40 protein-coding genes, 2 tRNA genes and 1 pseudogene are annotated in these 48,426 nt (G+C 66.8%); 19 read left to right on the forward strand and 24 right to left on the reverse strand.

Translation table 11 applies throughout. From position 1 onward, the window contains the following. Window positions 1-281: 281 nt before the first annotated feature. Window positions 282-2,042, reverse strand: coding sequence for an AAA family ATPase (locus B0293_RS41915; RefSeq protein WP_245192142.1), 1,761 nt, complete (start codon window positions 2,040-2,042; stop codon window positions 282-284). A gap of 889 nt (window positions 2,043-2,931) precedes the next feature. Here B0293_RS41915 and B0293_RS41920 point away from each other — a divergent pair. Both B0293_RS41920 and B0293_RS44060 read left to right on the forward strand, forming a co-directional pair. Beyond that, the gene (locus B0293_RS41920) at window positions 2,932-3,912 is read left to right on the forward strand and encodes a tyrosine-type recombinase/integrase (protein ID WP_157376442.1); all 981 of its coding nucleotides are present in this window, start codon (window positions 2,932-2,934) and stop codon (window positions 3,910-3,912) included. Between the two features lie 365 nt (window positions 3,913-4,277). Next, a complete protein-coding gene (locus B0293_RS44060; RefSeq protein WP_209437360.1) occupies window positions 4,278-4,499 on the forward strand; it encodes a hypothetical protein in 222 nt (73 codons plus the stop codon). A gap of 93 nt (window positions 4,500-4,592) precedes the next feature. Here the strand turns inward: B0293_RS44060 and B0293_RS43855 are convergent, their stop codons facing one another. From B0293_RS43855 to B0293_RS41945, 4 genes are all read right to left on the reverse strand, one after another. Next, window positions 4,593-5,408 (reverse strand): hypothetical protein, encoded by an 816-nt coding sequence (locus B0293_RS43855; protein WP_005166724.1) that lies wholly within the window; start codon window positions 5,406-5,408, stop codon window positions 4,593-4,595. Continuing rightward, on the reverse strand, window positions 5,405-7,522 hold the full coding sequence (locus B0293_RS41935) for a hypothetical protein (RefSeq protein ID WP_005166723.1): 2,118 nt from the start codon (window positions 7,520-7,522) through the stop codon (window positions 5,405-5,407). The genes B0293_RS43855 and B0293_RS41935 overlap by 4 nt, the downstream gene beginning before the upstream one ends. A 206-nt stretch (window positions 7,523-7,728) precedes the next feature. After that, window positions 7,729-8,217: a hypothetical protein gene (locus tag B0293_RS41940; protein WP_143254774.1), complete on the reverse strand. Its 489-nt coding sequence runs from the start codon at window positions 8,215-8,217 to the stop codon at window positions 7,729-7,731. A gap of 796 nt (window positions 8,218-9,013) precedes the next feature. Next, window positions 9,014-9,385, reverse strand: coding sequence for a hypothetical protein (locus B0293_RS41945; RefSeq protein WP_039919683.1), 372 nt, complete (start codon window positions 9,383-9,385; stop codon window positions 9,014-9,016). A gap of 163 nt (window positions 9,386-9,548) precedes the next feature. Between B0293_RS41945 and B0293_RS41950 the strand changes: the two genes are divergently transcribed. From B0293_RS41950 to B0293_RS41960, 3 genes and pseudogenes are all read left to right on the forward strand, one after another. Then, a complete protein-coding gene (locus tag B0293_RS41950; RefSeq protein ID WP_005166721.1) occupies window positions 9,549-11,759 on the forward strand; it encodes an NACHT domain-containing protein in 2,211 nt (736 codons plus the stop codon). Window positions 11,760-11,971: 212 nt separating this feature from the next. Continuing rightward, window positions 11,972-12,205: pseudogene (locus tag B0293_RS44975) on the forward strand (NUDIX hydrolase); the annotation flags it as partial. A 91-nt stretch (window positions 12,206-12,296) separates the two neighbouring features. Continuing rightward, window positions 12,297-17,513 carry an NACHT domain-containing protein gene (locus B0293_RS41960; RefSeq protein WP_143254775.1) on the forward strand — a complete coding sequence of 1,739 codons (5,217 nt, stop codon included), beginning with the start codon at window positions 12,297-12,299 and terminating at the stop codon, window positions 17,511-17,513. A gap of 478 nt (window positions 17,514-17,991) precedes the next feature. On the opposite strand, the gene B0293_RS41965 is transcribed toward B0293_RS41960, so the two are convergent. From B0293_RS41965 to B0293_RS41975, 3 genes are all read right to left on the reverse strand, one after another. Beyond that, entirely contained in the window at window positions 17,992-18,339 is a 348-nt protein-coding gene (locus B0293_RS41965; protein WP_039919679.1) for a hypothetical protein, read from the reverse strand. 371 nt (window positions 18,340-18,710) lie between these two features. Beyond that, entirely contained in the window at window positions 18,711-20,630 is a 1,920-nt protein-coding gene (locus tag B0293_RS41970; RefSeq protein ID WP_005166716.1) for a hypothetical protein, read from the reverse strand. 403 nt (window positions 20,631-21,033) lie between these two features. After that, window positions 21,034-21,981: a hypothetical protein gene (locus tag B0293_RS41975; RefSeq protein ID WP_005166715.1), complete on the reverse strand. Its 948-nt coding sequence runs from the start codon at window positions 21,979-21,981 to the stop codon at window positions 21,034-21,036. Between the two features lie 324 nt (window positions 21,982-22,305). On the opposite strand from B0293_RS41975, the gene B0293_RS41980 reads away from it, so the two are divergent. Further along, complete coding sequence (locus B0293_RS41980; RefSeq protein ID WP_052014615.1) at window positions 22,306-23,391, forward strand: tyrosine-type recombinase/integrase; 1,086 nt, start codon at window positions 22,306-22,308, stop codon at window positions 23,389-23,391. 115 nt (window positions 23,392-23,506) lie between these two features. On the opposite strand, the gene B0293_RS41985 is transcribed toward B0293_RS41980, so the two are convergent. Together B0293_RS41985 and B0293_RS44605 are read right to left on the reverse strand one after the other, a co-directional pair. Further along, window positions 23,507-23,579 (reverse strand) — tRNA-Lys (locus B0293_RS41985). Between the two features lie 85 nt (window positions 23,580-23,664). Next, window positions 23,665-23,949 carry a hypothetical protein gene (locus tag B0293_RS44605; RefSeq protein ID WP_143254776.1) on the reverse strand — a complete coding sequence of 95 codons (285 nt, stop codon included), beginning with the start codon at window positions 23,947-23,949 and terminating at the stop codon, window positions 23,665-23,667. On the opposite strand from B0293_RS44605, the gene B0293_RS41990 reads away from it, so the two are divergent. Next, window positions 23,948-24,994 carry a L,D-transpeptidase gene (locus B0293_RS41990; protein WP_039919676.1) on the forward strand — a complete coding sequence of 349 codons (1,047 nt, stop codon included), beginning with the start codon at window positions 23,948-23,950 and terminating at the stop codon, window positions 24,992-24,994. The two genes, B0293_RS44605 and B0293_RS41990, sit on opposite strands and share 2 nt — an antisense overlap. A 445-nt stretch (window positions 24,995-25,439) precedes the next feature. On the opposite strand, the gene B0293_RS41995 is transcribed toward B0293_RS41990, so the two are convergent. Together B0293_RS41995 and orn are read right to left on the reverse strand one after the other, a co-directional pair. Then, window positions 25,440-25,515 (reverse strand) — tRNA-His (locus tag B0293_RS41995). 77 nt (window positions 25,516-25,592) lie between these two features. Beyond that, window positions 25,593-26,201 carry an oligoribonuclease gene (orn, locus tag B0293_RS42000; protein ID WP_005166710.1) on the reverse strand — a complete coding sequence of 203 codons (609 nt, stop codon included), beginning with the start codon at window positions 26,199-26,201 and terminating at the stop codon, window positions 25,593-25,595. Between the two features lie 112 nt (window positions 26,202-26,313). On the opposite strand from orn, the gene B0293_RS42005 reads away from it, so the two are divergent. Together B0293_RS42005 and B0293_RS42010 are read left to right on the forward strand one after the other, a co-directional pair. Then, a complete protein-coding gene (locus B0293_RS42005) occupies window positions 26,314-27,840 on the forward strand; it encodes a helicase HerA-like domain-containing protein (protein WP_005166709.1) in 1,527 nt (508 codons plus the stop codon). Window positions 27,841-27,887: 47 nt separating this feature from the next. Beyond that, window positions 27,888-28,265 (forward strand): DUF3224 domain-containing protein, encoded by a 378-nt coding sequence (locus B0293_RS42010; RefSeq protein ID WP_005166708.1) that lies wholly within the window; start codon window positions 27,888-27,890, stop codon window positions 28,263-28,265. Between the two features lie 99 nt (window positions 28,266-28,364). Here B0293_RS42010 and B0293_RS42015 read toward each other — a convergent pair whose 3' ends face one another. The 3 genes from B0293_RS42015 to B0293_RS42025 all read right to left on the reverse strand — a co-directional run bounded on the left by B0293_RS42015 (window position 28,365) and on the right by B0293_RS42025 (window position 31,523). Beyond that, window positions 28,365-29,336: a trypsin-like peptidase domain-containing protein gene (locus tag B0293_RS42015; protein WP_005166707.1), complete on the reverse strand. Its 972-nt coding sequence runs from the start codon at window positions 29,334-29,336 to the stop codon at window positions 28,365-28,367. A gap of 91 nt (window positions 29,337-29,427) precedes the next feature. Then, window positions 29,428-30,756 carry a M20 family metallopeptidase gene (locus B0293_RS42020; protein ID WP_005166705.1) on the reverse strand — a complete coding sequence of 443 codons (1,329 nt, stop codon included), beginning with the start codon at window positions 30,754-30,756 and terminating at the stop codon, window positions 29,428-29,430. Next, on the reverse strand, window positions 30,753-31,523 hold the full coding sequence (locus tag B0293_RS42025; RefSeq protein WP_005166704.1) for a class I SAM-dependent methyltransferase: 771 nt from the start codon (window positions 31,521-31,523) through the stop codon (window positions 30,753-30,755). Before B0293_RS42025 ends, B0293_RS42020 begins: the two co-directional genes overlap by 4 nt. Before the next feature lie 140 nt (window positions 31,524-31,663). Here B0293_RS42025 and B0293_RS42030 point away from each other — a divergent pair, with 140 nt between their 5' ends. From B0293_RS42030 to B0293_RS42040, 3 genes are read left to right on the forward strand one after another with little or no spacing between them, the layout of a single operon-like run. Continuing rightward, entirely contained in the window at window positions 31,664-32,596 is a 933-nt protein-coding gene (locus B0293_RS42030) for a DNA-3-methyladenine glycosylase family protein (protein WP_005166703.1), read from the forward strand. Between the two features lie 43 nt (window positions 32,597-32,639). Then, complete coding sequence (locus B0293_RS42035) at window positions 32,640-33,353, forward strand: M50 family metallopeptidase (protein WP_005166702.1); 714 nt, start codon at window positions 32,640-32,642, stop codon at window positions 33,351-33,353. Window positions 33,354-33,404: 51 nt separating this feature from the next. Next, on the forward strand, window positions 33,405-34,637 hold the full coding sequence (locus B0293_RS42040) for an aldehyde dehydrogenase family protein (RefSeq protein WP_005166701.1): 1,233 nt from the start codon (window positions 33,405-33,407) through the stop codon (window positions 34,635-34,637). A 349-nt stretch (window positions 34,638-34,986) separates the two neighbouring features. On the opposite strand, the gene B0293_RS42045 is transcribed toward B0293_RS42040, so the two are convergent. The 4 genes from B0293_RS42045 to ccrA all read right to left on the reverse strand — a co-directional run bounded on the left by B0293_RS42045 (window position 34,987) and on the right by ccrA (window position 39,238). After that, window positions 34,987-36,129, reverse strand: coding sequence for an adenylate/guanylate cyclase domain-containing protein (locus B0293_RS42045; RefSeq protein ID WP_005166699.1), 1,143 nt, complete (start codon window positions 36,127-36,129; stop codon window positions 34,987-34,989). Further along, window positions 36,129-36,578, reverse strand: a complete 450-nt coding sequence (locus B0293_RS42050) for a universal stress protein (protein ID WP_005166698.1) — start codon at window positions 36,576-36,578, stop codon at window positions 36,129-36,131. The genes B0293_RS42045 and B0293_RS42050 overlap by 1 nt, the downstream gene beginning before the upstream one ends. A 105-nt stretch (window positions 36,579-36,683) precedes the next feature. Further along, entirely contained in the window at window positions 36,684-37,793 is a 1,110-nt protein-coding gene (locus tag B0293_RS42055) for a coiled-coil domain-containing protein (RefSeq protein WP_005166697.1), read from the reverse strand. Between the two features lie 104 nt (window positions 37,794-37,897). Next, the gene (gene ccrA, locus B0293_RS42060; protein ID WP_005166696.1) at window positions 37,898-39,238 is read right to left on the reverse strand and encodes a crotonyl-CoA carboxylase/reductase; all 1,341 of its coding nucleotides are present in this window, start codon (window positions 39,236-39,238) and stop codon (window positions 37,898-37,900) included. Window positions 39,239-39,441: 203 nt separating this feature from the next. On the opposite strand from ccrA, the gene B0293_RS42065 reads away from it, so the two are divergent. After that, the gene (locus B0293_RS42065) at window positions 39,442-39,810 is read left to right on the forward strand and encodes an SPW repeat protein (protein ID WP_039919674.1); all 369 of its coding nucleotides are present in this window, start codon (window positions 39,442-39,444) and stop codon (window positions 39,808-39,810) included. A 16-nt stretch (window positions 39,811-39,826) separates the two neighbouring features. Further along, the gene (locus B0293_RS42070; protein WP_005166693.1) at window positions 39,827-40,390 is read left to right on the forward strand and encodes a TetR/AcrR family transcriptional regulator; all 564 of its coding nucleotides are present in this window, start codon (window positions 39,827-39,829) and stop codon (window positions 40,388-40,390) included. Here B0293_RS42070 and mce read toward each other — a convergent pair. Further along, entirely contained in the window at window positions 40,384-40,833 is a 450-nt protein-coding gene (mce, locus tag B0293_RS42075) for a methylmalonyl-CoA epimerase (RefSeq protein ID WP_005166692.1), read from the reverse strand. The genes B0293_RS42070 and mce overlap by 7 nt on opposite strands. 131 nt (window positions 40,834-40,964) lie before the next feature. Between mce and B0293_RS42080 the strand changes: the two genes are divergently transcribed. Together B0293_RS42080 and meaB are read left to right on the forward strand one after the other, a co-directional pair. Further along, complete coding sequence (locus B0293_RS42080) at window positions 40,965-42,146, forward strand: acetyl-CoA C-acetyltransferase (RefSeq protein WP_005166691.1); 1,182 nt, start codon at window positions 40,965-40,967, stop codon at window positions 42,144-42,146. 5 nt (window positions 42,147-42,151) lie between these two features. Further along, window positions 42,152-43,120 (forward strand): methylmalonyl Co-A mutase-associated GTPase MeaB, encoded by a 969-nt coding sequence (gene meaB / locus B0293_RS42085; RefSeq protein ID WP_005166690.1) that lies wholly within the window; start codon window positions 42,152-42,154, stop codon window positions 43,118-43,120. Window positions 43,121-43,396: 276 nt separating this feature from the next. On the opposite strand, the gene B0293_RS42090 is transcribed toward meaB, so the two are convergent. The 3 genes from B0293_RS42090 to B0293_RS42100 form a co-directional block, all read right to left on the reverse strand. Beyond that, a complete protein-coding gene (locus tag B0293_RS42090) occupies window positions 43,397-43,750 on the reverse strand; it encodes a beta/gamma crystallin domain-containing protein (RefSeq protein WP_005166689.1) in 354 nt (117 codons plus the stop codon). A gap of 16 nt (window positions 43,751-43,766) precedes the next feature. After that, window positions 43,767-44,120 (reverse strand): beta/gamma crystallin domain-containing protein, encoded by a 354-nt coding sequence (locus B0293_RS42095; protein ID WP_005166688.1) that lies wholly within the window; start codon window positions 44,118-44,120, stop codon window positions 43,767-43,769. A 138-nt stretch (window positions 44,121-44,258) separates the two neighbouring features. Next, window positions 44,259-44,846, reverse strand: coding sequence for a hypothetical protein (locus B0293_RS42100; protein ID WP_005166687.1), 588 nt, complete (start codon window positions 44,844-44,846; stop codon window positions 44,259-44,261). A 146-nt stretch (window positions 44,847-44,992) separates the two neighbouring features. Between B0293_RS42100 and B0293_RS42105 the strand changes: the two genes are divergently transcribed. Further along, window positions 44,993-45,673, forward strand: coding sequence for a peptidylprolyl isomerase (locus B0293_RS42105; RefSeq protein WP_052014617.1), 681 nt, complete (start codon window positions 44,993-44,995; stop codon window positions 45,671-45,673). On the opposite strand, the gene pdxR is transcribed toward B0293_RS42105, so the two are convergent. After that, complete coding sequence (gene pdxR, locus B0293_RS42110; protein WP_039919673.1) at window positions 45,670-47,049, reverse strand: MocR-like pyridoxine biosynthesis transcription factor PdxR; 1,380 nt, start codon at window positions 47,047-47,049, stop codon at window positions 45,670-45,672. The two genes, B0293_RS42105 and pdxR, sit on opposite strands and share 4 nt — an antisense overlap. A gap of 46 nt (window positions 47,050-47,095) precedes the next feature. Here pdxR and B0293_RS42115 point away from each other — a divergent pair, with 46 nt between their 5' ends. Together B0293_RS42115 and B0293_RS42120 are read left to right on the forward strand one after the other, a co-directional pair. Continuing rightward, window positions 47,096-47,560 carry a carboxymuconolactone decarboxylase family protein gene (locus B0293_RS42115; protein WP_005166683.1) on the forward strand — a complete coding sequence of 155 codons (465 nt, stop codon included), beginning with the start codon at window positions 47,096-47,098 and terminating at the stop codon, window positions 47,558-47,560. Beyond that, complete coding sequence (locus tag B0293_RS42120) at window positions 47,557-48,300, forward strand: isocitrate lyase/PEP mutase family protein (RefSeq protein ID WP_005166682.1); 744 nt, start codon at window positions 47,557-47,559, stop codon at window positions 48,298-48,300. The genes B0293_RS42115 and B0293_RS42120 overlap by 4 nt, the downstream gene beginning before the upstream one ends. Window positions 48,301-48,426: the final 126 nt, after the last annotated feature.

Raw genomic sequence — 48,426 nt, forward strand, 5'->3', positions numbered from 1 at the left:
CGGCGAACGGGGGGAAGCTCAGGGGCGAAATTGTCGGTGGTGGGGGGTAGAACTGTGGTGACCGCTCGGGAGGGCAGATGACCAGGCAAGATGGTGCGGGTAGCCCGGTAGGGACTACTCCGAACGGGTGTAGATGGTGTGGTGCTCTTGAGCGGGGGCACTATCGCCGGTGGAAGCCCTCGGTCGGTTGGCATCAGTGGACACCGCCGACCGATGAGCAGCGCAAGGCGCGCATGCTCGCCCGGCGGAGTCCGACAGATCCCGGCCGCGGTGGTCTGTCGTCAGCGGCTCGCCGCGCCGCGTAGTTCGCCGAAGAGCTCGCGTAGCCGAATTGGGACGTCGTCGGGAGTCTCGAGGGACAGGGCCAAATCCACCATCATGTCGGCCTTGCCAGCAGGCCCGGTAAAGCTGCCTGCCTTCACCATTTCCTTTACCCCTTCACTGAACTTCGTCCCCCGGTGCGTTTCGAACTCGGCGGCGGTCCAGGGCGAACCTTCCCTGTACCACTTGCGGTTCGCCGTCTTGGCCCACTGATCGTCGGAGAAGAGCTCTTCGAACTCGTTCACCCCTTCGTGTTCGCCCAGGTAGCTGACGTAGTCGGTGACGACGGGACCGAAGAACTGCTGAAGGTTGCTTTCCTTGAAAATCGACAGTCGCTGGCTGTCGGCGTCGATAACGAGCCTCACCTGCCGGTCGTGTCGCACCAGATATTCCGCCAGGCGGAGTGCGCCGATGTGGCTGCCGCATCCCCATAACGCGATACCGGCGGCCTGGAGAGTGATGCCCTCGGAGAGCTTGAACAGCAGGGGGAACGCGGCCATCTCCGTGTCGCCTTCGACAGCGACGAAGCAGCGCTCGTGGAGAAGAACGGAGTTGCGGAGACCGACACTGGCGGAAATTTTGCCGAGAAATCTGTCTACCTCTGCGTGGGTGTCTGCGCCGAGCCGCTCGACCACAGTGGCGTCGTCGACCAGTTTGAGGTGGACGACATCGGCGATGTCCACCCCGTCGATGAGGTTCATTGAGTGGGTCGCGACGATCACGTGGACGTTGTCGATCGCGCACTGATCGCGGATGAGGTCCATGACTCGCCGCTGGTTCGCGTAGTCCAGATGGGTGTCGGGCTCGTCGTAGACGATGATCGTCTGCACCGGGGACGGCGCACTTTCACCATGCTCCTCAGGCAGGGCCTCGGTGGCGTTCTGCTCCTCGAGCTGCAGGGTCGTCCACTCCCATACCGCCAATGACACGCGCCGTCCACTGCCGAGGCCGGAGCGATTCAGATCGACCTGGCCACCACTCCCGCGTGAGAAGCGCAGTTCGGTGCGCCGCAGGCCGTGGTGAAGTTGAATCTCGGGTTCCACTTTGATGTCGGTGAGGTCGGGGCACCGCTGTGCGATGTGGTCACAGAGGGTTTTCGCGTCTGTGCGCAGACGGTCGGAGATTTCGTCCACCACCTCGGTCAGCTTTCCCCGCAGCCCAGGATCCTCCGAGTGTGTTTGAAACCGGGCGTTGAGCACCGACTTCACAGTTTCGTTTGGGGAGTCGACGTTCCCGTCGAACAGGACGAGCCGGGGCAGACGCCCGGCCAATTGCTTGCTGGCTGGGAGCCAATCCTCACCCACGGTGTTCCGCAGCGCGTGTTCACGAAGAACCGCCAGGCTGTCGGCCTTGCGAGTCGACGTGGCCTTGAGTCCGAGCTCTTTGACGAGCGCCTGAAGGTCGGTCGCGCGCACCGAATCCAGGTCTCGCAGGCGCTCATCGGCGGGCAGCGGGAGGAGGCACTCGAGCCGGCTTCCCTCACTGTTGGCGACCCGGCGGATCCGAGCTTCGGCGGGAAGGTGAAGCGTCTCTTGCTCCCATTCATCGAGCGAGAACGTTCCCTCGATGATGGTCTCTTGACACCGTGTGGAGCGATCTTCCGGGAGGTAGGACCGATCCTGATCTTCGACCGTGCCTTCTCCTAGCAAGAAAGCGAGTGAGTCGAGAAGTGCGGTCTTCCCGCCGTCGTTGTGTCCGGCGATGATCGTCGGGGTGCTCACGGGGATGTCCTGGACGGCAGTCAGTGAACGGAAACCGCTCACCGAGAAGTGGATGAGGTGCACTAAGCCGTTGCTCCGATCGCCTCTTACGCGCCCGCTGCCCCGCTTCTCAAGGGGGCATGTGGCGGAAACGCTGCTGCGAAAGACGGTACGCCTGATAGCTGACAGCGATATGTCACGACACGCGTGGTGTTAACGGTGACATCGATGTTGCAGGAAGTAGTCGAGGCTCTTGTCGAATATTAACCAACAGCGATAGATTTCCTAAATGTATTGCCGGACAGGCATTATCCATAATGCTTATCGGAGCGATCCGAACACGCTCTGGGCCTCGATGTCGCATGATCGTGACTCTGTTCCGTCAGCGATGGCCCTGACGGTCATGACGTTGTTCGTTGCGTCTAGGCATTTGCCGGATCAACCGGAGGCCATGGAAGTGACCTGTAGTGAGGCGAGTGCATCGCCGCATAGGTCTGCCAGTCTTTGATCATGGATTCCTCGTCTTGGAGGGCACATCGTTAGTGAGTCAATGTTCTCTATGGACGGAGGAGCCATGTCGCGGCGATCCGGTGGACGGGTGTTTAAGCGGTGCGGGTGTGTTAACCAAGCTGATGGACGGCGGTGGGGATTGCGTTGTCCGAGGCTGAGCGAGCGTGGTCATGGACGGTGGTATTTCACAGTCGAGTTGGCGGCAGGTCGAGACGGTCTGCGGCGCCGGTTGCAGCGCAGCGGCTTTGCGTCGCGAGCCGCGGCGGAACGTGCGCGGGGGTTCTGGCTGGGTGATGACGTGGACCCTGGTAGAGCGTTGGTGACAGTGGGTCAGTGGCTGGACGTGTGGCTCGCAACCAGAAGCGCTTTACGGCCGTCGACACGGCGGCTTTATGGACAGTTGATCCGGGACTATCTGCAGCCGCGGCTGGGTGGGCTTGCATTGTCGGAATTGAGCGTTGGAAAGGTGCAAGGTGCGTTCACCGCGTTGTTGCGGGCCAATGCGTTGCGGTCGCGACCGTTGTCACCGACCACGTTGCAACGGGTTCGTGAGGTGTTGCGAGCTGCGCTCAACGGCGCGATCCGGCGTGGATTGATCACGAGCAACCCGGCGCGATGGGTGGAGTTGCCCTCGGCCCGTCGCCCACGGGCGGTGGTATGGACCGAGGCCCGGGTCGAGCTGTGGCACCGGACCGGGGAACGTCCTGCTGTCGCGGTATGGACGGCCGAGCAGACCGCGATGTTCCTCGATCAGGTCCGCGATCATCAGCTGTACCCGCTCTATCACGTGGCAGCCTTACTAGGATTGCGCCGCGGGGAGGCGGTCGGTCTGCGGTGGTGTGACGTCGATCTGGCGAACCGGACGCTGTCGGTAGTGCGGCAGCTCGTCGAACGTGATGGCCGCGGTGTCTGCCTGCCGAAGACCGATGCCAGCTGCCGGACCGTCGCGTTGGATCGGGGAACGACCGCCTTGCTGCGCCGGCTCGCCCGGCAGGACCCGAGTGGGGATTGGGTCTTCTCTCATGGCGGGGGCCGGTCGTGGAGCCCGAGCTACGTCTCACGCACCTTCCGGGTCCTGGCTAGTGAGGCCGACCTGCCGCCGATCAGGTTCCACGACCTGCGGCACGGCGCGGCGACCCTGTCGCTCGCGGCCGGCAACGAACTGCGGGTGGTGCAGGCACTGCTAGGGCATTCCAGCATCGTGCTTACCGCCGACACCTACACCAGCGTCTTGCCCTGCCTGGCGCAGCAGGCGGCGGATGCGACGGCGGCCCTCGTCCGGCGCGCGGGGTATCAGCGTGGCGCCAAGATCAACAAGGTGGTGGTGCCGCGGCAGCGCAGCGGGTCATCGCGGGCACAGCTGGTGGCGGTCGGTAACTGAATCGGGGTGACACGTCGGCTGCACCCGGGCTGCACATACGATCAAAGCCCACCGACGACACCCCTGAAATTGCAGGAAAGTCGTTGGTGGGCTTTGATTTCTTACTGTGCGCCATCAGGGACTCGAACCCCGAACCCGCTGGTTAAGAGTCGGCACCTTGGCGTGTCGGATGGTGTCGAGTGATGTCGAACAAGACCTTTTCGGCTGGTCACCGGCCATAACTTGTGTCGGACAATGCCGCCTTCTGTCGTCGTGTGCGAGACCTCTCGGGCACTTCTCGGGCACGTGAGTGCCGGATTCTGCCGGGCTGTTCGTGCAGGTCGGTCGTGGTTCGTGGTGTGGGCGGCCGGGGCAGGGTGGTTGCTGTGTTGAGTCCGAGCGGGGGCCGTGATCCGGTGCTGTCGGCGGTGACGCTGATTGTGGGGATCAGCGTGGGGCTGACCTTTCTGTTCGGTTTCGGGAATGTGCTCACGTTGGCGCTTCGGTTGGGGCTGCCGGTCTGGGTGGTGCCGTCGGCGGTGGATCTATCGGTGGTTTGGGGTGTTGCTCGCGATTCGGCTCCTGCCGGTGCGGGGCGTTCCTGTTGAGGTGATCCAGCCGGCTCGGCTGCTGTTGGCCTCGAGTGAGGTGACGTTGGCATTCAATGTCGTAGAGCCGTTGATCGCCGGCGAGGGGGAAAGTCATTGTTCGATGCTGTCGGTCTGCTGTTGCTGATTGGCTGGTCGGACGTGGGACCGGTCCTGACGCGGATCCGTTCTCTGACGCAGATCCCCGTTCTCGGACCGGGTGTTGGCGCTCTGCAGCTGGTCGGCGAGTTTAGTCGCGCCGAAACCGCGCACCATCGCGATAAAGCGGTCGACGATCTCATAGCTCTGACCTGGTGTTAGCCGGCCAAAGAAGTCGATAATCGCCTGAGTGATGAGTACAGGCCTGGCCTGCTCATGCCACTGCGCCACCTCAGCCACAAGATCGCCTCGGTCGAGCACGCCGGCTAGCTCACCCAGCCGCGAGGACTTCTCTAGGAGTGTGTAGATGCGCGCGGTTGCGGGGTCGGCGAGGCATTCGTCGCGGATGAACTGGGCTCGAGCGCGCGCTTGCTGTCTGGCGAGTTCGTCGAGTTCGAGGTCGTGGCGCATCCTCTGCGCGTCGCGGGCTTGCTCGGCGGCATCGTCGTCGAGGGTGACCCGGGCGTAGACGTCGCTGATTCGGACACGTTTGGTCGACAGGGAGGTCAGCTCGGCCAGTTCGCTGGCGATCGTGTGCTGCAGGTAGTTACAGCGCAGCGCGCTGACGCCCGCAGCCGCTGGCCGGATGATCCGGTCGGCGGCCGGGACGACGAGGTCGAGCGGGTCAGGGGGCAGCTGGCCGCGCCGTGTTGAGACACGCGCCCGGACGGTCAACGCCACCTTGAATCCGATGCCCTTGTCGGCGCTCGGGTAGTAGTCGCGCCCCACGTAGTCCCGCAGGCTGTCCCAGCGCGCCGCGCTCCAGTTCATGCCACGTGATCCGTTCCGCCGGCACTGTCGTCGCCGGTGAGCCGGCGGGAGAAGTCGCCGTCGAAGAGCTTGCTTAGACGGAGGTAGATGTTGTTGCGTTCGGTGATATCGGTGCCGTCGGAGGCTTCGAGCCACGTGAACAGGTAGTGGCGCAGGCGTTCGCGCGGTGAGATGACGCCGGGTTCTTCAGGATGGTTTACCGCGTTGCGAAGGAGACCGAGCACGTCATCTTGCAGTTGGTGTTGCCGAAGTGCGACGTCGAGCCATTGGTGCACGGTCGCGAGGACGAGTTGTTCGGCTTCTTTGCTGCCTTGCGGTGATAGCAGCACTGTCCAGCCTGTTGCCAGGTCCGCGGCGGAGGGAATGAAGCCGGCTTGGTCGCCTCGGGCGAGGAGCGTGGGTGTGATCTGGTCGTGGTCGGTCTTCGCGGCGAGCGCGCTGAACGCTCGGTAGGCGACCGAGGTGGTGGCTGGGTTTTCACACCAGCCGATGACTGTGTCGAAGAGTGTCTCGCGCACGGATGTGTCGTCCCACAAGGTGATCACGCTGCGTTGGACAGCCTGTTCGATCTCCGGGTCGGCGATAGCGGCGACATGCTTGAGCCTGCGCAGCGCCTTGCCGGTGTGGCGGCGGCCGAATTCAAGGCCGCAGACTTCCGCGACTGCTCGCCACAACGCGAGGTCTTTTCTCCTGGTCACCCAGTTCAGGAGCATAGAGTGGATGTAGCGGTGGGTGCTCGACTGCGTTGCTGCTTCGTCGAGCGCGGCGACGAAGACCTGCCATAGGAGTGTCGAGTCATACCAGGTGCTGGCGAGTTTAGCGAGCGGTTCTGGGCGTTGCTGCCGTGCTGCCCAGTGGACGGCGAACCGGGCGATGCGAGCGGCCAGCTCTTGCTGCTGCCCGCCAGTGAGGGATTCGAACGTGCTGCGGTGTGTGTCGGTGGGCGCTTCGGCGAGCCAGGTGAGGAAGGTCTGGCGGGAGAATGGCCGGTCGGTCCAGAAGTAGTGCAGTGCGGCGTCATCCCAACCGTCGTGCCGGAACACGACGGTGTCGTCGTCGGCGAGGTCAGCTTCGATGGCGTCTACGAGTTCTATGATGCCGGGCGCGCTGAGGGCGGCGAGGTCGGATTGCTGCTTGCCGCTGAGCTTGCCTTCCAGTTTGTTGGCCAAAGCGTAGACGTATGCTCCAGGCGCGGAGGGCAGCGCGGCTGCGGCAAGCAGGAAGCTGCGTTGGAGGCTTGTCCGTTCTCGATGCCGGTGCCAGGACAGCAATTGCTTGCGCCAGTTCCTCCTAGCCTCAACTACGGTCTGTACCCGGCGAGCGAACCACCGGTCGCCGCCGTCGGCGAGTTCGGCGTGATCTGCTTCTTCCTCAGTCTCCTGAAGAGCGACCAACTGGCCTGGGGCCGCGTGTGCTGCTGAGCGGATCAACTCGACGATGTCGAGCACTTCAGCTGGGGGCTGATCAGCGAGCAGGGCCTTGATTTCATTCGCAGCCAGCCAACGTTCGACGTCCAGCGCGGGATCTTGAACGGCGAGAGCTTTGCGTACGATCTTCGCCGGCACCGCGTTGCCGATCTCGGCTGTCAGGCTGGAAATGGTCTCGTCGACGCAAGCAGTCCACTGCTCGGGACTCATCAAAAAGATCAGCCAACACTCGCGGCGTTTGAGCTCGGCCTCGAGCTGGGTGAGCGTCATGCGGAACAATCGCGAGCGAAGCGTGAAGCCTTCTTCGTCGGGTGGAACCTCGACGACGTAGGCCCAGTTGCGGTGAGCTGGGGGCAGACGGTCTATCGGGAAGGTTTCGCCGCCGCCGAAGTGCAGTGCGCCGACGTTGACCTGCCGTTGGCTTTCTTCGCGGATTGTGGCGAGCAGCGCATGGGCGATCATGGTGCGCCCGGTACCCGGCTGGCGCGCGAGCACAAGCAACCGACGCCCGTCGCGCCAGCGGGCGTAGGTGTTGTCGAACTCGTCAGGCGGGGCGAACAGCCGGAGGGTGAGGTTGAGGTAGGCGTCGTCGGCGTTGAGGTGCTCGAGTGCCGCTTGCACCTTGTTGACGACTTTGACGCCGTTCATTTCGCCGAAGTTGAGGTTGCCGGTGAAGGTGGGGTGCACCCCGGGGGCACCTGGGGTCCCCGGCACGGGTGTCTCGTCTATGTCGGGTGCGGCGGGTGCGGAAGCCGCTGGTTGCCATGCCGAGAAGCCCTCGTGCGCTGGATGCTGCGGCGTCGGTTGGGTCGTCTCGAACTCCGGGCCAGGGTGCGGCGCTGGTGGTGGCAGCTCGTCACCAGTTGCGTCGTCGCCGTAGTGGTAGGGGTGGCTCATCCGATCGGCCCGTCAATCTCGATGGCGGTGTATTCACCGCCTGCGCGGACCACGTTGTCGTTGAACCTGATGCTGACGTTGGCCTTGTCGGTGATCGCGGTGGCTTTGATGGCGGTGACAGTTCCGTCGATGTCGTCGTTGGTGAACTCAAGGTGAACCCCGCGCTGTTTGAGCGCTGCGGCCACGTCAAGCGGCTGCCCGGTCAGTGATTCGATGCGCCGCCAGGCGGAGCCCAATGCGTTGAGCAACTCTTGGTCGGTGGTGTGTGGCTGAGCTCCGTCAACGGTGTATTTGCGCAAGACGCGCGCGGACTGCTCGAGCTCGGCGAGCGCGCTCGACTGCTGGTCGCCGGTCGTCGGGGCAGTTTCGGCTTTGGCCGGGGATCGATGCTTGTCCATGACTTTCCCAGCTTGCTCGAACACGAACTTCACCAGCTGGGGAAGTACGGTGGCGCTGACGGTGGCTAGCGTGAAGGGGTCAGACACGGGCGCTCCCAGGACACAGACGCTGATATGCGGGACGCGACAAGGTGGGTCGCGGGTTGGCCGACGATCACCGTCGGCTCGCACACGCTTGCACAGCAACACCCGCCAGGGCGAGCAGCCGCCTGTGTTTCCACCCAGACGGACCGATCTGCCCTAAATCTGGATCAATTGCGTATCTGCAGGACGGCGAAGCGCACCCGCAGTAGACCACCGCCCATCGCCGGCCTTGGCTGCAGAGCTCGCCGCCGTGTGCGGTGTTCGTACCGTGATAAGCCGCTGGCCTGGATGTCAATAGATTGGCCTTTATGTGTCAAGGGATTGTCACGTCGAGTGTTAGGGTGGGCGGCCGGCTGGGCTGTTCGTGGCTGTGGTGTTCAGCGGCCATGCCTGTGGGGTTTCCAGATGTCAGTTCTTGGCCTCATTCTGATCTCGTACGCACGCTTAGGGACCGGACAGCAATGCCAGCGTCCCGAACTTATGCAAATCCAAGCGGTACAGGCCGCGTACCGCGATGAACTGGCTCGGGTCCGGACAGCCGACCTAGCGTGGCGTAACGGGCTCGGCGGCCTGCTGGCTGGGCTCGTCGGGTCCAGCTCATCAATGGGCGGTCCGACGTGAGCCAGCTCGCCGCCCCCTGGGACGTAGTAGTCGATGGCATCCTGATCCTCGCGCTCATGGTCGGCGCCTGTGCTGCGTTGACGTTGCTGTCAACCGCGCACGGCTGGCCCTGGTTGGTAGACCAGACAACACTGCGATCCGCGGGAGTCGCACGGGTAACCTGTCGCCACGACGGCGGTTAAGTTGACCGAGAATCGTACCCAGCGGCGATCGGCCTCCCGGTGACAGCCGTGGCTGAGCCGTCGCCATTCAGACCGAACCGGTAGAGATGGCGTGCGTATTCGATCTCTGTATGGCTGCCTTGGAGTAGGGCGGTGACCCAGGCTTCTGGGGCGCCTGCGGTGCCAGCGTTGACCTCTCGGCACAGGTTGTCAGTCCGTTGATTCCGGGTCACAACTTCGATGAGGGCGAGCGCTGCGGGCCCGTCGCCGTCGAGGAACTCGTTGTCGTAGGTAAAGCGCCGGAGGAGAGCGGCAGCGTCGTCCACCCGGCCCGGCCGGATGAGGACGTCACCGAGCTGGCTTGCGGCCAGGGTGTCGCCGTTGTCCACGCGTGGACCTAGAAACCCGATGGCGTCGGCGCCTACGCCGAGAGTCGTCGTGAGCTAGCACGGCGATGTTGGTCGGAGCGAGGGCATCGTTGTTGCGTCCTTCTCCTCCGGCACCATGCTTGTGGTACTTATGAGGCTGCAGCGGTGCGGAGGAGAGCGTGGCGTGGCGAAGGACAGCGTGCATAACCACGTCAGTGGGGCGGTTGCGGGCAATGTGGTGCAGGCCCACCACATCGGTGTGGTCAACGTGGGCGGCCGAGATGTCGCCACCTTCAACGTCGACGACTATCTTCACGCGGTTCGGCGTGCGGCGGAGGACCATCCTGTGGTATCCCGTGCAGGACTGTCGGCGGAGACCGTCCCGCTCAGCGCGGTGTATGTCGACCAGGATTTGATCAATCGGCTTAGCGGAAGGCCTGTCACTTGGCAGGGCGCACTCGCTGCGAATGATCACATGATCATCGTCGGCAGCCCGGGCGGCGGAAAGTCGAGTTTGCTCCGACGGGTCGCCGCGACATTGGCGAAGCGCCAATACGGCGAGGCTTCGCCTGACTGTGTGCCGGTTCCCATTCACGCGCGGATGTTCCGTTCTGGGATCCCGCTCGCGGAGGCGATCAGAGACGGTGTGGTTGCTGCATTAGGTTCGTTTTTGTTGACGAACCCCCCGTCCGATACCTTTGCCAAGGCCGCGCCGGGCGGCAGGCCTTGGCTAATTCTGGTGGATGGGTTAGACGAGGTCGCTGGAGTCGACGAGTCACGTGCGGCCCTTGAGGCGATCACTGAGGGAGCGCGGCACCCGTTTCTCAGGTTCGTCGTGGCGACCAGGCCGATGCAGGAGGCTGATCTCCGTGCAGTGAGGAACACGTTTCCGATCTATGAGCTCAGGCCTTTTGATATTCCTACGCTCGGACGGTTCGCTCGCGGCTGGCTCGAACGTCGCGGCATAGCGAACGCGCTCGAGGTGAGCGCCCACGTGGCCGCGCATGTTCGCCGCAACAACTTCCTGGATTGGCTGGTTCAGCCCTTGGCTGCGACCATGCTCTGCGACTTGTTGATCCGTGATCCAGACCAACGGCTGCCTGAGCGGTTGTCCGACTTCTACGAGCAATATGTGCGTAAGCTCTTCGCCGGTCGCGCGTACACGAATGCCGAAAGAAAGACTAATCGTGACATCATTCAGCTACTCGAAAGGGTTGCGAGTGAGCGGCAATTCCGAAACCCGGAGCAGTCGGTACTTCAAGTGGCGATAGGCTTCGTCCGAAATACGAGGCTTGAGTCTACGGCGGTTGATCCCGATGTGCGTGCTCGCGAATTGCATGATGTCTTGTGTCGGACCGGTCTGGTCGTCTCGGCTGATGGAGACGTGAAGTTTGCGCACGCCACCTTCGAAGAGTATCTCGCGGCTCGGTACGTCGCTGGCCGGCTGACAGGTCAGTCTGCCAAGGATCAGTGGCATACGGTGGACCGCGTCTTCGATTCGCTTGCTGTCAGCTACGGAATCAACTATTATGAGAGTGGCATCTCGCAGGTCTTCCGCTATTCGCAGATTCCCGTTTTCTTGGTCGATATTTGGTCGACGAGAGGCAAGGACGCTGACGCCCTTCTTGAGCATATGGTGAGGTATTCGCCTGAGTGTAGTTGCTGGCTGGTGGACCGCCTGCGGGCAGCGGGGGTGTCTGTCGGGACAAAGGCTACGGCCGCACTGGCCGCGGTCGCCGAACACGCGGAGATGGACCAGGATAATCGGTGGGGTGCTGCGATCACGCTGCGGAATCTCGGGCACTCAGAGGGGATCGCTCGTCTGCTGGCGATGAGCTTTGACGTCGATCTGCCGGACTCAATGCGTATCAGGGCGATCGTGAGTTGCAGAGGCTCAGGTTCCGCCGCGTCCGCGGCGATCTCTTTTCTCATCAGTCGCAGCGACTTTCCTGAGTGGGAGTACCCCTGCAGTGCGATTGATGCTGCGGAAGCGCTATCTGTTGTTGAAGACGAGGAGATGCCTGCTGGCCTGGCGCTCGTGCTTGGCAACAGACACCTACCGGACGAGGTGCGGCTGCACGCGGGATGCGTTGCGGTCGTGCTTGAGGGAGTTGGCGCCTACCGCAGGCTCGTACAGCAGCGGTTTCGAGATGGGCTGTGCGCCTTGCTGGGAGATGAAGCCGCCCGTGGCGTTTCGGAGGCGTGGTCCGTGCTGTGGCGGATGGTTGATGACCCGGACTTGGCTGGCGGACGTCGCTGGGATGCTGCCGATGAGCTGGCGGTACTCGATGACGACGACGGAGCCGCAGCCTTCCGCGCCCTGGCTAGTGATCCAGAGCTCGACGATGACTATCGAAATCGAGCTGCGCAAATGGTGGCTGATTTGCTGAGGTGAATCGGCCTCCAGGAGGACCACCAGGAGTCATTGTGTCCGACCCACTGCCGGGGTGCTTTCCATGGCGAGGCTATTTCGTAGGGGCGACGTCCGGTTGCTGGGCGGAACACCTACGCTGCCGCAGTGATCGAGCGAGGGGCAGGACGCTAATGGGCAGTCTTCGGGTATGAGTCTTCCGGCAGAGAGTAACAGTTACTGCTGACCTGGTCATTTTGACCGTTCGGGACAGTGAGCTGTGTGTTCTGCTCGTGGAGCGGAGGAATGAGCCGTTCCAAGGCCGCATGGCGTTACTGTGTGGTGACGAGTCGCTGGAGCGGACTGCAGCACATGATTTGGTCGAGGAGACGGGTCTCGATGCCGAGGCGTTGAAGCCGCAGCAGGTAGGTGTGTACTCCGCGCCGGATCTGGAGCAGCGGCGTCCACGGGTGGTTACTTGCGTTTATCGTGCGATCGCCCCGAACCTGCCGATGCCGGTCGCAGGGTCAGACGCACGAGCCGCCTCCGTGAGAGGATTCAGGCACGGCGGGAGGAGGGCTCGTGTCGGAGGAAGTACGCCCAGTGGCAGCGGCCAACCTGATTTCCGGGGACATCGCGGGAACCGCGGTCCAAGCCGGCAGCATTACGGGCGGCTTGCACTTCCACATCACCGCTGCACCCGAGTCGGCCACGGATCGTACCGTCGACCCGCCCACCGAGTGGGCGGACCTGCCCGAGCTTCCGCCGAAGATCCAATCCCTGCTGCGGGCGCAGATCCAGGCCGCTGAGGAGATGCCGTATCGGCTCCCCGGCGCGCGCCGCCCCTCGCTCTCGACCGTTTATGTCCGCCAAGACGTGACCAGCGGGACCGAGGCCCAGCCAGCCGAGCAAGGGCGCCTGCTGCCCGTACTCGACAGCCGCGGCCAGCTGATTGACCTGCCTCATCCACCGGTCACCCGGCTCGTGGTGCGCCCGCCGTCTCGCAGCATGCGCGAGGCCCTCGACGGGGACGACCATCTGCTGGTCACCGGTGGTCCCGGTCAGGGCAAGTCCACCCTCTCGCTGCGGCTGACCGCCGACGTGGCCCGCTGCTGGCAGGCCATCGGCGACAGCCCGCCGCCGCTTCAGGAGATCGTGGTTCCGTTGCGGCTGACTGCCCGGGAACTCGCCGCCCGGCTGGACCTGCCCTTCTTCGAGGCGCTCGCCGAAACCGTCCGAGGCGAGTACGGCGCGTTGCTCGCTGCCACGATCCAGCCGGACGACCTGGGCGAGCGGGTCGGGGGGTGCCGGTGGCTGCTGCTCGTCGACGGTCTCGACGAGGTCGCCGACACGGTCCAGCGGGATCGCCTGGTCTCCGTGCTCTCCACTTGGGCGTCGGATTCGCCGGACTACCGCGTGGTCCTCACGACCCGGCCGATCGAAGGGGCGACGCTCGCGCCGTTCCAGCGTATTGGGTCCGCGCGCTATGAGCTGCTGCCCTTCGACGAGCACGCGCTGCGCCGATTCGCCGAACACTGGTTCTCCGATAGTCCGGGCGCGGCAGCGAAATTCCTCCGCCAGCTCAGGAAGGCGCATCTCGACGAGTTGGTCCGGGTCCCGCTGTTGGCCACGATCGCGGCGATCATCTTCGAGCAGTTCGACGACCGGCCGTTGCCCGACAACCAATACGAGCTCTACGAGACCTACCTCGGTTACCTGCGCTCCGCCCACCCGGTCCCGGAAGGCCTGCCCGATGAGCACTGCGGCCGCCTCCTGGAGCACCTTGGCCACGTCCGGCTCGAAGAAGACACGTCCCTGACCGCCGCCGCCTGCCACTGGACGGCCGAGCGTCTCCCCGAGCTGTGCCGGACGACCGGCTGGCGGGAAAAGCTGGTCACCTACCTTGCGGCCGTCGGCCCGTTCATCTGGCGCGCCGGCGACCTCTGGTTCCTCCATCACAGCTTCGCCGAACATCTCGCCGCGACTGCGAAGGCCCGCCTGCTTCCGCCCGGATTCGATCCGGGGCACGCGGACTTCGTCGAGCTGCTGCACGCGGCGCGGCCCGAGGACCGCGGCCGGTACGCCCGGCGCGTCCTGCTGCACCACACCCGCCTCCATCCGGCCGAAGCCGACGCCCTGCTGAGCCACCTTCACGCGGGCGCGCCCGACCAGCACCTGCTCGCAGCTCGTCTGCTGGCTTGGCACATCCCGGCCGGCGCCGAGGCCTTCTTCGCCACAGCTCACGCCTGGGCCATGACCACCCAGTACCCCGGCCGCGAAATCCTTTCCCAGGTCAGCCGGGCCACGCACCATCCTGGGCTGCTCGGCTGGCTGCTGGACCTCATGCGCGACGACGAGGCCCCTTGGCCGTCCCGGGTCGAGGCCGCGATTGCCCTGGCCACGCGGCTCAACACCGACGCCCGCCCGGAGGCACTCGAGGTGCTGCGGGCGGTCGTCCACGACGCGGAGATCACCGTGCGGCCCAGGCTCGACGCCGCCGAAGCGCTGTCCGAATGCGGTGCCGACGAGCGGGGAACCGCCATCCACGGGTTACGGTCGATCCTCACCACGCCGAGCGCGACCGCCACCCAGTACAGCAACGCCGCCGTCGTGCTCGCGGGCCTCGGCCCTGAAGCACGCGCCGAAGCCGTCGACGCCTTGACCCGGCTTTTGGAAGACCAGGACGCCCCCGACTGGGACCTCGTGGAGGCCGCGGTCGGACTGGTGGAGATCGGTTCCGAGTTCCATGAGCGCTGCGCCGCCGTGTTCCGCATGGTTCTGGACCGGCGGTCGTGGTCGGTCGACGGCGTCGAGGAGGCCGCGTTGGGCCTGGCGTCACTGGGGCCAGACCAGCTCGCGGAGACGGCGGCCGCGCTCGAACGTCGGATCACCGATCATCGCTTGGACCTCAGTGATCGGCTCCAGGCCGCCCGTGTCCTCGTCCGGCTGGGACCGCAACACCGGGTCCGGGCGGGCGAATTGGTGCTCGGGCTGGCAACCAACCCGGTGTACGGCGGGTTCGAAAGAGCCAGTATCGCGAACGCGCTCATCGGCTGCGGACCTGAGTTCCAGGACCCCGCGATGGCGCTGCTGCGATCCGTACTCGAAATGCCGATTACCGACATCGGCGGCCTGCAAATGGCTGCGCGGACGCTCGCCGAGCTCGGCCCCGGACACCGGGCTGAGGCCGCGAACGCGTTCCTTCACCTGACCGGACATCCGCTCGCGAACACTCTTTCCCGCATCAACGCCCTCGGCGGCCTGACCCCCCTCGGAGAGTCATACCGGGCACCCGCGCTCAGTGAACTCCAGGCGACGATGATCGATCGAGGAGCGGATCCCGAAGCGCGCGTCACTGCCGCTTCCGAGATTTCCAGGCTTGGTCCCGAGTTCCACGGCCCTGCGATTGAGCAGCTCGAAGAACTCACATCACCATCACTCAACCCCGGAGTCCGCAGTCAGGCTTGGCGGCTCCTCAGCAACCTCAGCCCACGGCTCGCGCAGCGGGCTTACTCCGCATTGTCCGAGCTGCTCGCGGAGGATGGATGGGAGGCACATCGCACGGACATCACGTTCTACCGGGCCGATACCGTTCAGCCGGACGACACCGCCGAAACTCTTCTGCGAATAATCCGCGATGCCACGCGAAGCGGCCAGCACCGCTGTGACGCCGCGCATGTGATGCGGTACCTCGGGCGACGCTACCAATCACGCGCGGCTCAAGGCATCATGGAAATGCTGCGCGACGATGTCATTCCCAAGGTCAAAATAAGCACTGTGGTCGCGGGGTTCAGCGGCTCAAGCGCGCGCCTTCGCCGCGATCTCACCAGTATCCTCCGATCGACCGTGTTATGCCCGCGCAACCACGCCAGTCTTGTTTGCGAAGCGGCGACGGCGATTGCGAGACTGGACGCTCTAAACGATACCGAGATACTCGACATGCTCGCGGGGATCTCCGCTGACACCTCGGTGGACGCCGACACCCGATGCACCGCCGCCCTTCTTCGGGCCCAGCACGAGCCGGAGCGACTGCCTGATGCCGCCGCGCTCGTGCTCAAGCTGTATCCCACGATGGCCACTGACCGGTGGGTCCGGGAGCTCGTCGAGTACGGTGCCGACGTCACGGTCCACGTGCGTGCGCTCGTGGCGGATCCGCTTGTGTCCGTGCACATTCGTCAGCGGTCGGCCGCCCTCCTCGCGGAGCTGCGCCCCGACCTGTACGTCGAGGCGGCCAGCGAACTCATGGCGCAGGCCACCGATGAGTTCCTGGCCTTCAGCTACCGCAGCGATGCGATGATACGACTTGTCAAAACGGATCCGGGAACGCTTCCTCAAGCGATCGACTTCCATCGAGCGGTCATGAGCGACGGGCACGAGTATGTCCAGCATCGGTGCGAAGCCGCCTACGAGTTGGCCCGGCTCGACCCCACCGCCGCCGCGGAAGTACGCGACACGTTGCTGGAGCTGGGCGCGACCGTCAAATTAACGCCGGGTGAACGAGGTGTGGCTTTGAGCTGGCTCGGCTACGTCAGTCCTGCGGACACGACGACGACACGATTGCGACTGGCTCTGGCGTACGACCCGGCCGCTTCCGGCAGTACGCGGACACGGGTGGCTCGTGACCTGCCTGGCAAACAGCGGCGTGAGGTCGAACACGCCATCGTGGCGGATCGCTTGGTCCCTGCCGACGACTGGCCGGGCACCGTGACGGAATGGGACGACATATCGCTGGCGGGCATTGCAGCGCGCGAGTTCCGGGATCTGCTCGCCGGGCCCGAACTGACGGTTCCGCAACGCATCGAGGCGGCCGTGGCGCTGAGCGGGATCTCGCCACGGTTTGTACCGGAGGCGGTCGCCATTCTGAGTGAGCTGAGCCGAGGCCGCACCGCTACGGACAAGGCCCGGCAAGAGCTGATGTGGCTAAACCGGACGTGGTACGAACGCGTGCTGGCCGACGCCCGCGCCGTTCTTGCCGACGGCACCCGGCCTGGACGGGAACGGGCCAGGGCCGGGCTGGCCGCTGCCACTATGACTTCCGAACCCTTTGCCGAGGTCCATGCCCAGTTGGCGGCGCTACTGGAGGACGACCGGATCGCTAAGCGACTACGGCTCGGCATCCTGTTCGAGCTAGATCGCCTCGATGACCTCCGGGCGATCCGGGACGATTTGCGTGAAACGCTGATCATCCGGCGCCAGGCGGCTCACTTGCTGCGCGGCTACAGTACTGAAGACCGCGCCGCTGCGGCACGGGTTTTCCAAGCCATCGCGGACGACCCCTTCTGCCATCCGACGTTGCGGTGGTGGGCCGCCGATGACCTCGCAGAATGCGGCAGCCGTGGCCAGGCGCTCGGTACGGAGGCCTTGCGGGCGCTGATGACGGACAACTCGTTGCCCGTCATCGCGCGCCGGGACGCTGCCCGCGCTTTAGGCCACAAGCGCCCGGACTTACGCGGCGAGGTGCTGGCCGTATTGCGGAGCCTCAGGAACGCCGGGAACCCGTTCGCCCGCATTCAGATCCTTCAGGCAATAGGCGCCTTCGAACCCACGGAAGGTGCGCTCGGGCTGGGAGAACTGGCTCAGGACCGAGAAATCACCGCGCTGGCGAGGCTCCGTGCCGCGTGGGCCGCCGCGGAATCCCATCGTGACCACCGCGAGACGGCCGCCATCGTGGTCCGGGAGATCGCACACGACGGGCGCGTGCCGCGCCACATCCGCGTCGAGGCTGCGCGACTGCTCACCGCCTTGAGCGAAATCTGTCGTTCCGAGGCCCGGCAACTGTTGGAAGCGATATGCCGCTAGCCCATTCGGTGCATGCGGTGGCGAGTGCGTTCGTTCAGCGTGCCGAAGGACGCGTCCAGTGCACTCGGTCCGCGACAGTGGTCCTTCCGCCACCGCTTGTGCCGTCCATCACAGCGACCACCGGGCGCTCCGCGTCTGGTCGGAGCGCGTCCAGTGCAGTAAGTTGCTCATCGGCCAATGAATCGCGCAGACCTGCGGGCAACTGCCGCGGCGCCGGAAGGGCTCGTGCCTCGGCGGTGACTGAACAACGTGCTGGATGCTGCCTACTTGGACCAAGAAGCCAGTCACGCTGCCGCTGATCGCGTTTCTCACGCTCTGACTGATGGTCCCGTCACGCCGTTCCCGCGATCACCGGCAGCACGACCCAATACACCTACCTAGCCCCGATGGTGCTCTGTGAACCAGGCCGCACCCGGCCACGTCGTGGCCAGCCGCTGAGCGACCGGCCACGAGGGCTCCCACAGTCTGCCAGCCGGTGTCAGAACTTAATTCCCCCTTGGATGTCCCGGGCTTGCACCACGTTGCCACTGACCTGCCCTGAGACCTGATTGGTTACACCGTCGGCCTCGGCGTGCTGATCGACCGTGGCCCGTTCCCATTCCTGCCGCAATTGCTCACCAAATACTGGGTCGGCAGCCTGCGTCTTCTCCAGTGTGGCGGCGAGTTCGCGCACTTCCACGGAATCCTCCGCGGCGCCTTCCGCAGCGTCGAGTACCGCAGACGCATCGGGGTCGTCGGCGAACTTGGCTTTGAGCAGCTGGTACAGCCCGGCTACAGTGCGGCCTGCGACGGCAGCGGCGATGGATACAAGTACAGGCTCAGGCATAGAAGTCCCTCCATGGTGTGCTGGCAGCGCCTCGGTTCTGTGGTGAGCATAAAGGCAAAGTCCTGGCGCACAGACTACCCACGCAATGTCGGCAGTACTGTTGCCAAGGCTCCCTGGTGACGACGGAGTGCTGGGCTGGCGGAGCCGAACTGAACTAAGGTACCCCTGAGATCGCACTGGCCTGCTCGATCCGATCTCAGCGGGGCCCTGTTTGGTCTGCAACCGACACAAAGCTAGCGGCGTTGGAGGGTGAGGCCGACGCATCAAACCCGCGCGCAGGTGGTTAGCTGATCACCGTCCGGATACCTCGCACGAACGCGATCACCCATCGTTGGTGAAGACACTCGGACGCGGGACTGCTGGCCGCCCCATCACTTCGTTGAGCTGTCCTTCGTGAATGTGTCACGAAGTTCCTGAGCCTTTTTCTCGACGCTCTCGAAGTTCCGATAGGACGCGGCGATCTCGTCAAGGTCAGCTTGAGCGCGTGCTGGATTCCCGTCGTCGAATGCCCACTGGGCCCGGAGCAGGAGTGCCTGCATCTTCTGCTCGACGGCGATGTCCGCGGTACCAAGGATTCTGTTGACGTCGTCGTGTGCTTCGTTGCTGATGCCCTGTTTCCGCCGCGCGAGGGCGCGACGGAACAAAGCGATGTAGCGTCTATCGTAGCTCGTTCCAGGAAGTTCCAGCACTGACGACCGGTCGGCGATCGCACCGTCGAGATCTCCGCGTGTGTCGAGGATGTCCGCCCGGTTGTTCAGCGCGCAGGCACGAACTTCGGCCGGCGCGGACGGGGATCCGATGATCGTGCTGAAATCCGTAGTGGCGAGATCTTCACATTGCAGGGTGCAGAGCGTGATGCCCCTGTTGTTCAGGAGCGAGTAGTATTCAGGCCACTCCGGGTCGCAATCGGCGAGTGCCTCGGAGTAGAGATCACGAGCACGTAGTGCATCGTCTTCCAACCGGACCAGATTGGCGACCTTGAAGCGCGCAGTCGTGATCAAGCGGCACCGCCCCTCGACGAGACCTTCCTCGATGGCAGCATCCAGCCGATCGAAGATCCACCGGATGACCGGGTGATCGCTGCGTCCCAGCAGCTGTATGACGGACACGGCCAGCTCGGCATCCGACAATGCTGACTCCCCGTCTCCGCTTGCCTCCAGCAAGTCGAGCAGCCGTTCATGGTCGGCATGATCGGCAACGAGCCGTTCCACGAAGCCGCGGTAGGAATCGGGCCATTTCCTTGCGGCATACCCGACCATGCGAGCCGATGCGAGCGCGACGGTGGGCTCCGCACCGAACCGGTCGAGCACGAAGAGTTCGCCGATGATATCCGGCCGGACCCCGTCGACGAGATCGTCTACCGCCACGGAGGAACCGAGACGTTGGAAGACGCCGGGAAGCAGGTCCGTAAGCGTGTCGGGTAAGGGGTGTAAGGACTCATAGTCGGTAATCGTCATCCCGCCCAGCGTCGTCGCGAGAAAACGCAGGTTGTGCGCGAGCATGGCAGACTGAGGTGTCGCGACTTGTGACTCGAGCCATGCGGTGCTCCGGGCGACGATACGCCGTAGTGAGTAGTCCCGGTTGGGGCGTTCCTCGCCCGGACTGAGCCGGTCGATCGTGGATACTTGCACAAACAGTGGCCGCAGGGCGGGATCCATGGCTTCGGCGCGGTCTACGACCTGCTCGACCTGACCTGTGGTGAGCGGTGCTGCGGCCAACCGCGCGATCATGTTCTTGACCAGTGCGCGCGCGTTCGGTCGGTCCAGGCCTGACATCGGGCGGGGTTCCGCGTACATCGCCGCAGTGACCCCGCAGGACTCCTCCAGCCGATTTACCCGCCGGGTGACTGACCACCACTCGCCTGAGGTATCTCGCTCGAGGATCAGCACCCGCACCGGGAACACTTGGTGCTGTCGGCTCAGCAAGACTAGAGCGTCGGACAGCCACCTGCTTCGCTGCGCCGCGTAGTCGATCACCAAGAGGGTTGGACGCTGAGCCTGGAAGTGGCCGAACTCGTCCTGGTCAGTTTCTCTGAGAAACCCGGCGTGCCACTCTCTCGTCGACGCGTACCGGCAAAGTTCGACGGCAAGTCGACTCTTGCCAATACCGGCGGGACCAGTCCACACCCACCACGAGAATGACCATTCGGCAGTTATGAAGCGTTTCAGCTCCGCCAGTTCAGCTGTCCGCCCTACGCAGTCGACGGCGGTGTTCGCGAAAGAAAGCAAAGACTCTGGAGTGTCCAGCGCCGGAATCGCTAGGTCGAGACTCCCGTCTCCCGTTCCTCCCACGAACAGGTTCCCGATGGAGCCAGCCTGGACCACGTTATGTGCGACGCCAGATACGACGTTGTTCGTCGACGTTCGTGGAGAGAGCCGAGCTCCTCGCCACCGCCGCAGTCTGTCAAACACCATGAGATTCTGCCTCAGTCGCGGTCCTTGCGCGGGTCCGGGAGGTTGGTTTGAACTGGCCAGGGCGGCAGCGAAAGTTTCCTCTTGACGCGGAATCGAAGATTGCCAGGAGGCGGCAGCAGTTGCCTGCATTGATCGGCATACCGGACGACGATTGTTCCTGGCCGTTCATCGTGGGACGTCGCGATGACGACTCCTGCTGAGCACCTGTCGGACTCCGGACGGCGGGCCGAAGGTGCTCCGCGAACCTGCGGGGTTCGTCGTGCCTGGCTGTTGATCTCGTTCAGCGGCGGAAGGGGCGTCGTGGGTCGCGTGGTTCCATGTTGAGGAACCGTTCGAACCAGGCTTGAGCTCGGTATTCACCGATGCCGAGTTCTCGGTTTTGGTCGGTGTCGGGGTCTTCGATGCCGTCGAGTTGTTTGCTGAACAGGGCGAGTATGTCGGTGTCTTGGAACAGTGTGTCGGTGAGCGTGTCCCAATCGTGGTCATCGTCGTGTTCTGGCAGATCTGCGTAGCGCTCGGTGAGGCCGGCCCAGTCGTCGTCGACGGCGGCTTCAGCCGAGCGCAGGATGAGGTGCAAAGCCATCTCTTCGGCTGGGCAGTGTGGTTCGGGCCAGTTTCCGGCAGCCAGGTCGCCGCTGAGGTCGTCGAAGGACCGTGCGGCCTGTCGACGCCAGACGGCGTTCTGTCGCCAGGTGATCCTCGGGAACTCGTCAAACACTGACCACGTACCAGTGTCGTCGACCGGCTCATCGCCATGTTCCAGGACATCGTCGTAGGCCTGATCGGCTAGCACCCCGGCAGCGGTCCACAAGGCTGCCGCTGTTCGGGGTGTCACCTGGAACCCGCTGCAGTGATCGCAGTTATCCCTGCCGCAGGTGCAGAGGGGGAAGAGTTCGGCGAAGTGCGGCCAGACGGAGAGTGGTACGCCGTCTTCGTCGATCTCGACTACGGATTCTGTGGCTTCGACGAACTCAATCCCGGATCGATCATCGATCACGGCTCCCGCGTCGACGAACCATTGCGCCGCGGCAACGGCGTTGCCGCGGATGTAGTCCTGTTCTTCTTGCCGGACCTGCTCGACGCTGAGGCTGCTGCCGGGGAGGACGGAGAACTGTGCTGCTTCGATGTCGGCGATCGCAGCTTCTTCGAGTGCGTTCTCGTCGATGATCTCGACGATCGCTTCGACCGTCACCTTGATTCTGCGGCTGCGTCCCTGGTCGCGGGTCATTCGTCCAGGCTATCCCCGCGGACAGGTTGTGGTGGTTGAGGACGAGCAGGCGGACGCTTGAGGGTGATCTAGAAGGAGGTCGTGATGAGGCGAGCAGCGGTATACAAGAGGTGCGGTTGCAAGACACGAGAGGAAGTCGGCGGCGGACGGTGTCCTCGGTTGGCTGAGCGGCGTCACGGGAGTTGGTATTTCTCGCTGGAGTTGCCGTGTGGCCGGGACGGCCGTCGGCATCGGGTGCGTCGTGGTGGCTTCCGTTCCCGTGCGGCCGCGGTTCAAGCACGGGCGTATCTGCTGGGGGCCGATGTGCTTCCGGGGCGGAGCGCGGTGACGGTGGGGCAGTGGTTGGACATTTGGCTGGAGATACGGCAGACCCTGAGTTTCAACACTCGTCGGCTCTACACCCAGCAGGTGAACGACTATCTGAAGCCGTACCTCGGGAGCGTGCCCTTGCGGTCGTTGACGGTGGCGCGAGTCCAAGCGATGTTCGTCGCGTTCGCCCGGGCGAACGCGAAACGACAACGGCCGCTGTCGCCGGCGACATTCGTGAGGATCAGGGGCACGCTTCATGCGGCGTTGAACGGCGCGATCCGGGTGGGATTGATCGAGCGGAATCCGGCGCACCTGGTGGAGCTGCCGTCGGGGCGGCGCCCGCGGGCCGTGGTGTGGACTGATGCACGAGTCGCGCACTGGCGAGCTACCGGCGAGCGTCCGCCGGTAGCGGTGTGGACAGCCCGGCAGACGGCCGAGTTTCTGGCGCACGCGCGTGAGCATCCGATGTACGCGTTGTACCTGGCGGTCGCGCTTCTCGGACTGCGGCGCGGCGAGGCGACCGGGCTGCGCTGGTGCGATCTCGACTTGGACGGCGAGGTCGTGCAGATCTCCCACCAGGTCCAGGACCGTAACGGCCACACCGTCGTGTGTCCGCCGAAGACCGAGTCGAGCGTGCGCACACTGGCGTTGGATCACGTGCTGATCGCCGCGCTGCGGACACTTCAAGCAGAGCGGCGAGACAACGTAACCGAACCGATCGGGTTCCTGTTCACCAATCGGCACGGCGGGCCGCTCAGTCCTGGCTATGTGACCCACACCTTCACCCGGCTGGTCGCCGAGGCGGGATTGCCGCCGATCCGGTTGCACGACCTGCGGCACGGCGCGGCCAGCCTGTCGCTGGCCGCGGGCAACGACCTCAAGGTCGTGCAGGCGATGCTCGGGCACTCCAGCATCGTGCTCACCGCAGACACCTACACCAGCGTCCTGCCCTGTCTGGCGCATAGCGCCGCGGAAGCAACAGCGGAACTGGTACTGGAAGCGGCCCGTAATGCCGCGACCTCATTGCGAGGCCAAGCAGGCAAGAAACACGCCCGGCGACGGAAAGGTAGCCGCAGCCGAGGCAAGAAGGCCAAGAAATAGAGGCGTGGCCGGTACGGCCTCATTCGGCCCCACGCCGGTCCCACCCAAGATCAAAGCCCACCGGCAAGATCCTCTTTGTGGAGAAATCCTGCAGGTGGGCTTCGTATCGGAACTGTGCGCCATCAGGGACTCGAACCCCGAACCCGCTGGTTAAGAGCCAGCTGCTCTGCCAATTGAGCTAATGGCGCCTGATTGTCCGCCGCTTTGGTGTTCCCCTTGGCGACGTGGAAAACATTAACACAGGGTTGCTGGGGCCAGTTTCAGGGGGGTCCCCTAACGATCGGCCGCCACGGATTCGGCCATCCGGCCGCAGGCGTTGCGGCCGGTCAGGCAGACTGTAGCCAGACGTTGGGGTTGGTACCACGCGAAACGGGCGGTGTGCATGAGGGTCTGGGGAGCGACGGGGCGGTCGCGGGTGGCTTTGGTGGCCTTGGTGGCCGGGTTCACACTGGCCGCGTGCACCAGTACACCGTCGGGTGAAACACCGTCTCCGGGTGGCACGCCCGGTGGCTCGCAGCAGAGCGGAGCGCCCGCTCCCGCGCCGAAGCCCGCCGCCATGACACTGACCCCGGCGCAGGGTGCGGCGGACGTGGCGCCCGGTGAGCCGGTCACGGTCGCCGTCGCTGACGGCAAGGTGGGCGAGGTCAAGCTGACCGGTGCCGACGGCAAGGTCGTCGCGGGCAAGCCGAAGGAGGACGGTTCGGGCTGGGAGTCGGCCGAGCCGCTCGGCTACGGCAAGTCCTACACCGTCACCGCGGCCGCGACCGGGACCGACGGCAAGCCGGTCACCGCGACCTCGACGTTCTCCACGGCCAAGGCGGGCAAGCAGATCGGTGTCTCGATCAACCTGGTCGAAGGGGAGACGGTCGGGGTCGGGCTGCCGTTGATCTTCACCTTCACCGCCAACGTGCCGGACAAGGCAGCGACCGAGAAGGCGCTGAAGATCGTCACCGAGCCGCAGGCCGAAGGCGCGTTCCACTGGTTCGGCGAGAAGACCGTGATGTGGCGGCCCAAGGAGTACTTCAAGCCGGGCACGAAGATCTCGGTCAACGCGGCGATCTACGGCAAGAACCTCGGCAACAACACCTTCGGCCGTGAGGACAAGCCGGCCAAGGTGGTCGTCGGCGACAAGCTGGTCGCGACCGCGGACGGCGGCACGCACCAAATGAAGGTCGTGGTGAACGACCAAGAGGTCAAGCAGATGCCGATCTCGATGGGCAAGCCGTCGAGCAGCACCCCGGCCGGGACCTACACGGTGATGAGCGAGCACACCGGGTACACGATGGACTCGAGCACCTACGGCGTCCCGACGGACAGCAAGGCCGGTTACCGGACGTTCGTGAAGTACGCGGTGCGGATGTCGAACAGCGGCATCTTCTACCACTCGGCGCCGTGGTCGGTGGGTTCGCAGGGCAAGCGGAACGTGAGCCACGGCTGCATCAATCTGTCGACCGAGAACGCGAAGTGGCTGATGGACACTTCCAAGAAGGGCGACATCATCACGGTCGCGAACTCGGGCCCGCAGGTGCTGGAGCCGACCGACGGCTGGTCGGTGTGGCAGATGTCCTGGGACGACTGGAAGACCGGCGGCGACCGGAACTGACCCGATCCCCATGAGGGGTCCCCTTAGGACTATCGAGTCCTAAGGGGACCCCTCATGGCGTTCCGGGCCTGGGTGTCCTGTTGAAGTACTCCCGCTGTGTCTCGCCGCTGGTCTTGTAGCGGCATTTCTGTGTGTCGGTGTCCCAGATCTTCTCCGGATCAAGTCGGCACTTCTGGGACTGGGCCTTCGTGCAGTTCGGATACCCGGGCTCGCATCGCCAAGGTGACTTGCGCGCCGAGGTCGTGGTCTTCACCGGTTCGGGAGGGCTCACCGTCACGGTCATCGCTCATATACGGCACCTGCACCTGGTCACCTACGGCACCGAATGGATGGGGGTCCGGGGGCGCAGCCCTCCGGCGGGGGCTTGGGGGCTCGGCCCCCAAAAAAGGCGAAACCCCAGCCTGTTGGGCTGGGCTCGTCAAGAGCCCCGAACAGACTGGGGTGATGGGGTGAGCGACGGGTTTCGAACCCGCGACCTCCTGGACCACAACCAGGTGCTCTACCAGCTGAGCTACGCCCACCATCGCCGGGCTCGGGAAGCTTCCCATCACCTCGGCCGCACTATATTAGCGTGCCCGTTTCGGGGGCTCGCAACGGGTTACCGTTCGTGGCGTTCCTGCACTTCAGCGGCGGCGGCCTTGGCCTGTTCGGTGGTCGGGCCGGGCTGGGGGACGAAGGCGACGCGGCGGTAGTAGTCGAGCTCGCCGATGGATTCCTTGATGTCGGCGAGGGCGCGGTGCGCGAGGCCTTTCTCGGGCTTGGCGTAGTAGATCCGCGGGTACCAGCGCCGGACGAGTTCCTTAACCGACGAGACGTCGACCATGCGGTAGTGCAGGTGCCCGTCGAGGGCGGGCATGTCGCGGGTGATGAAGCCGCGGTCGGTGGCGATGGAGTTGCCGGCGAGCGGGGCGACGTTGGCCTCGGGCACGTGCGCGCGGATGTACTCGAGGACGCGCTGCTCGGCTTCTTCCATGGTGACCGTGGAGCGCCGGACCTCTTCGGTGAGGCCGGAGCGGGCGTGCATTTCGCGGACGACCTCCGGCATGCCGTCGAGGGTTTCGTCGTCGGCGTGGATGACGATGTCGACCCCTTCGCCGAGGACGTTGAGTTCGGCGTCGGTCACCAGCGCGGCTATTTCGATCAACGCGTCCTTGGCGAGGTCGAGCCCCGTCATCTCGCAGTCGATCCAGACTAGGCGGTCGTTCACCCCGGAACCCTAACCCGACCCGGGGATTCGCGACGCGCGACGTGCGGGTTCGGCGCGTTGCTGGCAGCGTGTGCATCCTCAGGTGAGCCATATCACAGACCAGGGAGCGACAGTGGCCGAACAGGGTCCAGCCCAGGAGATCGCGCAGGGTTACGTGAGCGAGGGGGCGGCGGTGGAGCTCGGTGCCGTCGTGATCGACGGCAAGGCCGATGCCGGGGCGGCGGTCCGCCTTCCGCTGGCGACGCTGAACCGGCACGGGCTGGTCGCGGGCGCGACCGGTACCGGTAAGACGAAGACCTTGCAGCTGATCGCCGAACAGCTGTCGGCCGCGGGGGTGCCGGTGATGCTGGCGGACGTGAAGGGCGACCTGTCGGGGCTGGCCGCGCAGGGGGAGAGCAACGACAAGGTCGCCAAACGCGCGGAAGAACTGGGTGACTCCTGGGAGCCCGCCGCGTTCCCCGTGCAGTTCCTGTCGCTGGGCACGGGCGGCAAGGGGGCGCCGATCCGGGCGACGATCACCAGTTTCGGCCCGATCCTGCTGTCGAAGGTGCTGGGGCTCAACGAAACCCAGGAGTCGACGCTCGGCCTGATCTTCCACTGGGCCGATCAGCGCGGCCTCGCGTTGCTGGACACGAAGGACCTCCGGTCGGTCATCACACACCTGACCAGTGACGAGGGCAAAGAGGACCTCAAGGGCATCGGCGGTGTCTCGGCCGCGACGGCCGGGGTGATCCTCCGGTCGCTGTCCAATCTGGAGGCTCAGGGCGGTGAGGACTTCTTCGGCGAGCCCGAGCTGGACGTCCACGACCTGATGCGCGAGGTCGACGGCAAGGCGATGGTGACCCTGCTGGAGCTGGACAACCTCCAGTCGAAGCCCGCGCTGTTCTCGACGTTCCTCATGTGGCTGCTGGCCGAGTTGTTCGAGGAGCTACCCGAGGAGGGCGACCTCGACAAGCCGAAGCTGGTGTTCTTCTTCGACGAGGCGCACCTGTTGTTCAACGGCGCGTCGAAGGCGTTCCTGGAACGCATCGAGCAGACCGTGAAGCTGATCCGGTCGAAGGGCGTCGGCGTGTTCTTCTGCACGCAGCTTCCGACGGACATCCCGAACAACGTCCTGTCCCAGCTGGGCGCGCGGGTGCAGCACGCGTTGCGCGCCTTCACGCCCGAGGACCAGGCGGCGCTGACGAAGACGGTGAAGACGTACCCGAAGACGAAGCACTACGAACTGGACTCGGCGCTGACGTCGCTCGGTATCGGCGAAGCGATCGTCACCGTGCTTTCCGAACGGGGCGCCCCGACGCCGGTCGCGTGGACCCGCCTGCGCGCTCCGCGGTCGAAGATGGGGTCCATCGGCGCCGAGGCCATCTCGGCTGCGACGGCGTCTTCGGATCTGCACGCGAAGTACGCCGAGACGATCGACCGTGAGTCGGCCTACGAGAAGCTCGCCGCGAAGGTGGCAGCGCCGCCTGCCGGTGAGGCGCCGCCGGAAGCGCCCCCGGCTCCGAAACAGGAGAAGGAAGCGCCGGGGATGGTCGAGCAGGCGATGAGCAACCCGGCGGTGAAGTCCTTCCTTCGCTCGGCGGCGAGCGCGCTCGGGCGGGAAATCACGCGCGGGCTGTTCGGGAACCGGAGGCGGTGAGGAATACCTGACGCGTTCTGTCAGGTTTACCCGGCAGGCTCGGCGCCATGACCAACATCGCGACAGCGTCGTTCACTGTGGACGGCTGGGACCCGCAGGCCACCGAGAAGCCCGAAAGCACCGAGTTCTCGCGTGTGCTGCTGACCAAGACGTTCACCGGAGCCGTCGAGGGGACCAGCGCCGTCGAGATGCTCACCGCGGTGAACGAGACGTCGTCGGCGTACGTCGCCTTCGAGCGGCTGGCCGTGTCCGTCGACGGGCGCAAGGGCGGCTTCGTCCTGCATCACTCGGCGGGGGAGAACGGGCATCACCTGATCGTCTTGCCGGGCTCAGGTCACGGCGAACTGGCCGGCATCACCGGAGCGGCGGAGATCGTCCAGGACGACGAGGGCAACCACACCTTCACCCTCACGTACGAACTCTAAATCCGTGAAGGCCTCCTTGCCCGCCCCGAACGTGGGCAAGGAGGCCTTCACGGACATCGCCTGCTGGGCCGCCCCCTGACAGCGGTCCAGTCGGCCGGGTCAGCCGACGATCTGATCGACGATCTTCTTCGCGTCGTTGATGGGGATCGCGAAACCGATGCCGATGCTGCCGGTCGAAGTCGGGTTGTACAGCGCCGAGTTGATGCCGATGACGTTCCCCTGCGCGTCCACCAGCGCCCCGCCCGAGTTGCCCTGGTTGATCGGGGCGTCGGTTTGGATCGCGGTGTAGCTCGGCCCGGCTTCGTTCGCGGTCCGGCTGTATGGCGAACGCCGCTCCTGGCCGCTGCTGAGCTCGTCGAGCTTGCGGTTCAGCGCGCTCACGATGCCGGTGGTCACGGTGTTCTGGAGGCCGCCGGGCGAGCCGATCGCGACGACCTGCTGGCCGACGGCGAGCTTGCCGGAGTCGCCGAGCGAAGCCGGGGTCAGCCCGCTCGCGCCCTTCGCCTGGATCACGGCGATGTCGGCCTTCGTGTCGGCGCCGACCACGCTCGCCTTGTACTGCTTGCCGTCCGACAGCGTGACGGTGACGTCGCCCTGGGCATCGGCGACCACGTGGGCGTTGGTGAGGATGCGCCCGTCCGCCGTCAGGATGACGCCGGAGCCGACGGCCTCGCCCTGCGCGGTGGTCACGTTGACCTGGACGACGCTCGGCGTCACCTTCGCGGCGACCCCGCTGACGTCACCCGAAGTGGTGTTCCCGACCGGTTGCCCGGTGGCTACCGTGCCCGAACCCGTGCCGGAGGCCGACGACGCGGAGTCGAAGCCGACGAGCGCCGCGCCGCCGACCCCGCCGACGAGGGCGGCGGCGAGCGCCGTCGCGCTGACGAGGACGGCGACCCGGCCGCCCTTCTTACGGGGCGGCGGGACGGGCGTCTGCGCCTGGGCCTGCTGCGGCGTGAAGAGCGGATTCGGCGCGGCCTGCCAAGGGGTGTAACCGGGGTACTGCTGCTGATGCGGCGGCTGGTGCCCACCGGTGGAGGCGGGGCCGGGCCGACTCTCGTTCTCGGTCATGGAACAAGATTCGCGCCCGTAGTTGTGAACGGCCTGTGGAAAACCCCAGTGCTTTCCTGAGAAGAATCTCCTGAGAAATCTCAGCGTTTCCTCAGTCGAAGAACGTGGGTACGTCCAGCGCCCCGCCCGACGCTTCGAATTCCTCGTGCACCGCCGCGCGAAGTTTCGCGTCCGCAAGGTAATCGACGGCGGTCAGCGCCAGCCCCAGGGCGCCGTCGACGACCGCGCGGTCGCCGTCCGGGGAACCGGCCGCGGCCGCGAACTCCTTGGTGTGCAAGGCGGTCGTCGGTCCGGAGATGGCGATCATCGGGTGGATCGCGGGCATCCGGTAGGAGAGGTTGCCGAGATCCGTCGAGCCGGTGAGGAATTCGGGAACGATTCCCGGCGGCAGCGGTTTGCGGCCGGCGTCGACCTGATGCACCGACCAGCGCCCGGCGAGCGTGGTGTTGAACCGGATCGGCAGATACGCGGGCTGGGCGTCCCACCGCAGTTCGACGCCGCAGCCGGTCATCTCCGCCGCGCCTCGCGCGATCGCCGAAACCCGCTCGGCGAGGTCTCGCAACGTGTCCGGTTGCGCGGACCGCAGATAGAACAGCAGCGCCGCGCGTTCGGGAACGACGTTCGGCCGCGCGCCACCGTCGGTGAAGACGCCGTGGGCGCGGTCGCTGGACGGCAGATGCTGCCGAAGCGCCGCGACACCCTGGTACGCGGCGACGGCGGCGTCGAGCGCGTTGCGGCCCATGAACGGCTGCGCCGAAGCGTGCGCGCCGACGCCGTGGAACACCATTTCCAGCTGCCGCCTGCCGAGGAACGGGTGCATCGCGATGTCGTGGCTGAACGGGTGCAGCATGAGCACGGCGTCGACGTCGTCGAAGACACCCGCGCGGGCCATCGTCTCCTTGCCGCCACCGCCCTCCTCTGCCGGCGTGCCGATCAGGGAGACCCGGCCGCCCAGCCGTTCGGCGACCGCCGCCGCGCCGAGGAAACCGCCCGCTCCGGCGGTGCAGATGACGTTGTGCCCGCAGCCGTGGCCGAGCCCGGGAAGGGCGTCGTACTCGGAGAGGACCGCGATGTGCGGGCCGGTCCCGGGAGTGGTCGCGACCAAGGCGGTCTCCAGCCCGCCCGCGCCGATCGTCACCTCGTGGCCGTGCCGTTCGAGCAGATCCCCGAGCGCGCGGACCGAGCGGTGCTCGGCGAAACCCTCTTCGGGATGAGCGTGCAGGTCCTGGCTCAGCGCCACCAGATCCGCCGTCAGCGCGCGGATCCCGGCGCCGACCGCGTCGCGGGTGGCCGGGTCCGCGCCCTCGTGCGGCGAGCCGAGGGGTTCGGCCGCGGCGACGGCGTCCGCGGTCGCGTCGACCAGGGAACGGAGGTAGCTGTCGTCGGGGGGAGTCGGCGAAGCGTGCTCAGAGCGGATCATTTCCGGATGTTAACCGGTAACTCCCCGCTGACGATCTGCGTGACACCGGAGTACCGCTCGCCGACGCGGTCGAATCCGCGCCGGAACAGCTTCAGCGCGATCTCGCCGCGGTCGAACATCCGCTGCCCGCTCAGCCTGCCGAGGAAGGTGTCCGCCAGCCGCATCGGCTGATCGCTGTGCCGGGCGCTGGTCAGCAGCACCAGCGAGCCGCCGGGTTTCAGCACGCGGGCGAACGAGTCCAGTGCGGCGTCGGGGTCGGCGAACATGTGCAGCGCGGCGAAACAGCAGACGGCGTCCACAGTGGAATCGTCGAGCGGCAGGTCGACGGCGTCGGCGCGCAGATAGGTCACCGAAGCCGGATTCGGCGCGGCGAGTGCCTTCTCCAGCATGGTGACCGAACCGTCGAGACCGATGGACAGCCCGTCCGGGCCGACCGCTTCGCCGAACGCGCGGGTGAACCGGCCGGTGCCGCAGGCGACGTCCAGCGCGACCTTGCCGGGGCCCAGCCCGAGCGCTTCGATCGCGATCCGGACCTCGTCCGCCATGCTCGGGCCGGTCAGTCCTTTCGCGACCCTGCCCAGCGTCGGGCGCCAGTACCGCTCGTAGATCATCGGTACGGCGGAGGTGCGCATCAGCCGCTGCGCGAGTCCGGTCGGCGGCCCGGCCTGCGGGATTTCCCCCAGCAGATCGAGGAAACCCTTGTCCTGCCCGGAGGTCGTGGTGCCCGGTCGAAGCAGGCTCGAGAGACGTTCGCGATGGTCCGGCATTGCTGCTCCCTTCACGTGGTCACCCGAGAATCTGCCATGACCGGTCCGTTCGCGACATTCCCGCCGCCGCGACCCGAAACTGTCGGTGCCCGTCTCTAACGTCGGAGGGAGTCGCCGTCCCAGCCGAAGAGGAGCCCGAAATGACCGGCTCGATCCTGCAGCACACCGCCTCGACCACGCTTCGCATCCCGGTGCGCGGCCTGTTCGACCTCGACAAGTCCATCCGGTTCCTGACCGACTTCCCGCCAGCGTGCCGCGGCGACGCCGCCGCCGAGCCCGGCACCCTGCGCTTCGCGTTCCCCGCCGAAGCGGGCTGGGAGCACGTCGGCGCGGCCGTCAGACAGAGATCACCAGGCTCGATCGAGGTGGAGGTCTTCGCCGAAGAAGGGCTCGCCGTCGAGGTCGGCGCCCAGGTGCGGCGGATCCTCTCGGTGGACGTCGACAGCGTCGGCTTCGCCAAGATCGGCGCCGCGGATCCCGTGGTACGCCGCCTCCAGCAGGCGTTCCCCGGGCTGCGGCCGGTGCTGTTCCACTCGCCGTACGAGGCGGCCTGCTGGGCGATCCTGAGTCACCGGACGCGGATGTCGCAGGCCGCCACGGTGAAACGACGGCTCGCCGAGGAGTTCGGCAGGCCGGTCGACGTCGGCGGGAAGATCCTCACGTCGTTCCCGGAGCCGGACGTCCTGGCCGGGCCGGAAGCCGGGCGCGGACTGCCGGAGGTGAAGGCCGAGCGGCTGCGCGCGGTGGCCAACGCGGCCAAGGACGGTCTGCTCGACGCCGCGTATCTGCGTGCGATGCCGGTCCAGGACGCGTTGAGCTGGTTGCAGCGCTTGCCGGGGATCGGCCCGTTCTCGGCGCAACTGATCCTGATCCGGGGTGCCGGGCATCCGGACGTCTTCCCCGCGGACGAGCCTCGGGTGCAGGAGGCCATGCGAGTCGCGTACGACCTGCCGGAGGCGCCGCCCGAGGAACTGGAGGAACTGTCCGCGGTGTGGCGCCCGTTCCGTAGTTGGGTGGCCTTCGCCCTGCGGAACGACCCGAGTCTCGCACGCGTGCGGACGGGGGTTCGATGACCGCCTGACACTGGGCATATCCGGCTTGTGGTGAGCTTGTGCGGTGAGCTCGTCTCCCGCCGAAACGGTTTCCGACATCGCCCAGTCCACCCCGCCCGGCACGATCACCCTGGTCACCGGTGGTCTCGCACTGCTCGTGGTGCTGTCGGGCAGGCCTTGGCGGATCGCCCGCAACCTGATCACGCTCGTCCACGAAGCGGGCCACGCGCTCGCGGCGGTGCTGGTCGGCCGTCGGCTGCAAGGCATCAAGCTGCACTCGGACACCTCCGGCGTCACCGTCTCCCGCGGCAAACCGGAGGGACCGGGGATGGCGTTCACCGCGCTGGCCGGGTACCCGGCGGCCGCGGTGCTCGGCCTGGTGTTCGCGGGGCTGCTCTCGTCGGACCTGATCACCGTCGTGCTGATCGTGATGGCGCTGATGCTGCTGGGCGTGCTGGTGATGGTGCGCAACACCTACGGCGTGTTCGCCGTGGTCACCAGCTCGGTGGTGCTCGGGCTGGTCGCGCTAGTGGCACCGTCGTGGTTCCAGGCGATCTTCGTCTACCTGCTGACCTGGTTCCTGCTGTTCGGCGGCGTCCGGCCGGTGGTCGAACTCCAGATCAAGCGGCGCCGGGGAGCGGCGAGGGATTCCGACGCCGATCAGCTCGGCAGGCTCACCGCGGTGCCCGCCGTGCTGTGGGTGCTGGTGATGGCCGTGCTGACGGTGAGCTGTCTCTTCGCGGGCGGGTTGTGGCTGCTGGAGCCGACCGTCGCCTGACCGGGGCGGTACGGCACACTGATGGCTCGTTCCGCGCGGAAGGAGTCGGAGATGGACGAGGTCGCCAAGGCCGTCGAGGAATGCGCTCGATCGGCGAAACGGGCCGCGCCGTCGCTGGCCGCCGCCTCCGCGGAGGCGATCGACGCCGCGCTGAACGCCATGGCGGACAAGCTTGTCGAGCACGCCGATGTCGTACTGGAAGCGAACCAGGCCGACATCGCCAAGGCGCGCGAGGACGGGATGAGCGCGGGCCTGCTCGACAGGCTCACCATCACCCCTGAGCGCCTGACCGGCATGGCCGAGCAGCTCCGTCTCCTGGCCGGTGCGCCGCACCAGGAGCGCTCCGTCGACGTGTCCACTTTGGACGGTGGGCTGCGGCTGGTGGAGCGCCGACGTCCGGTCGGCGTGATCGGCGCGAACTACGAGGCGCGCCCGAACGTCACGGTCGACGTCGCCTCGCAGCTGGTGAAGTCGCGCAACGGCGGCGTCCTCCGCACGGGCTCCGCCGCGCTCGGCTCGGCCCAGCGCCTGCGCGAGGCCGTGATCGCCCCCGCGCTCACCGAGGCGGGCATCGACCCGGACGTCGTCCAGCTGGTGCCGCGCGCCGAGCGCGAGGCCGCTTCCGCGCTGGTCCGGTTCCCCGACCTCGTGCCGCTGGTCATCCTGCGCGGCAGCGGTGACAGCACCCGGGCGCTGGCCACCGAGGCGGCCGTCCACGGCGTCCGCACGCTGGCCCACGCCGACGGCGGCGGTGTCCTGTACGTCGACGAAGCGGCTGACACCGACAAGGTGCGCGACCTGGTCTTCAACAGCCTCGACAGGCTCGGCGTCTGCAACCGGCTGAACCTGCTGCTGATCCACGAGGCCGCCCACGACCGCGTCTGGCCCGGCATCTCCGGCGCGCTGGCCGAACGCGGCGTCACGCCGTCGCTCGCCCCGCACGAGCACGCCATCGGCTACGAATGGGCGCTCGATTCCGACCGCGAAGCGACCGTCACCGTCGCGAAGGTCGCGAGCCTGCCCGAAGCGGCCGAGATCGCCAACGAGCGGACCTCGGGCCTGGCCGCCGGCATCGCCACCGAAAGCAACGAAGCCGCCGACGCGTTCTTCGACGCCTACACCGGCACCGGCGTCTTCTGGAACGCGCCCACCCGGCTGCTCGACGGCTTCAAGCTCCTCGCCGTCCCCGAGACCGGCATCAACCTGGACAAGGTCCCCGGCCCGCGCGGCCCGGTCACCTACACCGACCTCTATGTGCGGCAGTACGCCGTGCTCCCCGCCTGACCTCGCGTTGGTCGTGAGTGGCGATTCGGGTTAGAACACGAATCGCCACTCACGACTACTCGGTCCGGGAGTTTCAGGTGACTAACCGGACGACACGCGTGATCCGACGGACGACACGTGTGACTGGATGGACGACACACGCACGCGGCCGGGCCCGCCGCGAACCGTCCGCCTGGACGGCGTGTCGTCCGTCGGATCACCTGTGTCGTCCAGCTGATCACGAGTGTCGTCCGCCCAGTCACGCGAAACCACTCGATGGCAGGCACCTGCGACACGGTTGTCTGACCTGAAACGCCACTCACGACCCCGGCGGCGATAGCAAAGGTCCCTTGCTCTCCCGGCGGAGGGGTCAGCGGCGTCGGCGTCGCTTCGGCCGGGGCGGCAAGGAGTCCGCGGTGGCGTCCTCGACCTCGTCCGGAGCGGGTTCCGGGGCGGGAGCGGTTTCGGCCAGCCCCAGCATCTCCGCGGCGAGCTGCTGCGAAGACGCGAACATGCCCGAAGGCCGTTCCCGTGCCCGACGCAGCGAAGAGGGCCGCAGCCGGTTGTACCCCCGCACGGACACCGGCCGCCGCGTGCGCACCTCGTACTGCGGGAACGGCAGCAGTTCGGTGGCGAGTTCCTTGTCCACCAGGATGGTGCCCGGCCGCGCGGTCGAGGTGAGGCGTGCGGCGAGGTTCACGACCGAGCCGTAGACGTCGCCGAACCGGCTGAGGATCCGGCCCGACGCCAGACCGGCGCGCACGGCGGGCAGGGTCTCGTCGGCGTCGGAGCGTTCGGACAGCGCGAGGGCGATCTCGGCGCCGTCGACGGCTGAATCGGCGACGAACAGGACCTCGTCGCCGATCATCTTCACGATCCGACCGCGGTGGTCGGCGACCACTTCGGTGGCGACGGATTCGAACCGGTCCAGGATGTCGGTCAGTTCGTCCTCGCCGACCTGCCTGGTCAGCCGGGTGTAGCCGACCATGTCGACGAACCCGACCACTTCGGTCCTCGCTTCGAGGTCCTCCTCCGGCATGGCCAGCGCGCGGCCGGCGTAGGCGGCGAGGTGGCGGCGCCAGACGAAGTCCTGCACCTTCTGCAGCTCGGGCAGCAGCCTGTCCACGAGCCGCCCGATCTGGCGTTCGCTGCTGCCGATCTCCTTGTTCTCGGTGATCATCGTCCACAGCATGTGGACCTGCCATTCCGCGAGCCGCGAAAGGTGCTGGCCCAGGGCGCGCGTCACCGCCAGCTCGATGCTCGGGTCGATCAGTCCCGAGTTCATCAGCTGGTCCGCCGTGCGGATCGCCTCCACGTCGGCGTCGGTGAAGACGACCTCGTCGTCCTCGACGGTCGCGAAGCCCAGCGCACGCCAAAGCCGCCGAGAGCGTTCTTCGGGAACGCCTGCCTTCTCGGCGACTTCGAGCCGGGTGTATTTGCGCTTCCCGCCGAGCAGGATCCGTTCGAGGCGCTGCTGCAGCGCGTCGTGCGAGATCTCGCCGGGTTCGGGCATCAGGTGGTGTGGACGATGAGCACGTCCACCCCGGACTTCCGCGCGACCTCGGACGGCACGGAGCCCAGGATGCGGCCCGCGAGCGTGTTCAGCCCGCGGTTGCCGACCACCAGCAGGTCCGCGGAACGGTCGGCGACGACCTTGCGCAGCGAGTCGACCGGGTCGCCGACGACCGCGGCGGTGTCGATGTTCTTGGCGCCGGCCTTCGCCGCCCTGTCACGGGCGGACAGGAGGGTGTCCTCGGCCGGTGCCGAGCCCACGACCTGGTACGCCTCGTCGCCGAGGACGTCCTGCGCCTTCTCCACGTCGCCCTTGTTGGCGGGGTAGTAGGCGCACACGATGACCAGGGTCGCTCCGGAGTCCCCGGCGACACCCGCCGCCCGGTCGACCGCGGCGAACGAGGAATCCGATCCGTCCGTGCCCACGACCACGGTCCGATATGCAGCCATCCGCAACCTCCACCGATCTGACAGCCCGCACCTGCGCGCGAGCAGCGACGATAACCGCTCGCCGACGGGCCCGCAGGCCGTCGTGAGCCCGGTCGGGTGAGAAGGTTACTCGCCAGTCGGTTTCTGCGCTGCCGCAGGTCGCGGTGAAGCCTTCGCGCCGGATGTGGCCTTGGGCACATCGGCCGTCCGGAGCTGCACGGTGGCTTCCGGATCGGACGACGGCTTCGCCTTCAGGTCCGCCGGGACGTGCGGTTCGTCGCCGAGCACGTGCGTCGCCTCGGCGAGCGCGGTCCGCGCGGTGCGGACCTGCTCGGCCAGGCTGGAGCGCACCTTGCGCAGCGCTTCCACCCGTTCGGTGGCCTGCGTGATCCGCCGGTTGGACTCCTCGGTGGCCTGCCGGACGCGGCGGCGTGCCTCGTCGGCCGCCTCGGCGAGCCGGGCGTTGGCCTCGGTGATCGAGTCCTGCTTGCGCTTGTTGGCGTCGGCGACCGACTCCCGCTGACGGCGCTCGATGTCGGCCTTGGCGGCCGTCTCCTCTTCGAGCACCTTCGCGCGGATGGTCGCGGCGTCCTCGGTGGCCTCGCGGACGCGGCGGGCGGCCTCGGCCTTGCTGGAGGCCTCCTGCTCGGCCAGCGCGTGCATGGCTTCGGTGCGCCGCGACGCCATCGCGATCTCGAAGTCCTCTTCGACCTGCGTGCGGCGCTGCTGCGACTCGGCGTCGAGCTTGTCGCGCTCGGCCTTCGCCTTGTCGGTGATGTCCTTCGCGTCGGCGCGGGCCTTCTCCAGCACCCCGCGGTGCTCGGCCTCCATCTCCTTGCGGCGGAGGTCGAGCTCGTTGAGCAGCTGCTCGTAGCGGGCCCGCATGGCGCTCGCGTCGGTCTCCGCCTTGGCGCGGATGTGCCCGGCTTCGGCTTCCGCGCGTGCCTTGGTGTCGGCGGCTTCGTCCTGTGCGAGCCGCAGCATGCGCTGCAGCCGCTCGGACAGGCCTTCGACGCTCGTGGGCGGCTGGGCGAGCCTGTCGACCTGCCCGCGCAGGTCCGCGATCTCGCCGCGCGCGATCTCCAGCTGCCGTGCCAGGTCGCCCGCCTGTCCGATGGCGGCATCGCGATCGGCGGTGAGCATCTTCAGATCGGCGTCAAGCCGTTCGAGATGCTCGTCGACCTGCGCACGGCTGTAACCGCGCTTCGCCACGTCGAAGCCGGCTCCCAGCGGCACTAGCTCCCGTTCCTCGCCAAGGCTCATCCTTCTACCGTAGTCGAGCAGCGGTCACGGAAGGGTGAGCACCCACGCAACGCGCGGCGAAAGCGCGTTCTGGCGCGCTAAACGTTCCGGAACGCGTTGATCCCGTCGATGTGCTTTTCGCGCAGCTCGTGGTTCCGGACGCCCAGACCTTCTTCCGGCGCGAGGGCGAGCACGCCGACCTTGCCCTGGTGGGCGTTGCGGTGCACGTCCAGCGCGGCCTGACCGGTGTCTTCGAGCGCGTAGGTCTTCGACAGCGTCGGATGGATCAGACCTTTCGAGATCAGCCGGTTCGCCTCCCACGATTCGCGGTAGTTCGCGAAGTGGCTGCCGATGATCCGCTTCAGGTTCATCCACAGATAGCGGTTGTCGTACTGGTGCATGAACCCGGACGTCGACGCGCACGTGACGATCGTCCCGCCCTTGCGCGCGGCGTAGACCGAAGCGCCGAAGGTCTCGCGGCCCGGGTGCTCGAACACGATGTCCGGGTCCTCGCCGCCGGTCAGCTCGCGGATCTTCTTGCCGAACCGCTGCCACTCCTTCGGGTCCTGGTTGTCGTCGTCCTTCCAGAACTTGTAGCCCTCGGCGTTGCGGTCGATGATCAGCTCCGCGCCCAGCTTCCGGCAGATCTCCGCCTTTTCGGGGCTGGAGACCACGCACACCGGGATCGCGCCGCCGTTGAGCGCGTACTGCGTCGCGTAGGAGCCGAGGCCTCCCGAAGCGCCCCAGATCAGCACGACGTCGCCCTGCTTCATGTCCGCGCCGTTGCGCGAGACGAGCTGGCGGTAGGCCGTGGAGTTCACCAGGCCGGGGGACGCGGCCTCTTCCCAGGTGAGGTGGTCCGGCTTCGGCATCAGCTGGTTCGCCTTGACCAGCGCGATCTCGGCGAGACCACCGAAATTCGTTTCGAAACCCCAGATCCGCTGCTCGGTGTCGAGCATCGTGTCGTTGTGCCCGTCCGGGCCCTCGAGTTCGACGTTGAGGCAGTGCGCGACGACCTCGTCGCCCGGCTTCCAGTTGTGCACGCCGACGCCGGTCCGCAGCACGACACCGGAAAGATCCGAGCCGACGACGTGGTACGGCAGGTCGTGGCGCTTCGAAAGCGGCGAAAGCCGCCCGTAGCGCTCCAGGAACTTGAACGTCGAGACCGGCTCGAAGATCGAGGTCCAGACGGTGTTGTAGTTGATCGCGCTCGCCATGACCGCGACCAGCGCCTCGCCGGGGCCCAGTTCCGGGGTCGGGACGTCGTCCACGTGCAGCGACTTGCGCGGGTCCTTGTCCCGGCTTTCGAGGCCCTGGAACATGTCGGCCTCGTCCTTGTGCACGGTGACGCCGCGGTAGGACTCCGGCACGTCGAGCGACGCCACGGCGCCGAGGTCATCGTTGAGAATGGCCTGCTGGATCTCGCCGAGCTGCGACATCGGAACCTCCGCGATTGGGGGGACGGCGTAGGCGCAACAAATTACTCACCGGTAACCAAGACCACAACCGGACGAGACGTGGAGCACGTACCCGTCCCGAAGTGTTATCGACCGGTCTTGACCGGCCGGCCAACCAAGCGGAGCATGGGGAGCGGAGATCTCTCCGACCTGCAGGTTCAGCCGAATTTCGGAGGTGAGCACGCATGAACGAACCCACGACGCGCCCCTGGACCCGCCCTCATGACTGGGCGGAGGTGGTCATCGGTGTCGTCGTCGCGCTTTCACCCCTCTGGATGACCACGGACAACATCGCCATGTGGTCGCTGATCGTCCTCGGCGCCCTGATCGCTCTCGACGGCCTCGCGTCGCTCGCGATGCCTGGCATGGTCTACGGCGAAGGCATTCAGATCGTCCTGGGCGCGCTGCTGTTCGTTTCACCTTGGGTGATGGGATTCGCCACCTTCATGGGCGCGTCCTGGACCGCCTGGGTCGGCGGCGTCCTGACCGTGGTGGCCGGGGCGGCCGCGATGCCGATCGCCCAGGCGACGCACAAGACGGCGGGACAGCACTGACGCAAAAGGAGACGGCGTGAAAGAGGATTCGGCGAAGCAGCGCATCCTGCGGGCCGCGGAGGCGCTGTTCGCCGAATCCGGTTTCGACGCCACGCCCACGTCACGGATCGCCGAACGGGCGGGCGTGCCCAAGGGCCTGGTGCACTACTACTTCCGGCGCAAGTCGGATCTGCTGGCCGCGCTGGTCGCCGAACTGCCCGACGCCCGCATCGAACCGGCCGTCGTGGTGGTGCCCGGCGACCTGGCGGGCAGCCTGCGCGGCCTCGTCATGGAACTGGACAGGCGGTTCAACCGGTCCTTGGCGCTGTCACATCTGTTGTGGCGCGAGGCCGACACGCACCGCGCGGTCCGCGACGCGCTGGCCGAACGGTTCCAGCAACTCGTCCGCCAGGTGAAGGCGGTGATCGTCGCCGCGACCGGCGGCAAACTCGCGATCGCGGACGTCGATTCGGCGTCGGGACTGCTGGCGCGGGCGGTCAGTCATCGCCACGCGACCGCGCGGCACAACGAGGACGGGGACCCCGCCGAGATCGATCGCGAGGTCCTCTTCATCGCCGCCGCGCTGACGCGAGGTCAGTGACCGTCTTTGGCGGGCTCGACCAGTTCCACCAGCACACCGCCGGCGTCCTTGGGGTGGACGAAGTTCACCCGGCTGTCGGACGTGCCGCGCTTCGCCTCGTCGTAGAGCAGCCGGAGTCCCTGCGCGCGCAGTGCCGCGGCGGCGGCGTCCACATCGGACACTCGGTACGCCAGCTGCTGCAACCCGGGGCCGCTCTTGGCGAGGAACTTGCCGATCGCGGAATCGTCGCGCAGCGGCGCGAGGAGCTGGATCGCGGTCTCGGTCCCGGCGGTGCCCGGCGCGCGCAGCATCGCCTCGCGGACGCCCTGCTCCTCGTTGACCTCCTCGTGCGCGACCTCCAGGCCGAAATGCTCGGCGTGGAAGGCGATCGCGGCGTCGAGGTCGGGTACCGCGATGCCGACGTGGTCGATGGCGGTCACGAACGGTTTCAGCGCCTGGTTCATGCAGAGCAGGATAGGTGCGCGGACGGGCGGACCGGCGTGCGCCGCCTCACACTGGCTCCATCAAGACGCCCGTGACCCGGGTATGGTCGCGAAGACCCCCTTTGCCCTTGCGCCGATGCTTGGAGGACGCCGTGTCCGGTTCCGTGATCCTGGGTGCCGCCCGTACACCGATCGGGCGATTGCTCGGTTCCCTGAAGGACTTCTCGGGCGCGCAACTCGGCGGATTCGCCATCAAGGCGGCGCTGGAGCAGGCCGGTGTCTCGCCGGACGCGGTCCAGTACACGATCATGGGCCAGGTGCTCACCGCCGGCGCGGGCCAGATCCCGGCCCGCCAGGCCGCGGTCGCCGCCGGTATCCCGATGAGCGTCCCGGCGCTGACCATCAACAAGGTCTGCCTCTCCGGTCTCGACGCCATCGCGCTCGCCGACCAGCTCATCCGCGCGGGCGAGTTCGACCTGATCGTGGCGGGCGGCCAGGAGTCGATGACCCAGTCGCCGCACCTGCTGCCGAAGTCCCGCGCGGGCTTCAAGTACGGCGACACCACGCTCGTCGACCACATGGCCTACGACGGTCTGTTCTGCGCCTTCGACCAGGTCGCGATGGGCTCCTCGACGGAGAAGTACAACAGCCGCTACGGCATCACCCGCGAGCAGCAGGACGAGTTCTCCGCGCGTTCGCACCAGCGCGCCGCCGCGGCCATCGAGGCGGGCCGGTTCGACGCCGAGATCGCGCCGGTGTCGATCCCGCAGCGCAAGGGCGACCCGGTCGTCTTCTCCAAGGACGAAGGCGTCCGCGCCGACACGACCGCCGAAGGTCTCGCGAAGCTGCGTCCCGCCTTCGCCTCCGACGGCACCATCACCGCCGGTTCGGCCTCGCAGATCTCCGACGGCGCGGCCGCGGTCATCGTCGCGAGCAAGGCCAAGGCCGAGGAACTGGGCCTGACCCTGCTCGCCGAGATCGGCGCGCACGGTGTGGTCGCCGGCCCGGACGCCAGCCTGCACGAACAGCCGTCGAACGCGATCCTGGCCGCGCTGGCCAAGGAGAAGCTGACCGCGGACGCGCTCGACCTCGTCGAGATCAACGAGGCGTTCGCCGCCGTCGGCCTGGTTTCGGCCGACAAGCTCGGCCTCGACCCGGAGAAGGTCAACGTCGACGGCGGCGCCATCGCCCTCGGTCACCCGATCGGCGCGTCCGGCGCGCGGCTCGCCGTGCACCTGATCCACGAACTCCGCCGTCGCGGCGGTGGCCTCGGCGCGGCCGCCCTCTGCGGTGGCGGCGGCCAGGGCGACGCGCTGCTGCTCCGCGTCCCGTAAAGCCCTTGCCGGTACAGCTGGACATCGACGAACTGGTCGGTCGCGCGCGGGACGGCGTCCCCCGCGCGATCGCCCGGTTGCTGTCGCTGGTCGAGGACGCCCATCCGCGGTTGCCCGAGGTCGCGGCGAAGCTGACACCGCACACCGGCACCGCACGGGTCGTCGGGCTGACCGGTCCGCCCGGTGTCGGCAAGTCGACATCGACGTCCGCGCTGCTCACGGCCTTGCGGGCGCAGGGGCTGCGGGTCGGGGTGCTGGCGATCGACCCGTCGTCGCCGTTCTCCGGCGGAGCGCTGCTCGGCGACCGGATCCGGATGACCGAACACGCCACCGATCCCGGCGTGTTCATCCGTTCCATGGCCACCCGCGGGCATCTCGGCGGGCTTTCCTGGGCGACGCCGCAGGCGGTCCGCGTGCTCGACGCGGCCGGGTTCGACGTCGTGCTGATCGAGACCGTCGGCGTCGGACAGTCCGAAGTGGACGTCGTGAAACTGGCCGACACCACCGTGGTCCTGCTCGCGCCCGGGATGGGCGACGGGATCCAGGCGGCGAAGGCGGGCGTGCTGGAGATCGCGGACGTGTTCGTCGTCAACAAGGCGGACCGCGAGGGCGCGGACGCGACCGTCCACGACCTCAAGCAGATGATCTCCTTGGTACGCCGGGAAATCCGCGGTCCGAGCTGGCGTCAGCCGATCGTGCGAACGGTGGCTTCGCGCGGCGAGGGTGTCGACGACGTCGTCCGCGCGCTCGGCGAACACCACGACTGGCTGGTCCAGCGCGACGAACTGCCCCGGCGCCGCGCGGCACGGGCCCGGGACGAGGTCGAGGCGATCGCCGTCCAGCGGCTGCGCGCGGAGATCGTCGACCTGCGCTCCGGCGACCGGCTCGCCGAATTGGCCGAACGGGTGGTGGCGCGAAAGCTCGACCCGTTCGCGGCGGCCGCGGAACTCATCGCGGACCTTCGGGACTCGTGAGTGGTAAGTGTCGTCCCAGCGCGGGTTGCGAAAGCCGCTTTCGCAACGTTGAGGGTTGCGAAAGTGGCTTTCGCATCACGACCACCCAGCCCCAGCGGTTCCGGCGGCATCGAGTGTCGCGAAAGCCACTTTCGGGACACCAGACGTCCTGAAAGTGGCTTTCGCGACATGGCGCAGTGAGTCCTCTGAGTGCCCCGGCTGCCGGACGGGAGCGATCCCGACACACTCGTCAGGTCGGCAGCGGGTAGGCAAATGCGGGTCCAGTCCGAGGTTCGTTCAGAGGATTTCGATGACGCGGACCTTCGGCGGACGATTCGGGAAACTGATATCGGTCCATCTATTGATTCTGACGTCCGAGCCATTGCTGTCGTAGTAGATCAGGTCGTTGTTGCCGGTGTAGATCCGGTCGATCCACCAGCCCCCGAAACTGATCCTTCCCTTGTTGGCGTAGCAGTCGACACTGCTGCTCCCGCCGAGGTGGGACCAGATCTTCAGGAAGTTCTCGCCGTCCCGGCAAGGGATGTGGTCGATGGCGAACGAGGTCCCGGTCGGTACGAGCAGGCTGAACGCGGCGGCAGCGGCGGCCGCCGCGGCCAGGACACGCCGCGCCTTCTTCTTGGTCGAGATCATGGTTTCTCCTTCGAGGTCAGAGGATCTCGATGTAGTTGACCCGCGGCGGGCGGTTCGGGTACGTGATGATCGTCCACCGGTTGACTCTCACCGAATCGCCGTTGGCGTCGCTGTAGATCAGGTCGTTGTTGCCCGTCTCGATCTTGTCCACCCACCAGCCGCCGAACCCGATCCTGCCGCGGTTGGCGTAGCAGTCCACGCTGTCCCGGCCGTCGAGATGCGACCAGATCTTCAGGAAGTTCTCCCCGGCGCGGCAGGGGATGTGGTCGATGGCGAACGACGTCCCGGTCGGGACGACCATCGAGAACATGGCGGCAGCGGCGGCCGCCATGGCCGCGATCCGGCCCGCGCTCTTCTTGCTCGAGATCACAGAATTCTCCTTTAGTGAAGGGAAAAAGGAGTGTGCATCGTGCACTGTCGAGCATCTCGATCAGGGACCGGCGGTGTCAATTTCCCGCCCGCTTCACGGGTGCTTTGGGACAGGCAAGTCTGGCCGTCCGTGCAGCGGTCAGAATTCGACGTACATCTTGATGTCGCCGAAGTCGCTGTCCAGGTTGTCCAAATGGCTGATCGCGTCCTCTTTCCAGACCTCGAGCTGGTTGGTCTCGCCGTACGTCAGCTCTTCGCCCGCGGCGACCTTGTCGGCGTACTTCGTGATCGTGACGGTCTGCCCCCGGCAGAACTCGACACGTTCCAGGAACCTGTCGGCCATGTCGGGATCGAAGACGCGGCCCATCCGGACGTAGCCGTTGTTGACGTGCTCCTCGCAGTAGAAGTGCGCCGCGGCGGAGGCGACCCACTCGGTCAGCGACGGTTCGCGAGGCGGCCACTTCTCGCGGACGTGCGACTTGATCTCCCTGGCGAGCCGGACGACCCGGCGCCGTTCGAGGTCGCTCAGCCCGTCCTCCTTGCGGAAGTCGAGGATCATGTCGTCGACGACCTTGGCGAGCCGGAGCATGCGCGGTTTGTCGAGTTCGGCCGGCTTCTCCGGTGACAGCCCCGCCATGACCCTCTCGTGCACCAGGACGTACTGCGTGTACGCGTAGAGGAAGGTCAACGCGTTCAGCTGCCATTGGTGTCGTTCGGCGATCTCCACGGTTCCGACCCTAACCGCGCACCTACTTCCGGACCTGTGTGAGCGGAGGGGATTCACCCTATGCTCTCCTCTTCGTCCACGGCTGGGAGGCAGGAACCGTGCAGAGGATCGCGAAAGTCTTCGTCGCAGTGCTGGGTGCCGGGCTGATGCTCGCGGCCGGTACCGGAACGGCGTCCGCGGAGGGTACGCCGCCGAAGGTCACGAAGGGGCCTTGTCAGTACACGGAGACACCGGACGACCCGGCCGTGCGCCCGGTCCCGCTGCCGCCGGACCCGCGTCGCACGCCGAACCGGGGCAAGGTGCCGGTGCAGCTGAAGACGAACCAGGGCAAGATCGACCTGACCCTCGATCGGGCGAAGGCGCCCTGCACGGTGCAGAGCTTCCTGCACCTGGCGACGCACCGGTTCTACGACCGCACGACGTGCCACCGGCTGACCTCGTACCCAACCTTGAAGGTGCTGCAGTGCGGTGACCCGAGCGGGACCGGCGAAGGCGGCCCCGGCTACAAGTACAAGGACGAACTGCCCGTCGGCCTGCCGCCCGCGCCGACCGACCCGACCGGCGAACGCAAGGTCTACGCGCGGGGCGTCCTCGCGATGGCCAACGCGGGCCCGGCGACGAACGGCAGCCAGTTCTTCGTCGTGTACGGCGACTCCGCGCTGCGCCCGAACTACACGATCTTCGGCACCGTCGGCCACGAAGGCCTCGAAACCCTCGACGACGTCGCCGCCGGTGGGATCAAGCCGACCCCGGAGAACCCCGCCCCGGTCGACGGCGCCCCCGTCCTGAAGACCGACATCCTCCGGGCGCGCCCCTGGTTCTGCTAGGTGACCTCGAAGATGGCCTCGCGCAAGGCCTGGGTGGCGCCGCCGAAAGCGTGCTTCGCGGCGGCGCCGTACCCGATGATGAGCCCTTCACGCTGCGGCTCGCCCATCCAGTAGCCGCTGAGCCCTTCGAGCCCGATAGCGCGCCGGCGGCAGGCGGCGATCACCTCCATTTCCCTGGGCAGCTCACCGGGGAACTGGAGGACCAGGTGCAGCCCGGCGGAGATCCCCTGTGGCAGCACGGAATCCGGCAACGCCGCCAGCAGCCGGTCCCGCCGCGAGCGGTACTCGATCCGGCAGCGGCGGATGTGCTGGTCGTAGGCGCCCGACTCGATCAGTTCGGCCAGCGCCAGCTGGTCCAGCAGCGCGGGCCGGGCGCCGCTCGCGGCCAGCTCCGCGCGCACCGGCTCGACCAGGAACCGCGGCAGCACCATCCAGCCCAGCCGCAGCGACGGCGCGAGCGTCTTGCTCGTCGTCCCCACGTACACGACCCGTTCGGGTGCCAGCGCCTGGAGCGCGCCGACCTGCTGGTGGTCGAACCGGAACTCGCCGTCGTAGTCGTCCTCGATGACGACGGCGCCGGTCTCTTCCGCCCACCGGGTGAGTTCCGCCCGTCGCCGAGGAGCGAGCGTGACACCCAGCGGGTACTGGTGCGCCGGGGTGACCACCACCGCCGGACTGTCCAAAGCGGACACTTCGACCCCGTGGTCGTCGACCGGGACCCCGACCACCCGCGCCCCGTTGGCGGCGGCGATGTTCCGGTAGATGTGCAGGGACGGGTTCTCGAACGCGATCTCCTCCGCACCGCGCGCGTGCAGGACCCGCGCCAGGATCGCGATCGCGTGCGAGAACCCGGAGCACACCAGGATGCGCTCGGGATCGGCGATCACGCCGCGGCTCCTCGCCAGATACGCGGCGAGCGTTTCCCGCAGTTCCTTCGCGCCGGACTCGCCCGTGTAGTCGAACGCCGACATCGGCGCCTGGTGCAGGGCCCGGCGGGTCGCCGAGAGCCAGGCCGACCGGGGGAACGCGGACAGGTTCGGCCTGCCGGGACGCAGATCCCAGCGCGGCGCCGGGTCGCGGGGGACCGGCCTCGGCGGTGACGCCGGCAGCGCGCCCGCCGTCGCGACGCGGGTCGGGGCGCCCTGCGCGGTCCGCAGGTACCCCTCGGCCGCGAGATCGGCGTAGACCCGGGTGATCGTGCCCCTGGCCACCCCGAGATCCTGCGCCAGCGCCCTGGTCGAGGGCACCGCGGCGCCCGCCTGCCAGCGTCCTTCCCGGATGGCCGCGCGGATCGCCGCGGCGAGCCCGGTCCGGCCGCTCTCGGGTCGCCAGTCCAGGTGGACGTCCATTCCCGAACTGGACCATGATTCTGCCATGTGACTGGACCATACTCGTGGGCCAGTCGCCGCTAGATTCACCGGTATGACCGAGCGAATCCACCTGGGCAAGCGAGTGCCCGAGATCTACCAGGCCATGTCGAAGCTGCAGGCCGAAGTCGAGAAGGCCGCCGCCAACGCCGGTGTCGATCAGAAGATCCTCGAACTGGTGAAGATGCGCGCGTCGCAGATCAACCACTGCGCGTTCTGCCTCGACATGCACTCCCACGACGCAGTGCAGCAGGGCGAGTCGCCGCGGCGGCTGTACGTGCTGCAGGGCTGGCGCGAGACCGAACTCTTCACCGAGCAGGAGCGTGCCGCGCTGGCGCTGACCGAGGCGATGACCAACGTCGCCACCCTCCACGACGTCCCGGACGACGTCTACGAAGAGGCGACACGGGTCTTCGACGAGGCGCAGTACCGCGCGGTCGCGTGGGAGATCATCGCGATCAACAGCTGGAACCGGATGTGCGTGACCAGCCACGCGCCGCTGCCCGAGCGCGCCGAATGACCGCGGCGCGGCTTCGGGAGCTGCACGTCTCCGGCGAGCCGCTCCTCCTGCCGAACGCGTGGGACGCCGACAGCGCGCATCTCGTGGAAGCCGCCGGGTTCCCCGTCGTGGCGACGAGTTCCCACGCCGTCGCCAAAGCCCTCGGGTACGACGACGGGGAGAACGCGCCCATCGACGAGATGTTCGCGGCGGCGGCGAGGATCGCGCGGGCGGTCTCGGTTCCGGTGACCGTCGACGCGGAAGGCGGCTACGGGCTCGAAGCGGGAGAACTCGCGACGAGACTGGCCGAGGCGGGTGCCGTCGGCTGCAACTACGAGGACACCGATCACCCGAACGGTGGACTTCGCCCGCTGGAGACGCAGGCGGACCTGATCGCGGAACTGCGCAAGGCCGCCGGGGACGCGCTGGTGATCAACGCCCGCGTCGACGTCTTCTTCGGCGCGTCCGACGAACAGGCCGTTCTGGAAGAGGGGATCGCGCGGGCCGAGGCGTACTTCGAGGCCGGGGCGGACTGCGTCTATCCGATCCTGGTGAAATCGCCGGACGTACTCGGCGAGTTCGTGAAAGCGATCGGTCCGCGGGCGGTCAACGCCGCGCCGATTCCGGGTGGCCCAGACCTCTCCGCGCTCGCCGCACTGGGGGTAGCGCGGATCTCGCTGGGCACCGGGCTGTGGCAGTCGGTCCGCGCCGATCTCCGGGCGAAACTGACCGGGCTCGCGGCCGGAAAGCTGCCCTACTAAAGGGAAATGGGAACCGGGACGGTGCGGCCGGGGGCGTTGGATGCCGGCCGCACCGTCCCGGCGATCAGTGGGCGACCGCCTTTTCGGCGCCCGCGCCGGTCAGGGACCGGACCTCCATCTCGGCGT

This window comes from Amycolatopsis azurea DSM 43854 (genome assembly GCF_001995215.1).
GTDB classification, from domain to species: Bacteria; Actinomycetota; Actinomycetes; order Mycobacteriales; family Pseudonocardiaceae; genus Amycolatopsis; species Amycolatopsis azurea.

Bases quoted from the DNA above. Each gene is read 5' to 3' on its own strand.
- B0293_RS41990 (WP_039919676.1), top strand. From the start codon at position 23,948: ATGACACTGACCCCGGCGCAGGGTGCGGCGGACGTGGCGCCCGGTGAG.
- B0293_RS42105 (WP_052014617.1), top strand. From the start codon at position 44,993: ATGCTCGCGGCCGGTACCGGAACGGCGTCCGCGGAGGGTACGCCGCCG.
- B0293_RS42050 (WP_005166698.1), bottom strand. From the start codon at position 36,578: ATGGCTGCATATCGGACCGTGGTCGTGGGCACGGACGGATCGGATTCC.
- B0293_RS42025 (WP_005166704.1), bottom strand. From the start codon at position 31,523: ATGCCGGACCATCGCGAACGTCTCTCGAGCCTGCTTCGACCGGGCACC.
- B0293_RS44605 (WP_143254776.1), bottom strand. From the start codon at position 23,949: ATGGCGGCGGGCTTCGGCGCGGGAGCGGGCGCTCCGCTCTGCTGCGAG.
- B0293_RS42065 (WP_039919674.1), top strand. From the start codon at position 39,442: ATGAACGAACCCACGACGCGCCCCTGGACCCGCCCTCATGACTGGGCG.
- B0293_RS42030 (WP_005166703.1), top strand. From the start codon at position 31,664: ATGACCGGCTCGATCCTGCAGCACACCGCCTCGACCACGCTTCGCATC.
- B0293_RS42020 (WP_005166705.1), bottom strand. From the start codon at position 30,756: ATGATCCGCTCTGAGCACGCTTCGCCGACTCCCCCCGACGACAGCTAC.
- B0293_RS42045 (WP_005166699.1), bottom strand. From the start codon at position 36,129: ATGCCCGAACCCGGCGAGATCTCGCACGACGCGCTGCAGCAGCGCCTC.
- B0293_RS42010 (WP_005166708.1), top strand. From the start codon at position 27,888: ATGACCAACATCGCGACAGCGTCGTTCACTGTGGACGGCTGGGACCCG.
- mce (WP_005166692.1), bottom strand. From the start codon at position 40,833: ATGAACCAGGCGCTGAAACCGTTCGTGACCGCCATCGACCACGTCGGC.
- B0293_RS42115 (WP_005166683.1), top strand. From the start codon at position 47,096: ATGACCGAGCGAATCCACCTGGGCAAGCGAGTGCCCGAGATCTACCAG.
- ccrA (WP_005166696.1), bottom strand. From the start codon at position 39,238: ATGTCGCAGCTCGGCGAGATCCAGCAGGCCATTCTCAACGATGACCTC.
- B0293_RS42040 (WP_005166701.1), top strand. From the start codon at position 33,405: ATGGACGAGGTCGCCAAGGCCGTCGAGGAATGCGCTCGATCGGCGAAA.
- pdxR (WP_039919673.1), bottom strand. From the start codon at position 47,049: ATGGCAGAATCATGGTCCAGTTCGGGAATGGACGTCCACCTGGACTGG.
- B0293_RS43855 (WP_005166724.1), bottom strand. From the start codon at position 5,408: ATGAACTGGAGCGCGGCGCGCTGGGACAGCCTGCGGGACTACGTGGGG.
- B0293_RS42015 (WP_005166707.1), bottom strand. From the start codon at position 29,336: ATGACCGAGAACGAGAGTCGGCCCGGCCCCGCCTCCACCGGTGGGCAC.
- B0293_RS41965 (WP_039919679.1), bottom strand. From the start codon at position 18,339: ATGCCTGAGCCTGTACTTGTATCCATCGCCGCTGCCGTCGCAGGCCGC.
- B0293_RS41975 (WP_005166715.1), bottom strand. From the start codon at position 21,981: ATGACCCGCGACCAGGGACGCAGCCGCAGAATCAAGGTGACGGTCGAA.
- B0293_RS42120 (WP_005166682.1), top strand. From the start codon at position 47,557: ATGACCGCGGCGCGGCTTCGGGAGCTGCACGTCTCCGGCGAGCCGCTC.
- B0293_RS42090 (WP_005166689.1), bottom strand. From the start codon at position 43,750: ATGATCTCGACCAAGAAGAAGGCGCGGCGTGTCCTGGCCGCGGCGGCC.